Source organism: Chryseobacterium gregarium DSM 19109 (assembly GCF_000430845.1).
In the GTDB taxonomy this organism is placed as follows: domain Bacteria; phylum Bacteroidota; class Bacteroidia; order Flavobacteriales; family Weeksellaceae; genus Chryseobacterium; species Chryseobacterium gregarium.
This window is the reverse complement of sequence record NZ_AUMU01000002.1, coordinates 288,357-346,027: the sequence shown is the minus strand read 5'-3', so window position 1 is coordinate 346,027 and position 57,671 is coordinate 288,357. Positions and strand designations below refer to the sequence as shown.

At 38.9% G+C, this 57,671-nt stretch carries 57 protein-coding genes and 1 riboswitch (2 of these 58 cut by a window edge); of the genes, 31 read left to right on the top strand and 26 right to left on the bottom strand.

Going from position 1 to position 57,671, the window contains the following annotated elements:
* Window positions 1-812, bottom strand: the 5' portion of a protein-coding gene (locus H561_RS0104410; RefSeq protein WP_027385919.1) for a UDP-N-acetylmuramoyl-tripeptide--D-alanyl-D-alanine ligase. The gene continues 460 nt to the left of window position 1, outside the view; 812 of the gene's 1,272 nt are visible here — the first part of the coding sequence; its start codon is at window positions 810-812; the stop codon falls past the left edge of the window.
* A gap of 68 nt (window positions 813-880) precedes the next feature.
* A complete protein-coding gene (gldJ, locus tag H561_RS0104405) occupies window positions 881-2,476 on the bottom strand; it encodes a gliding motility lipoprotein GldJ (protein WP_027385918.1) in 1,596 nt (531 codons plus the stop codon).
* 163 nt (window positions 2,477-2,639) lie between these two features.
* Between gldJ and porU the strand changes: the two genes are divergently transcribed.
* From porU to H561_RS0104390, 3 genes are all read left to right on the top strand, one after another.
* Window positions 2,640-6,542 (top strand): type IX secretion system sortase PorU, encoded by a 3,903-nt coding sequence (gene porU, locus H561_RS0104400; RefSeq protein WP_034761316.1) that lies wholly within the window; start codon window positions 2,640-2,642, stop codon window positions 6,540-6,542.
* Window positions 6,543-6,601: 59 nt separating this feature from the next.
* Window positions 6,602-7,765 (top strand): type IX secretion system outer membrane channel protein PorV, encoded by a 1,164-nt coding sequence (gene porV, locus H561_RS0104395; RefSeq protein ID WP_027385916.1) that lies wholly within the window; start codon window positions 6,602-6,604, stop codon window positions 7,763-7,765.
* A gap of 500 nt (window positions 7,766-8,265) precedes the next feature.
* Window positions 8,266-10,548 (top strand): FUSC family protein, encoded by a 2,283-nt coding sequence (locus H561_RS0104390; RefSeq protein WP_027385915.1) that lies wholly within the window; start codon window positions 8,266-8,268, stop codon window positions 10,546-10,548.
* Here H561_RS0104390 and H561_RS0104385 read toward each other — a convergent pair.
* A complete protein-coding gene (locus H561_RS0104385) occupies window positions 10,529-11,143 on the bottom strand; it encodes a 4'-phosphopantetheinyl transferase family protein (RefSeq protein WP_027385914.1) in 615 nt (204 codons plus the stop codon). The genes H561_RS0104390 and H561_RS0104385 overlap by 20 nt on opposite strands.
* Window positions 11,144-11,353: 210 nt before the next feature.
* Between H561_RS0104385 and ahcY the strand changes: the two genes are divergently transcribed.
* The 3 genes from ahcY to H561_RS23205 all read left to right on the top strand — a co-directional run bounded on the left by ahcY (window position 11,354) and on the right by H561_RS23205 (window position 14,960).
* Window positions 11,354-12,670 (top strand): adenosylhomocysteinase, encoded by a 1,317-nt coding sequence (gene ahcY, locus H561_RS0104380; protein WP_027385913.1) that lies wholly within the window; start codon window positions 11,354-11,356, stop codon window positions 12,668-12,670.
* A gap of 381 nt (window positions 12,671-13,051) precedes the next feature.
* The gene (gene yiaA, locus H561_RS0104375; protein WP_027385912.1) at window positions 13,052-13,447 is read left to right on the top strand and encodes an inner membrane protein YiaA; all 396 of its coding nucleotides are present in this window, start codon (window positions 13,052-13,054) and stop codon (window positions 13,445-13,447) included.
* Window positions 13,448-13,577: 130 nt separating this feature from the next.
* Complete coding sequence (locus H561_RS23205; protein WP_051349298.1) at window positions 13,578-14,960, top strand: BspA family leucine-rich repeat surface protein; 1,383 nt, start codon at window positions 13,578-13,580, stop codon at window positions 14,958-14,960.
* 90 nt (window positions 14,961-15,050) lie between these two features.
* Here H561_RS23205 and purE read toward each other — a convergent pair whose 3' ends face one another.
* The gene (gene purE / locus H561_RS0104365; RefSeq protein WP_027385911.1) at window positions 15,051-15,554 is read right to left on the bottom strand and encodes a 5-(carboxyamino)imidazole ribonucleotide mutase; all 504 of its coding nucleotides are present in this window, start codon (window positions 15,552-15,554) and stop codon (window positions 15,051-15,053) included.
* A gap of 148 nt (window positions 15,555-15,702) precedes the next feature.
* Between purE and H561_RS0104355 the strand changes: the two genes are divergently transcribed.
* The 4 genes from H561_RS0104355 (at window position 15,703) to H561_RS23200 (ending at window position 20,266) form a co-directional block, all read left to right on the top strand.
* Window positions 15,703-16,608 (top strand): DMT family transporter, encoded by a 906-nt coding sequence (locus tag H561_RS0104355; RefSeq protein ID WP_027385910.1) that lies wholly within the window; start codon window positions 15,703-15,705, stop codon window positions 16,606-16,608.
* A gap of 229 nt (window positions 16,609-16,837) precedes the next feature.
* Entirely contained in the window at window positions 16,838-17,404 is a 567-nt protein-coding gene (locus tag H561_RS0104350) for a hypothetical protein (protein ID WP_027385909.1), read from the top strand.
* Window positions 17,405-17,410: 6 nt separating this feature from the next.
* On the top strand, window positions 17,411-19,534 hold the full coding sequence (locus tag H561_RS0104345; protein ID WP_027385908.1) for a cation:proton antiporter: 2,124 nt from the start codon (window positions 17,411-17,413) through the stop codon (window positions 19,532-19,534).
* A gap of 18 nt (window positions 19,535-19,552) precedes the next feature.
* On the top strand, window positions 19,553-20,266 hold the full coding sequence (locus H561_RS23200) for an SH3 domain-containing protein (protein ID WP_155845731.1): 714 nt from the start codon (window positions 19,553-19,555) through the stop codon (window positions 20,264-20,266).
* Between the two features lie 509 nt (window positions 20,267-20,775).
* Here H561_RS23200 and H561_RS23855 read toward each other — a convergent pair.
* Window positions 20,776-20,970 carry a bacteriocin-like protein gene (locus H561_RS23855; RefSeq protein WP_155845730.1) on the bottom strand — a complete coding sequence of 65 codons (195 nt, stop codon included), beginning with the start codon at window positions 20,968-20,970 and terminating at the stop codon, window positions 20,776-20,778.
* Between the two features lie 465 nt (window positions 20,971-21,435).
* Here H561_RS23855 and H561_RS0104325 point away from each other — a divergent pair, with 465 nt between their 5' ends.
* Together H561_RS0104325 and H561_RS0104320 are read left to right on the top strand one after the other, a co-directional pair.
* Window positions 21,436-21,708, top strand: coding sequence for a hypothetical protein (locus H561_RS0104325; RefSeq protein ID WP_027385907.1), 273 nt, complete (start codon window positions 21,436-21,438; stop codon window positions 21,706-21,708).
* Complete coding sequence (locus H561_RS0104320) at window positions 21,686-23,158, top strand: S41 family peptidase (RefSeq protein ID WP_027385906.1); 1,473 nt, start codon at window positions 21,686-21,688, stop codon at window positions 23,156-23,158. The genes H561_RS0104325 and H561_RS0104320 overlap by 23 nt, the downstream gene beginning before the upstream one ends.
* Window positions 23,159-23,499: 341 nt before the next feature.
* Here the strand turns inward: H561_RS0104320 and H561_RS0104315 are convergent, their stop codons facing one another.
* Together H561_RS0104315 and H561_RS0104310 are read right to left on the bottom strand one after the other, a co-directional pair.
* Window positions 23,500-24,612, bottom strand: coding sequence for a 5-(carboxyamino)imidazole ribonucleotide synthase (locus H561_RS0104315; protein ID WP_027385905.1), 1,113 nt, complete (start codon window positions 24,610-24,612; stop codon window positions 23,500-23,502).
* A gap of 66 nt (window positions 24,613-24,678) precedes the next feature.
* Window positions 24,679-25,227: a DUF1543 domain-containing protein gene (locus H561_RS0104310; RefSeq protein ID WP_027385904.1), complete on the bottom strand. Its 549-nt coding sequence runs from the start codon at window positions 25,225-25,227 to the stop codon at window positions 24,679-24,681.
* Window positions 25,228-25,316: 89 nt separating this feature from the next.
* Here H561_RS0104310 and H561_RS0104305 point away from each other — a divergent pair, with 89 nt between their 5' ends.
* Together H561_RS0104305 and H561_RS0104300 are read left to right on the top strand one after the other, a co-directional pair.
* Window positions 25,317-26,147, top strand: coding sequence for a sulfite exporter TauE/SafE family protein (locus H561_RS0104305; protein WP_027385903.1), 831 nt, complete (start codon window positions 25,317-25,319; stop codon window positions 26,145-26,147).
* Window positions 26,147-26,530 (top strand): DUF1634 domain-containing protein, encoded by a 384-nt coding sequence (locus H561_RS0104300; protein ID WP_027385902.1) that lies wholly within the window; start codon window positions 26,147-26,149, stop codon window positions 26,528-26,530. Before H561_RS0104305 ends, H561_RS0104300 begins: the two co-directional genes overlap by 1 nt.
* 6 nt (window positions 26,531-26,536) lie before the next feature.
* On the opposite strand, the gene gloA2 is transcribed toward H561_RS0104300, so the two are convergent.
* A complete protein-coding gene (gloA2, locus tag H561_RS0104295) occupies window positions 26,537-26,914 on the bottom strand; it encodes an SMU1112c/YaeR family gloxylase I-like metalloprotein (RefSeq protein ID WP_027385901.1) in 378 nt (125 codons plus the stop codon).
* A 163-nt stretch (window positions 26,915-27,077) separates the two neighbouring features.
* Here gloA2 and H561_RS0104290 point away from each other — a divergent pair, with 163 nt between their 5' ends.
* On the top strand, window positions 27,078-28,160 hold the full coding sequence (locus H561_RS0104290) for an endonuclease/exonuclease/phosphatase family protein (protein WP_027385900.1): 1,083 nt from the start codon (window positions 27,078-27,080) through the stop codon (window positions 28,158-28,160).
* Window positions 28,161-28,243: 83 nt separating this feature from the next.
* Here H561_RS0104290 and H561_RS0104285 read toward each other — a convergent pair whose 3' ends face one another.
* The 14 genes from H561_RS0104285 to H561_RS0104220 form a co-directional block, all read right to left on the bottom strand.
* A complete protein-coding gene (locus H561_RS0104285; protein WP_027385899.1) occupies window positions 28,244-29,299 on the bottom strand; it encodes a diphosphomevalonate/mevalonate 3,5-bisphosphate decarboxylase family protein in 1,056 nt (351 codons plus the stop codon).
* A gap of 111 nt (window positions 29,300-29,410) precedes the next feature.
* Complete coding sequence (locus H561_RS0104280) at window positions 29,411-31,180, bottom strand: AMP-dependent synthetase/ligase (RefSeq protein WP_027385898.1); 1,770 nt, start codon at window positions 31,178-31,180, stop codon at window positions 29,411-29,413.
* Window positions 31,177-32,190, bottom strand: a complete 1,014-nt coding sequence (locus H561_RS0104275) for an NAD-dependent epimerase/dehydratase family protein (RefSeq protein WP_027385897.1) — start codon at window positions 32,188-32,190, stop codon at window positions 31,177-31,179. The genes H561_RS0104280 and H561_RS0104275 overlap by 4 nt, the downstream gene beginning before the upstream one ends.
* A gap of 333 nt (window positions 32,191-32,523) precedes the next feature.
* Window positions 32,524-33,546, bottom strand: coding sequence for an MvdC/MvdD family ATP grasp protein (locus H561_RS0104270; protein ID WP_027385896.1), 1,023 nt, complete (start codon window positions 33,544-33,546; stop codon window positions 32,524-32,526).
* Window positions 33,539-34,495: an MvdC/MvdD family ATP grasp protein gene (locus tag H561_RS0104265; protein ID WP_027385895.1), complete on the bottom strand. Its 957-nt coding sequence runs from the start codon at window positions 34,493-34,495 to the stop codon at window positions 33,539-33,541. Before H561_RS0104265 ends, H561_RS0104270 begins: the two co-directional genes overlap by 8 nt.
* Window positions 34,496-34,585: 90 nt before the next feature.
* On the bottom strand, window positions 34,586-34,804 hold the full coding sequence (locus H561_RS0104260) for a microviridin/marinostatin family tricyclic proteinase inhibitor (protein ID WP_027385894.1): 219 nt from the start codon (window positions 34,802-34,804) through the stop codon (window positions 34,586-34,588).
* Between the two features lie 22 nt (window positions 34,805-34,826).
* The gene (locus H561_RS0104255; protein ID WP_027385893.1) at window positions 34,827-35,102 is read right to left on the bottom strand and encodes a microviridin/marinostatin family tricyclic proteinase inhibitor; all 276 of its coding nucleotides are present in this window, start codon (window positions 35,100-35,102) and stop codon (window positions 34,827-34,829) included.
* Between the two features lie 34 nt (window positions 35,103-35,136).
* Window positions 35,137-35,358 (bottom strand): microviridin/marinostatin family tricyclic proteinase inhibitor, encoded by a 222-nt coding sequence (locus H561_RS0104250; protein WP_027385892.1) that lies wholly within the window; start codon window positions 35,356-35,358, stop codon window positions 35,137-35,139.
* A 36-nt stretch (window positions 35,359-35,394) separates the two neighbouring features.
* Window positions 35,395-35,628 (bottom strand): microviridin/marinostatin family tricyclic proteinase inhibitor, encoded by a 234-nt coding sequence (locus tag H561_RS0104245; protein WP_027385891.1) that lies wholly within the window; start codon window positions 35,626-35,628, stop codon window positions 35,395-35,397.
* Between the two features lie 114 nt (window positions 35,629-35,742).
* A complete protein-coding gene (locus H561_RS0104240) occupies window positions 35,743-36,522 on the bottom strand; it encodes an alpha/beta fold hydrolase (RefSeq protein WP_027385890.1) in 780 nt (259 codons plus the stop codon).
* A 64-nt stretch (window positions 36,523-36,586) separates the two neighbouring features.
* Entirely contained in the window at window positions 36,587-37,312 is a 726-nt protein-coding gene (locus tag H561_RS0104235; protein WP_027385889.1) for a pyridoxine 5'-phosphate synthase, read from the bottom strand.
* Between the two features lie 52 nt (window positions 37,313-37,364).
* A complete protein-coding gene (locus H561_RS0104230) occupies window positions 37,365-37,595 on the bottom strand; it encodes a hypothetical protein (RefSeq protein WP_027385888.1) in 231 nt (76 codons plus the stop codon).
* A 10-nt stretch (window positions 37,596-37,605) separates the two neighbouring features.
* Window positions 37,606-37,908, bottom strand: coding sequence for a DUF2085 domain-containing protein (locus tag H561_RS21985; protein ID WP_228372221.1), 303 nt, complete (start codon window positions 37,906-37,908; stop codon window positions 37,606-37,608).
* 118 nt (window positions 37,909-38,026) lie between these two features.
* A complete protein-coding gene (locus tag H561_RS0104220) occupies window positions 38,027-39,286 on the bottom strand; it encodes a mechanosensitive ion channel family protein (RefSeq protein ID WP_027385887.1) in 1,260 nt (419 codons plus the stop codon).
* Window positions 39,287-39,555: 269 nt separating this feature from the next.
* On the opposite strand from H561_RS0104220, the gene H561_RS0104215 reads away from it, so the two are divergent.
* The 3 genes from H561_RS0104215 (at window position 39,556) to H561_RS0104205 (ending at window position 41,831) form a co-directional block, all read left to right on the top strand.
* Window positions 39,556-40,743, top strand: a complete 1,188-nt coding sequence (locus H561_RS0104215; RefSeq protein ID WP_027385886.1) for a carboxypeptidase-like regulatory domain-containing protein — start codon at window positions 39,556-39,558, stop codon at window positions 40,741-40,743.
* A 77-nt stretch (window positions 40,744-40,820) separates the two neighbouring features.
* On the top strand, window positions 40,821-41,312 hold the full coding sequence (locus H561_RS0104210; protein ID WP_027385885.1) for a DUF456 domain-containing protein: 492 nt from the start codon (window positions 40,821-40,823) through the stop codon (window positions 41,310-41,312).
* A 12-nt stretch (window positions 41,313-41,324) separates the two neighbouring features.
* Complete coding sequence (locus tag H561_RS0104205; RefSeq protein WP_027385884.1) at window positions 41,325-41,831, top strand: hypothetical protein; 507 nt, start codon at window positions 41,325-41,327, stop codon at window positions 41,829-41,831.
* Here H561_RS0104205 and H561_RS0104200 read toward each other — a convergent pair.
* Both H561_RS0104200 and H561_RS0104195 read right to left on the bottom strand, forming a co-directional pair.
* A complete protein-coding gene (locus H561_RS0104200; RefSeq protein ID WP_027385883.1) occupies window positions 41,818-42,459 on the bottom strand; it encodes a uracil-DNA glycosylase in 642 nt (213 codons plus the stop codon). The two genes, H561_RS0104205 and H561_RS0104200, sit on opposite strands and share 14 nt — an antisense overlap.
* 40 nt (window positions 42,460-42,499) lie before the next feature.
* Window positions 42,500-43,018, bottom strand: a complete 519-nt coding sequence (locus H561_RS0104195) for a GNAT family N-acetyltransferase (RefSeq protein ID WP_027385882.1) — start codon at window positions 43,016-43,018, stop codon at window positions 42,500-42,502.
* A gap of 97 nt (window positions 43,019-43,115) precedes the next feature.
* Here H561_RS0104195 and H561_RS0104190 point away from each other — a divergent pair, with 97 nt between their 5' ends.
* Window positions 43,116-45,263 carry an endonuclease MutS2 gene (locus H561_RS0104190; protein ID WP_027385881.1) on the top strand — a complete coding sequence of 716 codons (2,148 nt, stop codon included), beginning with the start codon at window positions 43,116-43,118 and terminating at the stop codon, window positions 45,261-45,263.
* A gap of 72 nt (window positions 45,264-45,335) precedes the next feature.
* Here H561_RS0104190 and H561_RS0104185 read toward each other — a convergent pair whose 3' ends face one another.
* Window positions 45,336-46,427: a GEVED domain-containing protein gene (locus H561_RS0104185; RefSeq protein ID WP_027385880.1), complete on the bottom strand. Its 1,092-nt coding sequence runs from the start codon at window positions 46,425-46,427 to the stop codon at window positions 45,336-45,338.
* A 254-nt stretch (window positions 46,428-46,681) separates the two neighbouring features.
* Between H561_RS0104185 and H561_RS0104180 the strand changes: the two genes are divergently transcribed.
* From H561_RS0104180 to H561_RS0104165, 4 genes are all read left to right on the top strand, one after another.
* Window positions 46,682-46,903 carry a hypothetical protein gene (locus H561_RS0104180; RefSeq protein ID WP_155845729.1) on the top strand — a complete coding sequence of 74 codons (222 nt, stop codon included), beginning with the start codon at window positions 46,682-46,684 and terminating at the stop codon, window positions 46,901-46,903.
* Entirely contained in the window at window positions 46,900-47,562 is a 663-nt protein-coding gene (locus H561_RS0104175) for an ATP-binding cassette domain-containing protein (protein WP_027385878.1), read from the top strand. Before H561_RS0104180 ends, H561_RS0104175 begins: the two co-directional genes overlap by 4 nt.
* Window positions 47,563-47,592: 30 nt before the next feature.
* Complete coding sequence (locus tag H561_RS0104170; protein ID WP_027385877.1) at window positions 47,593-48,393, top strand: hypothetical protein; 801 nt, start codon at window positions 47,593-47,595, stop codon at window positions 48,391-48,393.
* Window positions 48,394-48,456: 63 nt separating this feature from the next.
* A riboswitch (cobalamin riboswitch) is annotated at window positions 48,457-48,640 on the top strand.
* A 115-nt stretch (window positions 48,641-48,755) separates the two neighbouring features.
* Entirely contained in the window at window positions 48,756-49,139 is a 384-nt protein-coding gene (locus H561_RS0104165; RefSeq protein ID WP_027385876.1) for an acyl-CoA thioesterase, read from the top strand.
* 127 nt (window positions 49,140-49,266) lie between these two features.
* Here the strand turns inward: H561_RS0104165 and H561_RS0104160 are convergent, their stop codons facing one another.
* Window positions 49,267-49,857 (bottom strand): HD domain-containing protein, encoded by a 591-nt coding sequence (locus tag H561_RS0104160; RefSeq protein WP_027385875.1) that lies wholly within the window; start codon window positions 49,855-49,857, stop codon window positions 49,267-49,269.
* 170 nt (window positions 49,858-50,027) lie between these two features.
* Between H561_RS0104160 and H561_RS21980 the strand changes: the two genes are divergently transcribed.
* The 8 genes from H561_RS21980 to H561_RS0104120 form a co-directional block, all read left to right on the top strand.
* Complete coding sequence (locus tag H561_RS21980; protein WP_051349296.1) at window positions 50,028-51,368, top strand: cytochrome P450; 1,341 nt, start codon at window positions 50,028-50,030, stop codon at window positions 51,366-51,368.
* Window positions 51,369-51,577: 209 nt separating this feature from the next.
* The gene (locus tag H561_RS0104150; protein WP_027385874.1) at window positions 51,578-51,907 is read left to right on the top strand and encodes a PadR family transcriptional regulator; all 330 of its coding nucleotides are present in this window, start codon (window positions 51,578-51,580) and stop codon (window positions 51,905-51,907) included.
* 11 nt (window positions 51,908-51,918) lie between these two features.
* Entirely contained in the window at window positions 51,919-53,643 is a 1,725-nt protein-coding gene (locus H561_RS0104145; protein WP_027385873.1) for a PspC domain-containing protein, read from the top strand.
* 311 nt (window positions 53,644-53,954) lie between these two features.
* A complete protein-coding gene (locus tag H561_RS0104140) occupies window positions 53,955-54,551 on the top strand; it encodes a 1-acyl-sn-glycerol-3-phosphate acyltransferase (RefSeq protein WP_027385872.1) in 597 nt (198 codons plus the stop codon).
* Between the two features lie 58 nt (window positions 54,552-54,609).
* Window positions 54,610-55,035: a PaaI family thioesterase gene (locus H561_RS0104135; protein ID WP_027385871.1), complete on the top strand. Its 426-nt coding sequence runs from the start codon at window positions 54,610-54,612 to the stop codon at window positions 55,033-55,035.
* Window positions 55,036-55,174: 139 nt separating this feature from the next.
* Window positions 55,175-56,101, top strand: a complete 927-nt coding sequence (locus H561_RS0104130) for a hypothetical protein (RefSeq protein WP_034761307.1) — start codon at window positions 55,175-55,177, stop codon at window positions 56,099-56,101.
* A gap of 2 nt (window positions 56,102-56,103) precedes the next feature.
* Window positions 56,104-57,216, top strand: a complete 1,113-nt coding sequence (locus H561_RS0104125; protein ID WP_081411625.1) for an RNA polymerase sigma factor — start codon at window positions 56,104-56,106, stop codon at window positions 57,214-57,216.
* Window positions 57,217-57,671, top strand: partial view of a hypothetical protein gene (locus H561_RS0104120; RefSeq protein WP_027385868.1) — the 5' portion only. Its footprint extends 448 nt past the window's final position; only the first 455 of its 903 coding nucleotides appear in the window; the start codon lies at window positions 57,217-57,219; its stop codon lies beyond the right edge, outside the window. It abuts the gene before it with no gap.

Sequence of the window (57,671 nt, the reverse complement as noted above, 5' to 3'; positions counted from 1 at the left end):
GCGCAAAGATTGGTAAAATTGTATTCCCCGGTAAGTTTGGAAACGGCTTTTGTACCCTGATATGCCAACCCTACAAAATGATCTTCTGAAATTAATTCAAACTGGTAATCGGAAGTATCTTTCCCGAAGGTTACGGTTGGGGAATAGCCTTCTGTTTTTTCCGCCTGAACCGGGTCGTTTTCATTAACAATGATAGTCCGCTGGTGACTGATGAGGTAATCATACAACTCAGATTTCCCTTTGATAACGCCTTCAAATCCGCCAAAACCTTCTAAATGCGCTTTTCCGAAATTGGTAATGTACCCGAAATCCGGCTGTGAAATAGAACACAGAAGCTCTATTTCCTTCTGATGATTGGCTCCCATTTCAATAACTGCCATTTCATGTCCGGACCTGATGGAAAGGATAGTCAATGGAACCCCGATATGGTTATTAAGATTGCCTGAAGTATACTGAACATTGAACTTCTCAGAAAGAACAGCGTGGATCAATTCCTTTGTTGTTGTTTTTCCGTTGCTTCCTGTCAGCCCGACAACAGGAATCTGAAGCTGCTTTCTGTGATAAACGGCAAGTTCCTGCAGAAACTCCAGTGTAGAACGGACATAGAAAATATTTTTGGCCCTATTTTCAAAATCCTGATGTTCTACGATCACTGCCAAAGCTCCGTCGGCTACAGCCTGATCAGCTAATGTAGCAGCGTCGAAATTATCCCCCGAAAATGCAAAAAAGATGTCATTCTTTTTAATTTTCCGGCTGTCAATCGTTACTGTTCCAGATTGTAAAAACAAAGGGTAAAACTGTTCTGTATTCATGGTTCAAAAATAAAAAAACCTTCCAGAATTCCGGAAGGTTTTTTTGAAAATTATTTTGACAATATTATTTATCTTCTTGTTCTATTTTTATCGTTTGCTCTTGCATCCTGAGCTACACGGAATCCGATCCAGGCATACGCTTTGTTCTGACCCTTATATCTTCTTTGTCCCGGATCCAGCCAATAAGCGGTATCCTGCCAAGAACCTCCTTTTACCACTCTGATATCGTTAGAAACATCAGAGGTTCTTTCTTTTCTGTCTTTTTGTAAGATTACTTTTCCGCCTGCATCTACAATAAATCTTGATTTAGGAGCATTGTACATGTCGTATGAAGCAGCGGAATCAGATGCACTTCTGTAATCCAGAGAAGACATTCTGTCACCGTCTCTGTAATTTCTGTAATCCGCAATTGTTTCTCTTTCAAACTGACCCGGCAGGTTTTTATAAACCAGTCTTCCGTCTGCTAAAGTATCGTATTTGATATTGCTTTCGTCAACCATTTTGTAAGTTCCGTCTCCGTTTCTTACAACAGCCTGAGGCATGTTTCCTCTGTAATAATTAAAGTCACTGAAATCTTCATCGATGATAGGTCTGTAAACATCAGCCGTCCATTCTGAAACGTTTCCGTACATTCCGTAGATTCCTAAATCATTGGAAGGGAACTGTCTTACGTCTGAAGTCTGTGCAGCTCCGTCATTTTTCCATCCTGCGATTCCTGAATAATCACCCGCTCCCATTTTGAAGTTTTCAAGGAACATTCCTCTGCTTTTTCCTTTAGACCCTCTTAATTTCTCAATCTGAGGTTCTTTACCTAAATATCTGTTATATTCTCTGTTTTTAGCAAGGCCTAAAGCTGCATATTCCCATTCCACTTCGGTAGGAAGTCTGAATTTCTGAACCATTGCCGCATTAGGAGCTCTGTTGGCAGACAATAATCTCTGGTTGGTTGTTTTCATACCAGATTTCTGTTGCATTCTTTTCTCATTGATATATCCCTGCATTTCAGGATCATTCGACTTGAATTTATCCATGTTGAATGCCGTTCCGCCCTGGTTATTGGACTCGTTGATATATAAATCCTTGGCAATGATACCGGCCTGCATTAAAGCTTTCTCATTTGCTCTGTCTGACAACCATTCGCAGTATCTGTTAGCCTGTGTCCACGATACCCCTACTACAGGATAGTAATCAAACTCAGGAGAACGGAAATACGTCTCGTTATAATCATTTCTAGATAGTTTGTTGTCCCACAATAAGGTATCCGGCAGTGCACCGTTGTAGATTTCCTTAAAGCTCGGATCGCTTGGAGGGAATACATACTTCAACCATGTCAGGTATTCGCGGTATTCGTAGTTAGTAATTTCAGTTTCCCCGATAAAGAAAGAACTTACCTGCATCCTGCGGGGTGAGTTATTCCAATCGTGCATAACATCATCTTTCACTAATCCCATTGTAAAAGTTCCACCTTCTACATATACCATTCCCGGCCACCCTTTCTGCTTTTGTTGCTTTCCTGCAAAAAACCAACCTTGTTTTTCGTTTGGTTTCCAACCTGTTTTGCTGACAAACTTTTTAGTTCCGCCACCATTGTTAGAGCCTCCGCAACTGGTTAATGCAAGTGTAGAACTTAATGCTATTAATGAAAACAACTTTAGTTTTTTCATAGTCGATATAAATATTTTCAAAGTACAAAGAAAAAATAAATTATTCAATAAATCAAGTAAACATTTGATTTTTTTGAAAAACGTTAACAAATTAATTTTATTGTATCACTATTTAATTATAAATTTTCATTTATTTTGTAATTCAGAAATTTCAATCATCAGTATGAAACAAAAAATCTCGCTTTTATTCCTAATAAGCTTTGTATCAACACTCTGGGCTCAAAGAATCACCATTGACTGGGATGGCTCCAAAATCCGAGACTACGGCGACACAAAATTGAACCTTCCGAATTTCAAAAATGAAGGATTTTCGTTCAGCCAAAATAACATATTTATAACAACCAAACAACAGATCGGGGAAAAGCAGGTGAAAGTTTCTAATCCTGTTTGGGAAAATGTTTCGGCAAGAGATTTATTCGAAATGAGCAAAGACCTTCTTCCGGAGCGTGAGATTAAAGATGCAGTATATTATTATCTTGAAGGGCAAAAATATGCAAGCATCAATGTATCCTTGTTCAAAAAAGTCAAGGGGCAGGTTCAGAGATTGTCTTCATTTGAAATTGTGGAGACCAATCTGTCTAATGATACCGGCAGCACTTTAAAGGTCGGAACAGTTAATAATCCGCTTTCAACCGGAAATTTCTATAAAATAAGAGTGGATAAATCCGGGATCTTTAAGATTACCCGACAGTTTCTGCAGGATAACGGCATTAACCCATCTTCTGTGAATCCCAAAAATTTCAGAATTTATGGAAACGGAGGCATAATGCTTCCGGAACACAACCAGGATACTAAATACAGTGCCCTTCAGGAAAACGCCATTCAGGTGGTGGGAGAAGATGACGGCGTATGGAATGATAATGACTATGCCCTGTTCTATGCGCAGGGTCCGAATGGTTATAACCTTTATAACACTTCTAACGGAAACGGTTTTAAAAGAACTGAAACAAGAAATGAAGATAGCGAAAACGTAAAAAACATCTATGAAGACTATTCTTATTATTATATTAATTTTGACAAAGGCCCAGGAAAAAGAGTTCAGGCTGCCGATGTAAATCTGCCCTCTACTCCGCTGATCACAAGGTATGATAATTATCAGGTGATTAACAATGACCAGAAAAACCTGATGAAATTGGGCCGGACATGGGTTGAAGATACTCCTTTCATTACCGATAAAGCAGTTACTTTTACTACGGCAACACCCATACAGAGCGGCGACGTGATCCGGTACAGAGGACAGGTGGTAGCCTATAAATCCCAGAAAAATACCATTACTTTTAACATCAATAACCAGAATCCTTATCCACAGCTTATTCCCCAGCCTGATCAGGGTTCGTCCTATGAGTTTGTCCCAGTAAACTATTACGGTACCGTTACGGGAATAAGCGGAAACCAGCTTACCTTTAATCTAAAGCCTGATATTACCGTAAATCCTAACGGCACTTTCTATCCGGATTATTTTGAAGTACAGTACAAAGACAACCTGTCTTTCAACGGAACACAGATGAGCTTCAGGGATTTTTCATTGGCAAGCGGAAGCAATACCACTTACGGTTTCAGCGTATCCAATGCGTCTTCTGCAGAGCAGGTATGGGATGTTACAGACATCACCAATGCCAACAGACGGGTAAATAAAGCAGCAGGCAATACCACGTTTAACTTTGCCTATACAGCTTCCAATCCAAGCTTCAATAATGAATTTGTAGCTTTCAGAGCCGATGCAGCTTTTAGCCCTCAATTTTTAGGAAGGATTAATAACCAGAATCTTTCAGCATTGCAGAATGTAGATTACCTGATTATTACAACTCCTGAAATGATGGGACAGGCACAAAGGCTAGCTAGTTATCACCAGACGAAAAACAATTATAATGTACAGATTGTAGATACTGATAAGATCTATAATGAATTCGGAAGCGGAAGTAAGGATCTTACGGCCATAAGAGATTTTATCACAAAACTGAACACGCCACTCGGAACTTTAAAATATGTATTTATTTTAGGAGATACTTCTTATGATTTTAAAAACAGAGTAGCTAACAATTCAAATATAGTGACAAGCTACCAGAGTGAAAACTCCATGGATGTCGTGAGGTCTTTTGTTACGGATGACTACATTGTGATGACAAAACCGCAGACCAATCAGTATATAGAATTTAATTTGCCCGATGTTCCTGTAGGAAGACTTCCCGCGGCCAATGTAACGGAAGCCACCAATATGATTGATAAAACGCTGGCTTATTACAACAGCCTTTCCGGTCAGTCGACACCGTTTGGAGAATGGAAGATGAAGCTGGATTTTGTAGTAGACGATGATAATGACGGTCCGGGCGATGTGCCTTTCCACACCGTAATGAACAATTCTTTGATAAGTGTTTTTGAACAGAATAATCAGAATCTTAAAGAATATAATGTAAGGAAACTGTATCTGGATGCTTTTCCGGCACAAAGCACTGCAGGTGGACAGAGATATCCGCAGGTCAATCAGGCTATCTCCAATGATATCGGGAACAGCTTGTATTTATTCTATTTCGGACATGGAGGCATCAACGGATGGGCACAGGAAAGGGTTTTAACACTATCTGAAGTTCAGAATGCCAATAATTTCTCCAATGTATACAGCAGATTTCCGTTTGTTTCAACCATTACCTGTGAATTTACCCTTTGGGACGAGCCTGATACTTCTTCCGCAGGTGAGCAGTTTATCAAGCTGAAACAGGGAGGTCCTTCAACAATGATTACTTCCAGCCGTGCTATCGATGTAGGTTACGGAGTAGATTTTACAAATACGTATACCCGGAATATTTTTAAGTTGACCAGTGATGATTTTGAAAGTCTTGGATATGCACATTTAAATGCTAAAAAAGAGAAAGGGGCTTCATCTGAACATTTAAAAGTAAATTTTCTGGGAGATCCTGCGATGAAACTGAGCAGGCCTAAAAGATTACTGGTAATCGATAACATTGAGACTCCGGTTCCGGGACTGATCAGAGGACTGGATTTCGTGAAGGTTAAAGGCCATATCAATAATCCGAACGGTACAATTAATACTACTTTTAACGGAAGGGTTGTTATCAACATCTTTGATAAAAGATTAAACAAGCAAACTTTAAATAATGATGGAGACCTTACACCGGTTCTTCAGTATACCGAAGAAGGGAGTGCAATTGTAAAGGCATCGGGAACCGCCGTAAACGGGGTTTTCACTGTAGAATTCTATGTTCCTAAAGACATCAATTATGCTATCGGAGAAGGAAGAATTTTAGGGTATGCAGATAATAAAGCCACTGATGTTTTCAATAACCAGCCGGTACAGGTAGGCGATATCAATCCGAACGGCATCAATGACAACGAGCCGCCAAAAGTAAAGTTATATATGAACAACACCAACTTTGCAGAAGGAGGGATTACAGACCAGAATCCGATGCTGCTGGCATGCGTTACCGATGATACGGGAATTAATTCCACCGGGTCTGGTATCGGTCATGATATTACAGTATATTTGGACGGGCAAATTATCAATACCGTTGTACTGAATGATTTTTATGCTTCAGGCGAAGGAAACGGATGCCTGAGCCCAAGCCTGGCAGACTACCAAAAGGGGAATGTTACCTACCCTTTCAGGAACCTGGCAGTGGGCCAGCACCAGTTAACATTTAAAGTTTGGGATATAAACAATAATTCTACAACTGCAACGTTAAACTTTGAAGTTAAGAACGAAGCTGATCAGCACCTGGTTATTAACAGACCGCTGAACTGGCCGAATCCTTTTACCAACAAAACGTATATTCATTTTGAACATAACTGTGATGATATTCTTGATGTGAACGTTCAGATATATACAATAACAGGAAAACTGGTAAGAACTTTATCGCAGCCTGTAGTTGCAGAACCGTTCCTGCAGGGCTTCAGAACGCCGCGCCAGGCAATAGAATGGGACGGAAGAGACGATTTTGGGTCTACTGTTGCAAAAGGTACGTATATTTTTAAGATATTTGCAAAAAGTCAGAATCAAGAAAAATGCAAAGGAAGTGCTACAGCTGTAGAAAAAATGGTACTTTTGAAATAATTTAAGACGATAACAATAATAATATTAACAAAAAACTGATAATATATAAAAGACAACATATGAATTTAACTACTAAACTGCTTTTAGGGATTGGGTTAAGTGCTGGTTTTTTAGGCTATTCACAAGATTTAAGCCTTGTAAGACCGGTATTAACCGGAGCTCCTTTCTTAAGAATCGCACCGGATGCCAGAGCCGGAGGTATGGGAGACCAGGGTGTCGTTACCTCTCCTGATGCTTTTTCACAATTCTGGAATGCTGCGAAATATCCTTTCAGCAGAACAAGTTCTTCCGTAGGGCTAAACTACACGCCGTACATGGGGAAACTTACCAATGATGTGTTTTTATTATACGGAGCATTCCATAAATTCCTAGGGCAGGAAGAAAGATCTACTATCTCTGCAAGTATTTATTACTTTAACATGGGTGAAGTGGACCTTACTTCTTTAGTTGGTAATGAAGTTGTTTCAAACGGTACTTCCAAACCAAACGAATTTTCCATTGACGTTGCGTATGGACTTAAGCTTTCAGATTCTTACTCCATGGCTGTTACCGGTAGATTTATCCGTTCAGATTTAGCCGGAGGATTCAACACGGATACGACACTGAAGCCTGCAAACTCCTTTGCGGTAGACGTTTCCGGGTATTATACTTCTCCTAAATTTTCCGGTTTCGGAAATATGGACGGTAAGCTGAATGCCGGTTTCGCTGTCCAGAACCTGGGTCCTAAGCTGGATTATACAGGAAATGAAGAATCGAGATCTTATCTTCCAACTATGGCAAGATTAGGGGTAGGTTATGATATGTATCTTGATGATATGAACAAAGTAGGTTTAAGCGTTGAAGGTTCTAAAATTCTGGTTCCGGGATCAGAATTTATAGGAAATGACCCAAATACAAGACAGCCGATCTATGCAATCCCAAATGTTGGCCCTATCAGCGGGATCGGAAAATCATTCAAAAATCCGAACTCCATTATGTACAGTGGGGCACTGGAATATTCTTATGACAATGCATTTGCCGTAAGAGGAGGTTATTTCCATGAAAGTGAAGAACAGGGAGCAAGACAGTTTGCGACGGCCGGTATCGGATTAAAATACCGTTCATTCGGACTTGATATTTCCTATCTGATCAACATGTCTAAAATCAATACGGCTTTGGACAACACGCTTCGTTTCGGTCTTACCTGGAATATCGGTGATGAAACTTCCAACGTGGATTATTAAACAGTTTTTAGCCGTGAGCATTCAGCGACCGGCTTTAATTAAATTATAAGGTAACGTTTTTGTTACTATAAAAAGTCCCATTTTATGGGGCTTTTTGTTTTCATTCACTGACAGTCTTTCATTATTACGTGCTGCCGACTGTTTGAAATATTATGCATTTCTAATAAGCTTGACAAAGTGAATTCAACATTGTTGATTTTATTGGATGAACAGAATGCCGTATAATTACCTGCCGTTGAATCACCGCCATCATCCTAGCCACGATAGTAATGAAAATCCTTTTGTCTGCAGGACAAAAGATTGTAATGGATAGCGGGAAACAGCTTCAAAAAATAAAATGATAAAACATCTATTCAATCTGTATACTCACTTCTATTATCATGCTTTAAAAAACTTCAACCGTAGTATTTCGGGATACGATTCACCTTTCTTATAATATATTCATAAATTATTTAAAAATAGATACGGTAATTTCATTTTTCAATAATTATTTTTGTACAATGAACTATTCCGCAGAACTTAAAAAATTCGTGACCAGCCAGTATGTCTATTCTGCCATCAGGATTACACTGGCCACCGTTCTGCCGTGTCTGGTTCTTGCCCACTTCGGGATCCTGAAAGAGTATTTTCTTTTCCCGCTCGGAACCAGCTTTGTGGCACTGACCGATCAGCCGGGCCCTTTTATCCGGAGAAGAAATGCCCTGGCTTTCGCGATTATCTGTTTTGTGTTTGTTGCGATGGTTGCCAGCCTGGTGATGCATGTTAAAATTCTTGTCTTTGCGGAGATTATTATTTTCGGAATGTTTTTTTCGCTGATCGGGGTATACGGACAAAGACTGGCGGCAGTAGGATCACTGTCCCTGGTCGTTCTGGCAATTTTTATTGACGGGCATCTAACCGGAGCCAATATTTTCAAAAGCCTCCTGATCTTTGCTTCCGGCTGTATCTGGTTTTTACTCATATTCCTAATTGTTACCACCATCCAGCCCTATAAACTGGCCAGCCAGATGATCGGGGAAAATTACCTCCAGCTGGCGGAATTTTTAAAGATAAAAGCCAATTATTACCAGAAAAATCCTGATTTTAATAAGCTGACTACCCAGGTGATTGCCAAACAGATCGAAATAAAAAACCTTCAGGAAGAAACCCGCGAGACCGTTTTTAAAACCAGGACGATTGTTAACGAATCGACAACCACCAGCCGCCTGCTGATGCTGATGTTTCTGAATTCAATGGATCTTCATGAAAAACTGATGACCTCGGAAAGTGATTATCAGAAATTACAGCAGAGTTTCGGAGATACCATGATCCTGGTGACGGTCCATGATTATCTGAACCTTCTCGCCGAAGAAATTACCAACATCGGTATTTCGCTTCAGATCGGGACAAGAGCCAAGCCTTTATTTGATCTTGAAACTGAATTGGGAGGCCTCAACCGCCATTATTTTGACCTCAGAAACAAACGTATTTCTCCTGATAATTTTGAGAACTTTATGGTCCTGCGCCAGATTTTGATGCGCATCAATGAAATCACAAAAGAGATCAATGAAATCTACAAAGTCTTTTCACAAAACGTAAAACTGGCCAAGAGCCTTTCTACAGGGCTGGACCTTAAAAAGTTTATGCCGAATGAAGAAAAGCTGAACTTCAGGGTATTAAAAAATAACATTTCGTTTGCCTCATCCCATTTCCGCCATGCCCTGAGGATTACTATCGCCCTGTTGATAGGGTATTTATTTTCCTTATTCCAGTTTCTGGGAATCGGACATACGTACTGGATTTTAATTACCATTGTCGCGATTTTAAAGCCCGCCTACTCTATTACCAAAAAAAGGAATCTCCTGAGGCTGTACGGAACCATTGCGGGTGCAGTTATTGCCTACGGGATTCTTTATTTCATTCAGGTGAATGAGGCACTGTTTACCATTCTTCTGCTGAGCATGATCATGTGTTTCAGCTTTCTGAAGGGAAAATATTTCTGGGCGGTTTTATTTATGACCATCTATGTATTCCTGAGCTTTAATTTTTTAAGCCCGGGAAAAATAAATATCATTTTCAGGGACCGGATCGTTGATACGGTTATAGCAGCGGCAATCACTTCACTGGTGGCCTATATCGTGCTGCCGGTCTGGGAACACACCCAGAATCTGGATCTGATGAAAAAATCGGCAGAATCAAACTTAATCTATTTTCAAAGTGTCATTTCCAAATTCCTGGAAGAAAACTTTGATCTGGAAGACTATAAGGTCAAGCGTAAAAATGCCATTATTTCCCTGGCCAATCTTTCCGACAATTTTCAGAGAATGATTTCCGAACCTAAAAACCAGCAGAAAAAACTGGAGGTGGTGCATCAGTTCGTGGCCACTTCGCATCTTATAACGGCCTATACCGCCTCTTTGTCCCAATATGTGAAAGATGAAGAAAAATACCCTGAAATCGATGCTGAGGGCTGGAGCCGGAAAATCGAGGCGGAAATGCAGAAGGTCGTCAACCTGTTGAACGGTGATAAAATTACGGAAGTACTGAATATGGAAAGCCGCATCGAGCCGGAAGATTCTTCGCTTGACAACCTGATCCTGAAAAGAAAAACAGAACTGATAGAAAATGAAAGCTATGACCTCCGGGATCCGGAAAAAATCTCACACGTTACTGAACTCAAAAACATCCATGACGTCCTGGAGCTCATTTATGATGTTGCCAAAGAACAGAGAAAAGTAATCGAAAAATACAGAAACGAAGCGCAGTTGAAAGAAAACTTGGAACCTACTCCTCAACAATCGTAAAACAGAAATCATCAAAGAATTCCACCCTCGCTTTAAATTCGTCGGAGATCCGGTCATCATACACCCGGCATCTGATATGATGGAGATATTTAAGTTCAAAGGGTTTTACTTCATAATGCTTTTTCAGAGACCAGTGCTTGGAATGGTGGATTTTATACATACTTTCTTTTACGCTCCAGATAATAGTATAAAAAGTCACTTCGTTATCAAAAGGAATGAAACCTCTTTCATCTTCATAGGTGAATTTGTCAATCACCCTTAAGATCTTGGGATTGAATTTTTCAATATCGATCCCGATTTTGTTCCTGGAGACAGCAATGGCTGCGAACGGAAAAGAATGGGTAATGGAAATTTCCGCATCCTTTGGGGAAAGAAAGGGTTCCCGTTCTTTGTATAAAATTTTTGAATTGGGTTTTAATCCCTTCAGCAGTTTGCGCACCATCAACACTTCAAGAAGCTTTTTAGGATGATAGTCTTTTACTTTTTCAGCATTTTCAGGCTCTAAAAGCTGATCGGCATCCAGACCGTCCGCCTCATCATATTTCCATATGAGGATGGTGGCATTGTTATCAGAAAAATCGCGGTAAAGAGGCATGGAATCTTTTAAGGGATAAAATTAGTAAAAAGAAACGTAATATAATGCTGAATTAAAATATGAAATCCCGGATAGAATCATTATAAAAATATCTGGTCATTCCTTTTATCTATCAGCCAGATATATCGTAACTGGGTCTGATGTTTTTATATATAAATTATTAGTTGTAATTTTGCACTTCATAAACAGAAACAAAATTATTCATTGCATATGAGTACTACTACACAATATATTCCTTATAAAGTTAAGGACATTTCCCTGGCAGAATGGGGAAGAAAAGAAATTACCCTTGCAGAAGCAGAAATGCCGGGCTTAATGTCGATCCGTGAAGAATTCGGGCCCTCCCAGCCGCTGAAAGGAGCAAGAATTGCCGGATGTCTTCACATGACCATCCAGACTGCAGTTTTAATCGAAACTTTGGTTGCTCTTGGTGCTGAAGTTACCTGGTCTTCTTGTAATATTTTCTCTACGCAGGACCACGCCGCTGCGGCCATCGCTGCTGCAGGAATCCCTGTTTATGCATGGAAAGGTCTTAACGAAGAGGAATTCGACTGGTGTATTGAGCAGACCCTTTTCTTCGGGGAAGACAGAAAACCATTGAACATGATTCTTGATGACGGAGGAGATTTAACCAATATGGTTTTTGATAAATATCCTGAATTCACAAAAGATATAAAAGGGCTTTCTGAAGAAACAACAACAGGAGTTCACAGATTATACGAAAGAATGAAAAACGGAACTTTGGTAATGCCTGCAATCAACGTAAATGATTCGGTTACCAAATCTAAGTTTGACAACAAATACGGATGTAAAGAATCTGCAGTAGATGCGGTAAGAAGAGCTACAGACATTATGCTGGCCGGTAAAAGAGTGGTAGTTTGCGGATACGGAGACGTTGGTAAGGGTACTGCTGCTTCATTCAGAGGAGCGGGTTCTATCGTTACCGTAACTGAAATCGATCCGATCTGTGCTTTACAGGCTGCAATGGACGGCTTTGAAGTAAAAAGATTAGATACGGTGGTGGATAACGCAGATATCGTCATCACCACAACCGGTAACTTCAACATTGTAAGAAAAGAACATTTCTTAAAACTAAAAGACAAAGCCATCGTTTGTAACATCGGTCACTTCGATAACGAAATCGATATGGCTTGGTTAAACAAAAACTACGGCCACACCAAATCTGAGGTTAAGCCGCAGGTTGACATCTATACTTTGGAAGAAGGTAAAGAAGTAATTATCCTTGCAGAAGGCAGACTGGTAAACCTTGGCTGTGCAACCGGCCACCCGAGTTTCGTAATGTCGAACTCTTTTTCTAACCAGACTTTGGCTCAGATTGAACTCTGGACAAACTCTGAAGCGTACGGGAACGAAGTTTATATGCTTCCTAAGCACCTGGATGAAAAAGTAGCAGCTTTACACCTTAAGAAATTAAGCGTTGAGCTGGAAACTCTTTCTCCTGAACAGGCTGAATACATCGGTGTAGATGTGAAAGGTCCGTTCAAACCTGAATATTACAGATACTAACAGCAGTTAGCAGTTGGTAAAAATATAAACTCTCCGTTTTTCGGGGAGTTTTTTCTTTTTCAGGAGCTGGTCCGGCTATCCGCTCATACTCCTCATGCCATGCCGTTTCCTTTCCATTGCGGGGTAACCGCTGCTATCCGGGCTAGGAAACTCTCCGTATTTTTCATCAACTGAAGGGTATCGTTTCATTAAACTCTTCTGAAAATCACCTCAACAGATCCAGCAGGATTTTGATCTCTGTCAGGAAAGAAAGAATATATCACCCATTTAAATTTCGGATCTTCACCAGTCACCCTGCACAATAAAATATCGGCATTTCAGTTGTGACAGGCAATCAAATAAAAAATGATATATTTGACCTTTAACAAAAACATTTAATCAATGAAAAAACAAAATGTATCAAACGCATTTGTCGCGGCATCCTGGGTGGCATTAGCGGCAGGAATGATCGGTTTTATCGTAGGCCTTGCCAGAGCAGAAATGCAGCTTAATGAGAAAGGGTATTATTTTACCATTCTTTTGTACGGATTGTTTGCCGTGGTTTCTCTGCAGAAAGCGGTTCGTGACCGGCTGGAAAATATTAAGGTAACCGATATCTACTATGGGATCTGCTGGTTTGCCACCCTTTCATCCATTGTTTTACTGGCTATCGGATTATGGAATGCCACAATTCTTCCAAGTGAAAAAGGCTTTTACGGATTTGCTTTTTTACTGGCACTTTTCGGGGCCATTGCTGTCCAGAAAAATACCCGGGACAATATGATGAACCAGGAATAAAATAAAAACTCTCCGATCCGGAGAGTTTTTTCGTTTAAATAATTTTATGTATTGATGTTAATTTATAGGAATTTATCACCTTTTTGATTATTTTTATCTTTTTATTGTATCAATTCACTAAATATTTAACATGTATAAAAAACTACTAACCGCTTTCCTGTTTCTTTTTATCATTCAGATTACCTATGCGCAGAATGAGTTTATTACCACCTGGAAACCTGCGAATCCAAGTACAAATGTAGAAGCAGGAACATTATCCACAGCCAATCAGATCTGGTTTCCCGGAACAGGTACAGATTTTAATGTGTCTTGGAATGAAATTGGTTATCCTGCCCATAATGGCAGCTTTACCGTAACCTCTTCAGATCACTTTCTTATAGATTTCGGCATTTCTCAAAACCCAAATCCGAATGATGCAACTTATGAAGTGAAAATAAGTAATGGCAACGGTAATTTCAATGCTGTGAAATTTCCGGGATTTACTTTTATTTCCCCGAGCCTGCGTATCCCTACAATCACAAGTTATAACGGGGATATAAAAAAAATTCTCAGTATTTCACAATGGGGAAACATACATTGGACGACGATGGAATGGGCTTTCTCTCAATGTTCAAATCTCGATGTAACTGCTACTGACATTCCTGATCTTTCAGGTGTTACCTCTACAGTTGCTATGTTTTACAATTGTATATCACTGATAGGAAATGCAGATTTCGGAGCGTGGGATACATCAGCCGTTACCAACATGAGCCATATGTTTGCCAGTGCAGGAGACTTTAATCAGCCGATCGCAGGTTGGAATACTTCCCAAGTAACCAATATGGACTGGATGTTCCACTATCTTCCCAAATTTAATCAGCCCATAGGAAACTGGGATACATCGGAAGTAACAAGCATGATGCATATGCTGCACATCTGCAAAAAATTCAATCAGGATTTAAGCAATTGGGACACTTCAAAAGTTACCGACATGAGATCTTTACTTGATGAAGCATATGATTTTAACCACAGTCTGGCAAATTGGAACCTGGGTTCTCTCTCTCAGGCAAATGCCATGATTGCAGATTCCGGAATAGACTGTGCTCATTATAACGAAACGTTGATCGGATGGGCAAATAATCCTTTTACTCCGTCAGGGATTAACATAGGAATTGCATCTCCCCTTACCTATTCCCATCCTGCGGCAGTAACCGCAAGGAATTATCTGGTTTCTGTAAAAAACTGGACCATTTCCGGAGATACTTATAATGCTGAATGCCGGTCCTCTTTGGGAACTTCTGAAATCAATTCTGAAAATGTATCCGGAATTTATCCGAACCCTGCAACGGATTTTATTTACGTAAAAAATCTGGAAGTGAAGAGCTATATGATTATTGATCAGAGCGGAAGAATTGCGGTAAAAAATAATTCACAAAATAACCAGATTAATATTCAGAGTTTGGTTCCGGGGAATTATATCCTGCAGATTAATACCGATGCTGGAGTACATCATTTTAAATTTATTAAAAAGTAACATAAAAATTGAGGCTAACGATTTAAGCCTCAAATAATCTGCGGCTCACGAAATTCGTGAGCCGCAGATTATTTATTCTTGATTTCAAATTTACTGATCAAAATGATTCGGATGCAGAGCTTTGATATCATCCACCGTTCCTAATACTTTATCTTTCAGGGAATCCTGATACTTCTGAAGGTTCTCAGCGACAGATTCGTCTGAAGAACCTATGATTTTTGCGGCTAAAATGCCTGCATTCAAAGCACCGTTCAAGGCCACCGTGGCTACCGGAATTCCGCCCGGCATTTGGAGAATCGAAAGGACGGAATCCCACCCGTCTATAGAATTGCTCGATAAAATCGGAACTCCGATTACCGGTAACGTTGTGCAGCTCGCTACCATGCCCGGAAGGTGCGCTGCGCCTCCCGCTCCAGCAACAATCACTTTCAATCCTCTTTCTTTCGAGGTTTTTGCATAGTCAAACATTCTTTCGGGGGTTCTGTGTGCTGAAACTACAGTCAGCTCGTAAGGGATGTCCAGCGATTTCAGAAAATTCGCAGCCTGTTCCATAATCGGCAAGTCACTCTGACTTCCCATAATAATTCCTACCATTCTTCCAATATATTAGATGGTCAAAGATAAAAAATTAATAAGCGTAATGCAAAAAGGCGCAAAACTTGTTCTGCTGCTGTCAAAATTCAGAAAAGGGATTTTTTGGTTGATCTCAAAGTGATTACCTTTGCCCATTACCTATAATATTTTGAAAGATTATAAACTTACTTTAGCAGTCCTTACCGTTGCCATTGTCTGGGGAACTACGTTTTTATCCATAAGAATTGCCGTAGAAACAATTCCCGCCTGGTTTGTGGCTGGAATCCGCCAGTTTCTTGCCGCTGTTATCATGCTTTGTATCCTTCTCTACCGCGGACAGTTTCAGTGGATCGGCTGGAAAAATTTAGGATATCAGATTATTTTTTCCTCCCTGATGCTGATTGTCGCCAACGGGATGACTACGTTAGCAGAAGAATCTGTCACCAGCAGCCTGACCTCACTTATCAGTGCCTGCTCTCCTATTGTTGTTTTTCTAGGAAGTGTGGCACTCGGATTACAGAAGTTCAGTTTCAAGACTCTGACCGGTGTTTTATTATGCTTCAGCGGCATCCTTTTCATCTTCTGGGACGGGATTGATGATCTTGAAAATCCGGAATATGCCATGGGAATTTTTATGCTGTTTATTGCTATTGCAGGCTGGGCATCGGGAACTATTTTCACAAAGAAAATGAATATCCGGAGTAAAAATATTTCTTTAAATCTTTTTTATCAGTTTGCTTTTGCCGGACTTATACAGCTGATGTTCGCCTTCTTGTTCTCAGACCATTATAATTTTGAAAACTGGACCTTACAAAGTGTTTCTGCGATGATTTATTTATCCGTTTTCGGTTCTGTAGCCGCTTTTTTTGCCTATCACTATGCTCTGACAAAAGTTTCTCCGGTCCAGGTTTCCATTCTGGCGTATGTGAATACCATAATTTCTATTTTCCTGAGCTGGCTGATCCTAAACGAACAAATTACTGCTAAATTCATTCTGGCTGCAGTGCTGATTATTCTTGGAGTCTTTGTGATCAACTATAACCGTGATATGTTCAGAAGAAAAAGCATTCAATAAATTTTAAAGCAGTCTTGCCGGCAGACCGGTCCCAATTCTTTTCTTAAAAAATTGCAACAAAAATATGGATTTGAAAGGCTGTTTTAAAATACACTTAATATAACAGCCTGAATTGATGTGTAATAAAGAGTGAGATAGTATATTTCAGATAGGTGAAAAACAACAGATCCGGTATTATGTTTTTATATTTCTTCGTTTTTTCTTATCTTGTTTGTACCAAAATTACAATATGTTAAAAAACACAGTGTTTATCATTCTTACCATTTCATTTTTTTTAATCAGCTGTGATGATAAGAAAAGGGAAAATGATCTTGTAGTCAGGGAAAAACAGTTATTGGAGAAAGAAAAATTATTCGCCCAGAAAGAATCCGAGTATCAGACGCTGTTAAAAATGAGGGACAGTATTTTCACCAAGAAAGATTCTGTAAAAGTAGTCCTGTGGCCGGCAGCCATTGCAGGATCGTGGACAGGGAAAGTCATCTGTACGGAATCCAACTGCAGCGATTATGTGGTGGGTGACCAGCGTACTGATACCTGGGAGTTCGACAGCGACTCTACCCAGCTCATGACCAAGATCATTAACAACAATAACTTGGTGCGGGTTTATTCCGGAAAGTTTGAGAACAATGAAGCAAAACTGAATTTTAAGACAGATTCTGTTTCAAAAAAGCAGGTGGAAATGAATATTCTGCTGAATGATATTACGCCAAATAAAATCAGAGGCACCAGAACCATTGCTGTTGACAATAGCTGTACGGCAAAGTTCTCTGTAGAACTGGTACGCACCACAAAATAAACACATATGATTTTACTGAGCATCCATAACCTGAGTCTTCCCATCGAAGACCCGGTCCTGAAGTTTCTTGTAGTTTTAATTATTATTCTTGCCGCTCCCCTCCTCTTAAATAAAATAAAGGTACCGCATCTTTTGGGGCTTATCATTGCGGGAGCCATCATCGGCCCGAACGGTTTTAATGTCCTCTCCAGAGACAGCAGCATTGTCGTAACGGGAACCACCGGGCTTCTGTATATTATGTTTCTTGCCGGGCTGGAAATTGATATGGGAGATTTTAAGAAAAACAAATGGAAAAGTCTTACGTTCGGCATTTATACCTTTATGGTACCTTTTGTTTTAGGCTATCTCGGAGCCTCCTATATTCTCGGATTTTCCACCCTTACTTCCGTGTTGTTTGCCAGCCTTTTTTCTTCGCATACCCTTATCGCCTACCCTTTGGTAAGCAAATTGGGAATTGCAAAAAATTCTGCCGTGAATATTACAGTTGGAGGTACGATGATCACGGATATTCTTGCCCTTTTGGTTCTTGCCGTTATTGTCGGGATGTCTCAAGGAGAGGTAGGCACGGAATTCTGGATAAAACTTTCGGTTTCCTTTATTGTTTTCGGCCTTATTGTTTTATTGCTGTTCCCGATAATCGGTCGCTGGTTTTTTAAGAAGGTTGATGATAAGATTTCCCAGTATATTTTTGTACTGGTCATGATTTATCTTGCCGCGTTATTGGCAGAATTAGCCGGAGTGGAGGCCATCATCGGGGCATTCTTTGCCGGACTGGCCCTGAACAGGCTTATTCCACACACCTCATCCCTGATGAACCGTGTGGAATTTGTCGGGAATGCGATTTTCATCCCTTTTTTCCTGATCAGTGTGGGGATGCTGATTGATTTTAAAGCATTTTTTAAAAGCTGGGAAACGCTGGAAGTTGCCGGAATCATGCTGGTGGCTTCCATCGGAGGAAAATACCTTTCCGCCGTTGTGACGCAAAAAACATTCAGGCTTTCCAAAGAAGAAGGGAAACTGATCTTTGGGCTAAGTTCCGCATCTGCCGCAGCCACGCTGGCTTCAGTAATGGTTGGATATAATATCATCCTTTCCGAAACCGAAACCGGAGAACCTATCAGGCTGCTGAACGAACATGTGCTTAACGGAAGTATCTTACTGATCCTGATTTCCTGTACGATTTCATCTTTTGTTTCTATGGCAAGTGCCCAGAAAATTGCCGAACACGATAATGAAGATACCGTTTCCGGAAACAGCCATGAGGAAGAAAACATTCTTCTTGCCATCAATTATGAAGCTACGGTTGAACGGATGGTTAATTTGGGAATTTTAATTAAAGCCCACGCCAATACAGAAAATGTGTTTGCTTTAAACATCATCAATGAAGATAAAAATGAATCCTCCGTAAAAAACGCCGAAAAAATCCTGCACCATGCCACTGTTACAGCCGCTGCCGCAGACGTCACTATGCAGCCACTGAAAAGATACGACAATGATGTCATCAACGGTGTAAATAATGTTATCAAGGAGCAGAAAATTACAGACCTTATTATCGGCCTGGAAGATGAAAAAGGCTTCTCGCCTTCTTTTGTGTATAACCTGTATAACGGATATCTTCAGAACAATGATGTGAATGTGCTGGTTTATCATGCTGCTCAGCCTTTATCAACCGTTAAAAGATATGCGGTAATGATCTCGGAACAGGCACACACAGAAGCAGGTTTTTTTCACGCACTTTTAAGAGTCTGGAATATAGCAAGAAATTCCGGCGCAACACTGGTTTTCTACGCTTCGGAAAATATTCTTGACATCCTTCAGAGAATTATTAAAAAGGCCAATATCGAAGCTGAATTTATCATTATGAATTCCTGGAAAGATGGTGAAAATACAGCCTCCCAGCTTAAAGAAGATGAAGGTCTTGTCCTTTTCATGGCAAAAAGAGGGATGAAGTCTTACATTCCGAGGATGAGACTGATTCCTGAACTGCTGAACAAAAACCTGAATGATAACAATTATCTTTTAATTTTCCCCTTTTCAGAGCTTAGTAAAGACGATCCGGAAAGGCGCTCAGTAGGCAATCATGGTGATTTCATAGAAATCGGGAATATAATCAAGAAGATTTTTAAATAAAAAACATTAAAATTATCATTGAAAACAAATAAAATAGTTTTGCTGGCTGCCGCCTTAAGCTTTCATTGGTCTTTCTCACAATTTGCAAAAATCATTGATCGGGACGGTTATGTGAATATGAGGAAAAATGCAGATGCGAAGAGCAGCATTGTCGGAAAGATCAATTCAGAGGAAATTATTTATGTTTTTGATTCTGATGAGAATAATAAAGACTGGGTACATGCTGACTATACGGACAGAAAAGGAAAAACAATATCCGGGTATATCCATAACTCACGCATCAGGTATATCGAATCTTATGAATCTATCCCACTGGCTTCGGGAAATGAAAACAAGTCTGTTTTTAATTCGAAAAACATACAAGTGGAAATTAAATCCGGACCATTTGATTACAAGGAAAATAAGAAATATTTCTCTGTCACCGATTACAAAGGTCAAAAAATGGAAGATCAGTTTAAAGGACAGCAGATCTGGGGTACGGACGGAACCACTCCCCGGACCCATTATAAATATATTTCAGTCAAGACCGGTAAAAAGATACTTCAGATCCCTACCAAAGAAATTGAAAACCTGTTCAATGTTAATCATGAATCTGCCAAATGCTATTGGGATCAGGACTATCAAACATTATATATAAATATGGTCAATTCCGACGGAGCTGGCGGGTATGCCGTTATTTTTAAAATTGAAAAAGGCAAATACAAAGGGCGGACACTCATCATGCCTTTTTGAAAAAACAAAAAATAAGAATTAAAACATTATCAATTTCCCTGATAACATCTGCGCTATTTTTCATTCAAAAGAATGCAAAGACAAAATAAAATTCCACAGCTTACTCCGGACAATACCCTTGTAACAGAATCTTTCGTAGAAATAAAAACCCGATGCTGCCATCGTACAAGAAACAGAAGTATAAAGTCCGGAACTCGGGAGCTGTTACTGCCTATTATGATCTTGCTTCAATAAGTTTCCGTCAGCCAATGTTGGATTAGAATCAGAAAAGCACATGCAAAAAAACTTCTGATTTTGAAGACTATGATCACAGTTATTTTGAATGTAGCCTAATAGATAGCAAGATGTTATTGCCGATATTTATAAAGAGTCTCTTTGAAAAAATATCTATCACCATGCTTTGTAAGGAATCAGAAGGAGAAGATTTTAAAAAGATGGAGGAGAAACTAGCAGATAAAAATATAGTCGGAAGGTTTTTCTTCCGACTATAGCTAACTAATGACGTGTTTTTATTGTATGTACCAACGTCCACAAGCATTATGACAACCTAAATTAACTTCAGGATCATAATTTGGAGATTGAAGACATGATGCCTGATTGGAATAATACGGCTGTCCTGAGTTCCACCACTGTGCACATTCCGGAGTAATTCCTCCCTTTACAGATTTCAAAGATTCTCTTGAGATTTTTTTTAAATTTTTCATGATAAATAAATATTTGATGTTTTCCTACTTTTTATACTTTAGGATTTTAGACTATTAAATTACATACTTTATTTTAATTTCAATACATTTTTCTCATTAAATTATGAAAAAAGTTATTAACTTATAAAAGCCACTGACTATCTAATTTAGTGTTCCAATAATATTGCGTGGATTAGTCGCTTATATCGGAATATCATTTTCTAATCACCGCCTCTTAATGATGTTGCAGATCTTCCTTCTGTATCCCAGATCAATCAAGTTTTATTTATTTTTAAATATAACTTCGGCAGTTTTTCTATATTCCGGTTTTTCTTCATTTCCGATCATACTTGAAAACCGTTTTATAATATAAGCTTTCTTAAAAATAATGATTACTGCAATTCGTAAATAAATAAACTTAATCATTCAGGTTTTAAATTATATCTTGAATTATTTTAGATTTGTACCTTAAATATAAAATATAGCATGAAATACATTGTCTTTTTTTCAATCTTTTTGGCATCAACCCTTTCAGCGCAACTCAGCAGATTTTCTGACCGCGATTTATATGAACTGGGGAAAGTCTGGGGCCTGACGAAATATTATCATCCTGCTGTATCCCAAGGGAAACTTGATTGGGATGCTGTTTTGCTGCAGTCGCTGAAAGATAAAGCAAAGTCCGATGCAGACGAAATGATGAATCAATGGCTGATTACGGCAGATCAAAGTAAATTTGATGAAATTGAAAAAAAAAGATAATGAATGTGACAGCATTACCCTTCGCAATTTTGATACTTCGTGGATCAAAAAGCTACGGAAGATAAGTCCTGAGAGCAAAACATATTTGTTAAATATAACCGCTCAACCGAAAAATGTCGGCTCATTTTATTCCAATCCGGTTGAAAACAGCATTCGTTTCAGCAGCAGCAATGAAAAAGTGTACGACAAATTTTCAGTGGAAATTAAAATGCTGGAGCTTTTCAGGATCTGGAATGCTATTGAGTATTTTTACCCGTATAAATATCTTCTGGACCATCAGTGGGATGATGTTTTAAAAAAATACATCCCGATATTCAAAAGCATCAAAAATGAACACGATTACCAGTCTGCAATAATGAGGCTTGTTGCCGAACTGCAGGATACACATGTCGGGATAGAAAAGACATTACAGTATAATGTAGTAGGTAAACTGTCATCACCCTTTATTTTTCAGATCGTAGATGGTCAAGTTGTGATTACCGGGATTAAAGATGAAGCTAAAATGAAAAAAGCCGATCTTGAAGTCGGAGATCTTATTACCAAAATTAACGGCAAGAGCATTCTCAAAAGTATAGATGACAAGTCCGGGTATTTTGCTTATTCCAATGAATCGGTTAAACTGCGTGAAGCATACAGCTATCTTTTCAGCAGCGATGAGCCGACTATGCTATTGGAAGGCATAAAAAAGAACGGAAAGGTCTTTAAAACGACCGTCGAAAGGAAAGAGCGCATCTTTAACAATGAGTGGGACAGAGACGGGCTTCCCAGTTATCATCTGGTTTACAATGGAAAAACGTATACCTATTTAACGTATAATGAAAAAGAGAGCCGCCTCAATCCGAGTTTTCAGGTTGATGATAAAGTGTACTTTGAATTTTCTTCATTAAGGGCATCGGAGATTCCTGCGCTGATGGAAACCTATAAAAATACAAAAGGATTGGTATTCGATCTTCGCGGTTATAACAATGACGGTTCATTAATAAAGATTTTTGACTATCTGTTGAGTAAACCGGAGCATTTCGGAATTATGACGCACGCTGATTTCAATCAGCCTGGTAAGTTCTGCTTTGTAGACAATATTATTGACAAAGCTTATAAATTTGCCGGTAAGAGTAATCCCAATTCTTACAAAGGACAGGTGGTGGTTCTGATCAATGAACACACACAGAGTGCATCAGAATTATGGGCAATGATTTTTAAGAAAGTCCCGGGTGTCATCTTTATCGGAAGCCAGACCGCAGGTGCCAACGGGAATAAAACTTTCATTAAACTGACTGATGGAAACGAAATTATTTTTTCAGGATTGGGAATTTATTATCCGGACGGCGGAGAAACGCAACGAATCGGTATTAAACCTGATATTATGGTACGCCCTACTCTTGAGAGTATCAGGAATAAAGAAAATCTTCTTCTTCTGGAAGCTTTTAAAGTGATCGATCAGAAGAAATAAAGCTCAAAAATATGATAAAAGAAATTCGATATAAAAAAACTGTTTGTCGAAAATATTGATTTTAAAAAATTATTTTGGCTTCCCCGAACAGTTTCTTACGTAACTAAAGACATTGTTTTAAAATCAAATCCGGCAGCTATTATATCTTCCGGATTTAATAATCTATTTACAGTACCAGTTCACCAACCACTCCGCCCACTCCGTATGAAACCAGTGAAATAAGTGAATAAGTGGCTATGAATATAATGAAAATGGCTATCCCCGGTTTGCAGAATATAAATGTAACTAAGAAACAGAAAAGACTGCCCTCAAGCAGTCTTTCCAATAATATAATATTTAGGTTATTCGGCAATCACCTTCACCATCCCTTTCACCATTATCAGCTTTTCCATGAGCTCTTCCTTAGAATCTGCCAGCACATTGATATGCCCCATTTTCCTTCCTGGTTTGGTTTCCTTTTTTCCGTAAAGATGAATATACGTTTCCGGTAATTTTAAAATATCTTCCATCCCTTCATAGATTACTTTTCCGGAATACCCTTCTGCACCTACCAGGTTCAGCATTCCGCTGTAAATAATCGCATCCGTATCTGCCAGAGGTAAATTTTTGACCACCCTGTACATCTGCTCAAACTGTGAATTGGCATTTCCTTCCTGACTTTGGTGACCGGAATTGTGCAGTCTAGGTGCAGTTTCATTGACCCAGATTTTTCCTTCTTTGTCCAAGAATAATTCAATCGCAAACAGCCCTGGAGAATTCACCGCATTGAGGAATTTTTCTGTGATTGAATTAATCTGTTCTTCAATTTCTTCGCTCAGGAAAACCGGGCATATATTAAAATCCAGCAAATTTAATTTCGGGTCTGCCACCATTTCCGTAACAGGAAAAGTTTTCGTTTCACCATTTTCATTTCTGGCAACGATCACGGAAAGTTCTTTTTCGATATCCACCAGCTTTTCAATAACTGAATCTTCAAGCCAGAGATTTTTCATATCTTCAGCAGTGCGGATCACCTGAACGCCTTTTCCATCGTATCCGCCTGTATTCATTTTCTGCACGAAAGGCAGCGGCATTTTGATTTCGTCGGAACTTCCGTCCATTACTTCGAATTCCGGGCTTGGAATATCATGCGCTTTATAAAACGCTTTCTGTAGAATTTTCTGCTGAATGGTTTTGATAATTTTAGAATTCGGAACCACTTTTATGCCTTGATTTTCGAGTTCGGCCAAAGCCTCTGCATTCACATGTTCGATCTCAATAGTCACCACATCTTTATCTTTACCGAAATTTAAAACCGTTTCATAATCGTTGAAACTGCCTTGCGTAAAGTAAGAAATGGTATGGCAGGGTGCATCAGGAGCGGGGTCCAGGGTATAAAATTCGTCATCGTATTTCAATGCTTCCTGAATCAGCATCCTTCCCAGCTGGCCTCCTCCTAAAATTCCTATTTTCATTTTCTTTTATTTTATATTATATTAAATCTGAAATTAATTTTTAATGTAACATGTATTAAGGATTTACTAAACTTTATCAATCTTAAGATACCCCAGGCTGACAAAATTTTCCTGATGCTCAGCATCCGATTTTACCAGTGAAATGGAATACTTCTGCTTTATTGTTACCGGCAGAATTTCTTTTACCGGAAAGATATCGTCAATATCAACCCCCAGTTTTTCATCAATATGGCTGGTTGCCCCTTTGAATCCCATGGTTTTATAAAATTCCGTGCTTTTTGCCTTTTTTACGGCATCTGCCATAGAATTTCCCACCGCGAGATGCTGTTCATGAAATTCTTCAAAAAACCCTCGCTTATATCCTCCGAGATTAATGAAATACAGCTGCTCTTCGGAGGTCGGCTCCCCTTTCTCAACAATTTTCACTTCATACCCGTCCACAAATTTTACCTCCTGATAACAGTCGATATGGATTTTCCCCTTTGCTTCTTTCCAGAAGTCCTTCATCTCCTCAACAAGATCTTTCAGGCTTTCCGCAATTCCGAAAAATACATCGTGCTGCTCAATATTTCTTCCCGGCGGTGTAGCTCCCAGGATGACATAAAATAGTTTCATATTAATTAAGTTCCGTTTATGCAAAAATACGTCAAATTTATCTTTTTTAAACGTTTGGCAGACTGTTACAATAGTTTTATATTTGTAGCATGTCAGAAATCATTATTCTCTTCCTTGGAGCAATTTCGGCAGGACTTTTGGGTTCACTGACCGGTTTAGGAGGCGGGGTTATCATCATCCCTTTATTAACGCTGGGTTTTGGCGTTCCAATGCATTATGCCATCGGCGCTTCTCTTATTTCCGTGATCGGGACTTCTTCCGGTGCAGCGGTTGCTTTCGTAAAAGAAGGCTTTACCAATATGAGGATCGGGATGTTTCTGGAGATTGCTACCACAGCCGGAGCTATCGCCGGGGCACTGGTTTCGGGGATGCTTAATCCGAATACCATCGGGATTATTTTTGCAAGCATTCTTCTTCTGACCGTTATTTTAAATTTAAAAGGGAAACCTGATCATCAGGAACCTGTAATAAAAGGAAGCCTGGAGGAAAAATTAAAACTGTTCGGGACGTTTCCTGATAAAGGGATCATGAAGGGCTATTCTGCCAGAAATACCGTTCCGGGATTTTTTATGATGATGTTTGCCGGTGCGATGTCCGGTCTTTTGGGAATCGGTTCAGGTGCCCTGAAGGTTTTGGCTATGGATAATATGATGAAACTGCCTTTTAAGGTTTCGACAACAACCAGCAACTTTATGATCGGGGTAACGGCAGTGGCCAGTGCGCTGATCTATTTTCAGAGAGGGGAAATCATTCCTGTGATTGTAGCACCGGTTCTAATCGGTGTTGTAGTGGGAAGCTTCATCGGGTCAAAAACACTGATGGTTTCCAAAACTAAAAAATTAAAGGTATTTTTTGCCATTGTGATCACCATTCTGTCGGTATATATGATGTACAACGGAATCAATAAAAGTTTCAGATAATGAAGAAGAATTTCACAGATGTAGATCTGAACCGTTCGGTAGGAAATTTATTGCGACTGGGCGTTATTCTTTCTGTTATTACCTCACTGGTGGGTTTTATCAAACTTTTTACAGAAGGCTTTAAAATGCCTAAAGCCTACAACAGCCTGAATATGGGGACCTCCTCTGAGAAGGTGTGGAGCCAATTCTGGAACTCGCTTTGCAAAGGAGAAGGAATGGCAATTATCCAGATGGGGATTTTACTGCTTATTTTCACGCCCCTGGTCAGAATTATTTTCGCCTTAATCGGGTATTTAAAAGAAAAAGATTATGTTTATGTAGTTATTTCTTCAATCGTGCTGGCTATTATGGCAGTCAGTTTCTTTACGGGTTACGCCCATTAATTCTTTTTACATTTCATAAAATTCCAGCGGCAGCTGATCCGGATCCTGGGTAAAGAAAAACGCTTTTCCCGTGAATTCATCTATCCTTACCTCTTCACAAAATAAGCCTTTAAGCATCAATTCCTGGCGTTTTTCATGAACACTTTCAACTGAAAAAGCCAGATGTCTCAAACCGCAGGCTTCTGGACGTGAAGGTCTCTCCGATGGGTTGGGAAATGAAAACAATTCAATGACATAATGATCCCCGATGGCAAGATCCAGTTTATAAGACTGCCTTTCTTCACGGTATACTTCCCGGATAATCTGTAATCCTAAAACTTCCGTATAAAACGTTTTGGACACTTCGTAATCTGAACAGATAATAGCAATATGATGAATTTTCATGTGGATATTTATTTCTAATTTTTACAGTTCCCTTTTTTCCGATTGCTCGAATAACTAAAAATAAGGATTTTAACCTGACTATTTTATACAAATCATCAACATTATAAAATTTCATTTTAGCAGTAATAAAAAATGATTTAAATTTATAAAATTATTTATAAATATGTGGACAGCTTACCTGATTCTGACTGTATTGTTGCTGATTTTAACCATACTTCCAAAAATTCAAAATTCTCACTGGATATTCCGTACGCCTGAGTTTGGTAAGATACAGATTACCTTTTTTATTCTTCTGACTTTCGTACTGGGTTTTACTGCGGATTATCCGGCAGGCTTCTGGTATTATCAGGGGTTTCTGCTGCTTATGTTCGTATATCACAGCATTACGCTTATTAAGTATACCCCAGTTTATCCTATAAAAAAACATTTTTGGCGCCGGCAGTCTTCCCAAAGACTGAAATTTATTTCTGCCAATGTATACCAGTTCAATAAGGAATATGAAAGGTTTATAGAATTGATCAAAGAACATAAGCCGGATTTCTTCCTGACCATGGAAAGCAATAAGTATTGGGAAAAGGCCCTGCAACCTTTGGAAAAAGAATATATCTATCAGCATAAAGTAACGTTGGAGAATACCTACGGGATGCATTTTTATTCCAAAATCAAAATTGAAGAGGCGCAGACGCACTATTTCGTTGCGGATGACATTCCTTCGATTGAAGCCCATATGGAAACTGAGGACGGTTTTAAGTTTGTGTTTTTCGGGGTCCACCCGCCTCCGCCAAGCCCGACAGAAGAGGAAACCTCTAAAGAAAGGGATGGTGATCTTTTAAGTGCTGCCAAACGGGTAACAAAAATTGATGATCCTGTTATTGTCGTGGGAGACTTTAACAATGTGGCATGGTCTAAATCATCAATCCTCTTCAGAAAAACAAGCCATCTGATAGACCCGAGAATCGGACGGTCTTTTGTTTCAACATTCCACGCCAGATACTGGTTTCTAAGGTTTCCCATTGACCTGATGTTCCACAGTGAAAATATTTTTATTGAAGACCTGAAAACCCTTGAAAATTTCGGTTCCGACCATCTTCCCGTATATTGCGAGTTTTATATTGACCACCATAATCCCGAACAGGAAAAACGGATCGACACAGCGACCCATGAAGAAAAAGCAGAAGCGGAAGAGATGATTCAGGAGGGGAAAAAAGAAGACGGTGAACGTGATCAGGTGGTAACGGAAGGATGATAAATCCTACAGTTGATTGATTGATTATAGAGATAATAAACAGAAACGCGGACTTTGTCCGCGTTTCTGTTTATTTCAAATGTTTAAAAAGTCATCACATCCTTTACCACGCCATGGTTCTGGGTATGCTGCAATAATTCCGATTCAATAAAGACTTTAACCTGCTCTTCCGAACCGTCATTTGGAAACAAAAGGTGAACGTTTGCGCCGGCATCCAGCGTGAAGAATAAAGGTAATCCTGTCTCTTTTCTGAATTTCCAGATCTTATTAATAACTTCCAGGGTTCCCGTCTGCATTAAAATAAAAGCAGGATCGCTCATCATCATCATGGCATGAAGTGTTAAGGCTTCATGCTCCACCAGCTTGATAAAACTTGCCATATCGCCATTGGCCAAGATTTCTTTCATCGGACCAAAATTTTCCCGGGCTTCCTGAAATCTTCTTTCCGCATAAGGATTGGTATTCATCAGTCCGTGTCCTACAGTTGAAGAAACCGATTTCTGGCCTTCATGGATCAGTAAAACCCAGTCATTGAAATTTTTGAAAACCTCATGAATTTCATCGTTAGGGTATGGCACGGCAAAGAAGTCAGAACTTCCTTTGATCTGGGATTCACCCCAAACGACCAATCCGCTGTATAAGCTCCTGCAGGCACTTCCGCTGCCCAGTCTTGCCAAAAACGAGGCTTTTCTCAATGATTCTTCTTCAGTTGTTTGTCCTGAAAAATATTCATCCAGTTTCATCAGGCATTTGGCGATGGCCCCGAAGCCGGAAGCCGAACTTGCAATTCCTGAACTGTGGGGAAATGTATTTTCCGTTCTGATGATGTGTCTGCCCTGCAAAATCCAAGGAAGGTACTGGTCAATATTCCTGAAATATTTTTCAATCTTTTCAGCGAATTTCACTTCTTCACTTCCTGACAGAAAAGTCTGTACGGAAAAAGGTTCATCAGCAAAAAATTCCATTGTGGTATTGGTTTTACAATGGCTTAAAGTATAGCTGATGCTTGGATTCGCAGGAATCTGGTTATCGTATTTCCCCCAGTATTTAATTAAAGCAATATTGGACGGGCAACTTTCCGAAACCGTTTGATCAAATATTGTGTTTTCTTTTTTTCCTAAAAATTCCTGTATTGTCATAGCTTGGTTTAAAATGATAAACTTTATGAATCAACCGCAAAAATCAAAGCTTTAAGCCAGCCTAAAAACAAAGATCTGAATGTTTATATTCTAAATTTTATCGTTAATATTTTAATACATTTCTTCAATAACGTCCGAGTATTTCTTGAGGACTACATTTCGCTTAACCTTCAATGTCGGTGTAATTTCCCCGCTGCTGATGTCAAATTCTGAAGGCATCAGAGTAAATTTCTTCACCTTTTCAAAATCTGACAAATGGCTCTGAAGCTCTTTAATTTTTTCTTTATAAAAATCATTTACTTTTTCATTTTTAACAATTTCTTTCCAATCGGTAAACTGAATATTATTTTCCTTAACGAAATTATGTAAAAATTCAAAATTCGGAACAATCAATGCTGATACGAACTGCCTGCCTTCTGCAATCAGAACAATCTGCTGTATAAAACTGTTATTGGTAAGCAGGTTTTCAATCTGTTGCGGAGCAATATACTTGCCGTTTGATGTTTTCATCAGGTCTTTCAGCCGGTCTGTTATGGTAAGGTTTCCCTGATCATCGACATGACCTGCATCACCGGTCTTAAACCAGCCGTCTGCCGTGAAAACCTTCAGTGTATCTTCAGGTTTATTATAATACCCTTTCATAATTCCTTTTCCCTTTACCTGGACTTCATCCCCTTCACCAATTCGGATGTCTACTCCGGGAAGCGGCTTTCCGCTGGTTCCGTGCTCGAAACGGGTTAAAGGAAAAAGAGTCAGGGTTGCCGTAGTTTCCGTCAGACCGTATCCTACCGTTACATGGATCCCCACAGATTCAAAGAACCGGGTAACTTCCGGAGACAATGATGCCCCGCCGCATGGCAGGAACCACAGCCTTCCTCCGATCCTTTCTTTTATCTTGCTAAAAACCAGTGCATCTGCAACAGATTCTTTTATCTTTAATCCTAAAGGAACAGGCTCTTCATTTCTTCTCAGTTCGGCAGTCTGCCATCCTGTTTCCAGTGCCCAGTTGAAGATTTTTTTCTTTAAAGATGAGCCTTCTTCTGCTTTTTCCAATACGCCGGCATAAATTTTCTGAAAGAATCTCGGAACGGCACACATCATCGTCGGCTTTACTTCCTCCAGTGCTTTGGCTATGTTTTTCGGGTCTTCTAAAAAATACACCCTTGCTCCGCCATACAGGCACAACAGGCTCCAGCTTCGTTCGAAAACATGGCTTAAAGGTAAGAACGCCAGCGAAAGCTCTTCTTCAAAATTTTTAAATTTAAAAAACTCGAAGTGGGCATCAAAGGCATTAATAAAATTTCCGTGTGTCAGCATCACACCTTTTGGCGTTCCCGTTGTTCCTGAAGTGTAGATCAAAGTGGCGACATCATCAGTTTCTTTTTTACAAAACTCCATTTCCGGAGGGGATTTGGCAATAAAATCCTCCAGGTAAAAACTGCTGAATTCTTTCTTGATCCAGACTGCTTTTTTAGAGATGATAATGGTTTCAAGGCCCGTTTTTCCGACTTTTAGAATTTCCAGGCAGGCATCATACTGGGCCTGGTCTCCGGCGAGTATAATCCTAGCTCCCGAATCACTGATAATATATTCCGTCTGCTCCGCATTATTGGTGGAATAAACGGGCACCGTCACTGCTCCGACCGCCATAGCTGCCAGGTCAAAAATTATCCACTCAGAAGAATTATCAGCATAGATGGCTACCTTATCATTCTCGCGGATCCCTGCATTTTTCAGGGCATTGGCCGTTTTAAAGATAATTTCACTGAATTTCTGCCAGCTCAGTTCTTTCCATCCCGCCTCTTTCTTTTTAAAGCCAATAGCAGATTTTACTGCATGCTTTTCTATATTTTTTTGAATAATTGCCTCTGCAAGATTCATTTTTTCAACTTTTTATCGTTCATATAATTTCTAAGATGGAAATCCACCGTTTCCTCCAGCGAAATAAACTGGTATTGTAACCTATCTCTGATTTTCCGGTTGGAGATACTGTTCATTGCGGAAACCGCTTCAACATTTGCCTTTGTTGCCATTCTCAATGCCGGAATCAGCCATCCGAAAAGCATATTGGCCACAATCCCGAGGTTAAGCTTGGACTTGGAAAGGATTTTTGCATCCCGCAGGCCCAGTGATTTTCTGATCTGTTTTCCTATTTCGGCGTATTTTTTACTTTCGGAGACAATAACAAAACGTTCTCCAAATATATTTTTTTCCATCAATTCTATAGAAATTGCGGCAACGTCCCTTACATCGGCATAGCTTGTACCACCGGAAAAAGTAAAGCTGTTCTTTTCAAAAGTAGGAAATATATCCCCGCTGCTGTTTCCCCAATTTCCGCTTCCGACAATCATTCCGGGATTGACAATTACTGTATTTAAACCTTCTGCAGAAGCCCTCCAGACTTCCATTTCAGCAAGATGTTTGGAAATGGCATAGGCAGAGTGCTCTTCTTTAGGATTAAAATCAGAAGTTTCATCCAGCTCACCGTTTTCATTGGCAAGATCCAGTACGGCAATAGAACTTACGTAAAGAAATTTTTTCACGGATGACCTGTCACAGGCATATAAAAGGTTTTCAGTGCCTTTTACATTCATCCGGTAGATCTCCTTATCATCTTTAGGATGAAAGCCTACTTTTGCTGCGCAGTGGTATACCTCATCAATTCCTTGTACAGCTTCCTGGAGCGACTGAATATTATCAAAATCAACATCCATCCATTCAATTTTATTAAAAAAATCTTCCGAATTTTCCGTATAAAATGCAAAGGAATATTTTACTTCGTTTAAATTGCTCGACGGCCTTTTGGATGCGCGTACTTTTTTCCCTTTTTTCAAAAGTTCCAAAACAATGACCCTGCCCAAAATTCCGGTAGCTCCCGTTACAAAAACCATCAGTTATTTTTAATAAGTTGACTAAATTACATTGATATCCTACGTCATGCAAATTTGCGATTTTTAAAGGAGATTTCAATTTTTAATTGATGAGAAATCATAATAAATTTACCCTAGACCAAATCTGATTTGCAAGAAAAACACGATACATTTACTGCGAATATATACCAGATCCTACCGGCGCCTATTTCTCAGACCGCGAACCTGATTTATTCCAGATTATTTTTACAATTCATCAACTCTAATTATGCCTATCATTTATTTACAATTTGATTTACTTTCAAAAAAAGAACGGGCTGAAGCCCGTTCCTGATAATTTAAATATTTATTTTATTACTTTTCGATTGGTTGTTCTACCAAAACCCTGTTGTCTCTTCTGGGAGCTTTATCGCATAAAAGATCTGCAATACTTTTTGAGATCCGGTTTTCTTCCGTAAGATTATCAAGCCAGAAAAACTCTCCTGCTGCATTGATCTCGATAAAATAATATTCATCTTCCGGAGACACAATCATATCAATGGCTCCGTAATCTACATGGTAGACATCCAGAAGTTCCAATATCATGAATTCGATATCCTGCGGAAGTTCTGTAGGGATCCATTTATCAATAAGGTTAATGCCGTCTTTCCGCCAGTCAGTTTTTGCGGCTTCGGACTGTTGGGAATCGATTTCAAAAGCGTAAACATCACGTCCTACTACTGTAATACGGAGTTCTTTTTTCTTTTCGATTTTTTTCTGGAATTGCATCGGGCAGTATAAAAGCGTATCCAGCTCTTCCAGCTTGTCTTCATTCACCACATTGGTGAACACCACATTTTCCACCCCGTCTTCATAAATGGCGAAGCCGGTCTGCATTTTGGCGACCACATCCCGGTGTTTTACAATAAACCTTTTTGCCTCTTCAGGATTATTGGTTACACAGGTTGCCGGAATTTTAAATCCGATTTTATCTGCAATCTTCAGCTGCTCTTCCTTGCTGTCCAGTCTCCTGTAAACGCTTGGTTTTCCCAGAGAATAAGCATCTATTGATTCTAAAAACCCAAAAAGCGTATTGCGGATTTCCCCCATCGCAGCCCCGTAAAATTTGGCATCCAGCTCTTCTTTTATTCCATGGCCGATATTGTACGCTCTTCGGTACCAAACCGTCGAAATATCCTCAAGAGAATTTTTTTTTTCAGGAGTTTCAAGTGTTGTAGTCCATTTTCCATCCTGAAAAGTGGTCGATAATTTATTTTTAAGCGGATACTCGTCTACATTGAAGCGGATAACTTCACAGCCGTTTTTGTCGATATATTCCGTTACTTTATCAATTGAAAAATTATCTGCTGTATGGGTAATTATTAAAATTTTATTCATTGGTTTTTATTCTTTTCATAAGGTTATCGGCAATTCTTTCTGCAATTGGGAAATTTAATTCTTTCTGAAGCATTCCCCATTCTCCCTGCGGATTCACTTCCAGGAAATAATAGTTCCCATCTTTTCCTTTAATCATATCAATGGCTCCGATATAAAGTCCCATTTCTTTCATCATCGAGGTAAGATTGTGTTTTATGTTTTCAGGCAGGTCATAGGCTGACCAGAAATAATTTCCCTGCGCAGCCCGCCAGTCTACATTTTCACTGTTATTGATTTTTCCGGTAAAAAATTCACCATCCAGATAGACGATTCTCAATTCATATTCCTTCTCGATATAAGGCTGGAAAATCATCGGACAGTACGCAATATCAGAAATATCTTCCAAAGAATCTTCATTAATGATATTGGTGGACAGAAAGTTTTCTCCGTTCATCGATTTTGAAATAACGCCGTGCAGCTTTGCCACCATTTTCCCATTACAGTTTTCCTGAAAAAATGCTTTAATTCTCTCCGGATCATTGGAAAAAATAGTTTTAGGAATAATTAAATTATTATTTTGGGCAACTTTCAGCTGAAACATCTTATTTCCGTCGATTTTATTTTCGTTTTCGAAAGGATTAATCCACGGTACATTTTCTAAAATGGTAAAGAGATTGTATCTGAGACTCATATATTCTTTAAGAAAAACAGATCGATAACTTTGATCCAATTCTTCCGGAACGGTGATGCCCCAAGCTTTCCTGTGCCAGACTGCCTGTATTTCTTTTGAAGTGACTGTATTTCCGAATTCATCCGTTAATTCAAAAGAATCCTCACTCATCATGATTTTCTGAAGATGATTCAAGCGATCAGAGTTTAACCTGAAATATGGAATTTTTTTCGTTTCTAAATAGTAAAAAAAGATATCGATGTTGTAAAAATCTCCGGAATGCGTGATACAAAGAATCATTTGCCGTTTTTGTTTTATTAAAAAAGGAAACTTAGAGTGTAAGTTTCCTTTATATGATTTTGTTAAAATTCTATTTGTAACAATTCATGCTTATACTACAGGAGCATCATCATCACCATCAGAAGGATACTTCATGGTCTGCATCATATCCAATGTTGGTTTTGTTACAGTATCATAAAGTGGCTTTGTGATATTATCCTGTGTTGAAAGAGTAACTTCCGTACCTCCTTTTACTTTTTCAGGATCCTGGATTTGTTTTTCTAAAAATGATGCGAAAAATGGCTTCTTTTTTGAATCTTTGCTTTTCATAAGTATAAAATTTAGTTTGTAATTAAGGATGGATTTCAGGATCCAGTCCTGGAGGAAATCCGGGATCGAATCCTCCTTCATCACTGTCTGATGGATATTTCAGCGTCACCGGAGTATCTGCAGCAGGAGTTGTTCCATTGTCCAGAGTTTTTAGGGTGAGTGTATCCCCAAGCGGCGATGTCACAACATCTTTAAGAGAAGTAGAAACACCGCCCCCTTGAATTTTTTCAGGATCCTGAAGCTGTTTTTCTAAAAATGCTGCGAAAAATGGCTCTTTTTTTGAATTTTTGTTTTTCATAGTATTTGTAATTTGAGTTATAGAATATTAGTTTTTATACGGGATCCCCGTCTTCGTCACTGTCTGAAGGATACTTCATCGATACTACATCCTGTCCGGGCTTAGTTATATTATCCACAAGCGCAGATGTCACACTGTCTTTCAATACTCCTGTGGTAATGTCTCCGGAACCTCCTTTTATCTTTTCAGGATCCTGAATCTGTTTTTCCAGAAATGAAGCAAAAAACGGTTTCTTTTTTGAATCTTTATTTTTCATAGTAGTATAATTGAAGTTATAAGGTAGTTATTTTTTCTACACTGCGTTTCCGTCTTCATCTCCGTCTGACGGATATTTCATGGTCACATTATCACCTCCCGGCTTTGTAACATGGTCCAAAAGTGACGAAGTAACATTATCTTTATTTACTGAAGTTACATTGTCAACTAACGCTGAGGTAACAGCACCTCCTTTAATTTTCTCAGGATCTTCAATCTGCTTTTCAAGAAACGAAGCAAAGAACGGTTTTTTTGATTTTCTGTTTTCCATATTTCTAATATTATGATTTAGAGAACTCTAAAGTATCAAAAAAAAATCACACCATGAAGAATAAAATCGATTTTAAGAAAACTTTAACAAATCCGAACAAATAATACCATAATCTTAATTAATGTTCAAAAATTCCTTGACAACGTTAGCAAAATCAACAGGATTCTCCGCCTGCACCCAGTGCCCTGCATTTTTTATTGTTTCAAACTCCGCTTTCGGAAACTGCTGCTTGATTGCAAACTGATCCTGCGGAAGAATGTAATTTGACCTATCCCCGGCAATAAACAAGGTCTCCCCATTAAAAACTCCAAATCTAATGGCATTTGAAACAAAATCATTATATTTTTCCGACAAAGTCTTAAGATTAAATCTCCATTTGAGGTGTTTATCCTCATCCCAATAGAGGTTTTTTGCTAAAAACTGAATGGTGGATTTTTCAGGGATATACTGACTGAGAACCGCTTCCACCTCATGTCTGGAATGTGCTGTATTGAAATCCACCGTTTCCAGTGCCTTGATAATCCCCTGATGGTGCGGAGGATATGCTTTCGGGGAAATATCCACAACAATCAACTTTTCCATTTTCTCCGGATATTTTATCGCAAACTGCATTACGGCCTTTCCGCCTAACGAATGCCCTAAAATATGAGCTTTTTCAATCCCAAAGTGATCCATATAATGAAGAATATCATCAGCAAGGTCATCGTGGGACATATTTTCAGAATGAAAACTTCTTCCGTGATTTCTGAGGTCAATCAGATGAACCGGTAAAAATTCTCCGAGATCTTTCCCGAAGCTTCCCCAGTTATCCAGCATTCCGAACAAGCCATGGAATACCAGCAGCGGGGTCGACGAAAAGTTTTCGCCAAATATTTTCGAATTTAAAATTTCCATAATTTTTATAAGATGTTAGAAGTTAGAAACTAAATATTAGTAAAATGTACTATAATACTAATTTCTAGTTATTCCATTTTACCAGTCTCTTCAAATAGGACTGAACCGTATTTTCCAATCCCATATACAATGCTTCGGAAATCAAAGCATGCCCGATGGAAACTTCAAGCAGGTTGGGAATATGGTCTGCGAAATATTTTAAGTTTTCTAAGCTTAAATCGTGCCCGGCATTTATTCCCAATCCAAAATCAGCAGCCCGTAATGCTGTTTCATAATAAGGTTTTATCGCTGCTTCTTTATTTGAGCCATAATTTTTCGCATACGCTTCAGTATACAATTCTATTCTGTCTGCACCCGTTTTGGCAGCATATTCCACCAATTCCGGATTCGGGTCAAGGAAAATGGAAGTGCGAATTCCTGCATTTTTGAATTCTGCAATGATTTCTATAAGAAAATCCAGATGTTTCTTTGTATCCCAGCCGGCATTTGAAGTAATGGCATCGTCAGCATCAGGAACCAGAGTCACCTGTTCAGGTTTTACATCCAGCACCATGTCAATGAACGGCCTGTGCGGATTTCCTTCGATATTGAACTCCGTTGTAACCAGCGGCTTCAGGTCATAAACATCTTTTCTGGTAATATGCCTTTCATCGGGTCTCGGATGAATGGTAATCCCCTGTCCTCCGAATTCCTGAATTTTAACAGCAGCTTCCGCTACGCTTGGGGTCTCCCCTCCTCTTGCATTTCTAAGGGTAGCGATTTTATTTATATTTACGCTTAATTTTGTCATAGTACAAAAATAAAAAAACCCAACTTAAAGTGGGCTTTTTAATTCGGTATTTTTAACTTCCTTGTGTAACCAGTCGGACGATGGTAAGGGCAACATTTACCCCCAATCCGATAAGAGCCAGATTACAGGCAGATTTTGCAGCTACCGGTTCCTTGTCTTTTTTAACGAAGTAAATAATAGCTCCTGCCAAAGGAATACAAAATGATAAAATTTTCAATCCAATGTGAAGGTCTTCATTTGATTGATTAGGTTCATTCTTGAAATTTTGATTAAAATCGCTCATCGTTTATTTTTTATGATATTAATGTTTCAATAAATTTATAGCTGTGATACGTTATCCGTTCACTGAATCCGCTTATGCCGATCCCGGCCAAAAACCCCGTAATGCAACGGATAACATTTGTACTCTCTCTGTTAAGATAGGCCTGGGTAAGACCATCAATAAGCGTGGGAAGGATAAGCAGAACGCTTAAAAACATCCCTATCTGGTAAAACCACAGCATGGGAATCATAAGAAAATATCCAAGGTAAATACCTGTGCATCTGGCGCACACAGGAAACTGTTTCTTTTTATAAAAGAAAGATCTGGACGGCATTCTGTGACAATCTACCCATTGAATCTTAGTCATACGGCTAAAATATAAAAAATATTCATTTTTGACAATTTAATCAGGATGATTTCAAGATTAAATTATCTAAACATCATATTCTAAGTTATACTTTCACCTGCATTACTTCGAGGTCAAATTCTTTGGAAGCGACCAGCAGATGGTCAAAAATATCCGCCTGAATCTGTTCAAACCGGACCCATTCGGTATCGTTTGTAAAAGAGTATATTTCCAGGGGGAGGCCCTGAGGGGTAATATTTAACTGGCGCACAATAAGCGGCCCGTCTTTATCAAGCTGTGGAATTTTTTCAATGTATTTTTGGGCATAATACCTGAATACCCCGATATTGGTAAGCTGCCTTCCGTTGATAATCTCCTCTTTATGCGCCATGTTTTCTTTTTCTTTTCTCAGTTCAACAGATTTCTGACTGAGATATTCTGAAATCAGATTGATATTTTTCAGGCGTTCAATATCTTCATCAGTAAGAAATTTAAATGAATTGATATTGAAATAAATTGACTTTTTGATCCTTCTGGCATTGGTTTCGGAGATCACCTGAAGGTTTTTAATCTCGGTGGTCATTAAATCATAGGTAGGAATGGTAGAAAAGGTTTTGTCAAAATTATTGATTCTTGTTGTCAGAAGATTGATATCAGCAATATTTCCTTCTAAATTATATTTTGGAATGCTTACCCAGTCACCGACTTTCAGGTTTTTTGAAGTGGCTACGTGAATCCCGGTAACGAATCCTAAAATAGTATCCCTGAATACCAGAACCAGCACTGCTGTGATCGCTCCCAAGCTTCCGACGATCGTCGTTCCTTTGATGCCGAAAATAACGCAAATTCCGACTACGGAAAAGATAAAGATCCCTAATATCTTCATCGTCTCAGAGACTGCATTCAGTGCCATGATCTTATAAAAATCCTGTTTGATCACAAAGTAATTCCTGAAAGCCGTCAGCCCGCGGTAGAGCATCCCGGCAAAGATCATTACCATTCCTAAATTTACGGACCTGATGAGAAACTGGGTTGTTTTTATCAATGCTCCTGAAAATATCGATTCGTGGATACTGCCGACGATTAATAATGCAAAAAGATGGGCCAGGGAATTGGTCACTCTCGATTCGTAAACCGAGTTGACTACCGGATATTTTTCCTTGTTATGAAAAATACGGAATACACTGTTGATGATAATCTTAAGAATAAAATCGATAACTAGAAAAATAACACACAATAAGATTATTTTTACAATGATGTGGAATACCCAATCAAGACCTGTCGGAGAAATCCGGGTGATGTATCGGTAGAGCGGATCGCTCAATTCCTGCAAAAAATCTTTTGTTTCTTCTAGTTGGTCATTCATTACAGCAAATTTAGGAAATTTAAGCTTGTCCTTAAGTACAGTTCCTGCATCAATTATCATCCCAAAGTTCGTGATGTTACACTTTACGGAAAAACTTCCTGAATAAAAATAAAATAATAATGACCGACAACACCTCACTAATAATACAAAATCAACTTCAAAAAGGGATAATTGATATATTAAATTTAAAAAAATTAGCATTCTATTTAATTTAATACAAAAAAATTATTAAATTTGGTGTAAACTAAATAAATCAAAATCAATAAATTATGAGAAAACACTACTTTTTTATTTTATTGTGTGTATTTACCCTTTTAGCCAGCTGTTCAGGAGGAGACGATTCCCCGATACTATCTGAAACCACCAATACCACCGTTGTAAAAACCGGCAAAATTACCGGCAAAGTAATGTCACAAAACGGAACAAAAACTATTGGAGGCGCTTCGGTTTTCACTTTTGATGATAAATATAAAATTTATTATACAACTTCGGATGCAGAAGGTAATTTCGCACTGGACGCTCCAGCCGGAAACCATACCATTTATATCCAGACCGGAAACGGCAGCAACTTCCGGACAGAAATTTCCGCAACGGTAAAAGATAAGGAAACTTTAAACCTCGATGCCAGCCAGACCAAGCTCAATCAGGTTGCAAAAATCGCTTATGTAAAAGGAACGTATGATAAAATAGAAGACATTATCCAGACTTTAGGCTATACGGCTACTGAAATCAGTAATAATGACCTTGCCAACCTGACAACTGTTGCGCAATATGATATTATATTTCTTAATTGCGGTTCCAGAAACAATTACGCTTCAAATCCGACACTTTACTCTGTAATTGATACCAATTTAGCCATCTTTGTTGCCAATGGAGGAAGTATTTATGCCTCAGACTGGGATGTTGCCTATTTAGTGGGCGGAACAACCAATACCAATAACTGCTCGTTGGCAGGAGGGTTTGTTCCCGATTCAAAATTATGTTCTAAAAACATCGGAAACTCAGGCATGGTAGGCGCTACGGTAAACAATTCGGGTCTTACAACAGCCTTGGGATTCAATACCCTTAATATTGATTATGATTTAGCATCATGGCAAAAAATAACGAATTACGACCCAACGTATTGGGAAGTGTTAGTTAAAGAAACTTCATCAAATGATGCCCTGATGATCAGAACCAATCACTTTACGGCGACAGGTCTCCCAACGACTCCTATAGGAAACGCGCCCAATACAACGTTCGCAACCGTCTGTATTACTCTTCCCGGAAACATCCAGATCAGCCTTTCAGTTCCGCAGGCACTCGTTCCTTACCTGGTTGCATTAGGCGCCACCGTAGGGCCTTGTTCAGGATCTTCAAACAGCGGCTATATTTATTATACCACTTTCCATAATCATGCTTCAGGAAATATTGGAAATGCCGGTGTAATTCTGCAATATGTAATCTTAAACCTGTAATGAAAACTTTAATTTAAACCTGAAGGCGGCTTTTATGAAGCCGCCTTTTTTTATATCTTGCATGTAAATAAAAAACAATGGATACAGCATTAATTGATATTCTCTGTCTCATCCTCTTATTTCTCGGAATGTTGGGAACGTTCCTGCCTGTGCTTCCAGGCTTATTACTGAGTATCTGTGGCCTGTTGATTTACAAATTCGGCACTGATGCGGATTTGCCGATGATTTATGTATGGGCATTCGGAATCCTGACATTGCTTTCGGTTATTTTGAATTATGTGATTCCTGCAAAAACCAATCAGAAATACGGAGGAACGCGCTGGGGAAGCATCGGCTCCGTTATCGGGACCATTGTCGGCCTTTTTCTGCCTATTCCCCTGGGCTTTTTAGTAGGAATGTTTGCCGGTGTATTTATTGGTGAACTTCTTCATGACAGCAAGGACATGAAAAAAGCATTAAATTCCACCAAAGGTGCTTTTATCGGATTTATTTACGGAACCGGATTCAGCCTTGTGGTAGGTTTGGCTATGTTTTTGGTAGTTATACTGGATATGCTTGCCATTATTTAAAAGAAGAAAATTATGTTTCATAAAATAATTATATACAGCTTAGGAGTGGTATCTCTCATGAACTGTAACGCACAGAACCAATCTGCAACGGCAGAAAAAACAACTGCGACAACCGGAACAGGAACCGCAAAATCAAATCCTATGAAAGATGAAAAAGTCATTTATTTCAAGGAAGGGGAAAACAGATTTCTGAAGGAATATCAGATGAATGTAACCTTCAAAGGTATTTCGGAAGACAGCCGATGTCCGGAAGGAGTGAGCTGTATCTGGGCAGGCACTGCCGTTGCACAGGTAGAAGTCATGGGAACGGCTACGCGGCCGATGACCCTGAGCATTGCAACCACAGACAACACAGGAAGAAACTACAGTAAATCCGCAGAATTCAATGGATATACAGTTTCTTTAGTTGAAGTAAACCCTTATCCCAAATCAGCAGAAGGAACACAGGCTTTGAAAGGCACCTACCAGATCGGAATTACGATTACAAAATCAACAGGAGAAAATTCTACCACGAAATAGGTTTCTTCCCTTTTGAAATAAGATATTCATTAATCTTTGAAAATGGTTTGCTCCCGAAAAATCCTTTGTGAACAGAAAACGGGGACGGATGCGCAGACTTTAAAATAAAATGTTTGGCCGGATTGATCAGTTCGGCTTTTTTCTGTGCAAAGGCGCCCCACAAAACAAAAACTACGTTTTCTTTTTTATCTGAAATTTCTTTGATGATAAAATCGGTAAATTTTTCCCACCCTAAATCTTTATGGGAATTTGGTGAATGCGCACGGACAGTCAGTGTTGCATTTAATAATAAAACACCCTGTTTTCCCCAGTCATCCAGTTCCTTTGAAGCTCTCACCACACCGACATCATCTTTTAATTCAATAAAAATATTTTTAAGGGAAGGCGGTGCTGCTACCTGTTCAGAAACAGAAAAGCACAATCCGTTAGCCTGATAATCATTATGATAAGGATCCTGTCCAAGGATAACTACCTTAACCTCATCAAAAGGCGTCAATTCCAGAGCCCGGAAAATCTGGCTTTTCGGCGGGAACACTTTTGTTGTGGTGTATTCCTGTTTTACTTTTTCCCAAAGACTGGTAAAGTAAGGCGTATTTTTTATCGGGGCTAATATTTCGGTCCAGGTCATGCTGTAAATTTAAAAATAAGTTAATTTTAGTAATTAAGAATTACAATTTAGATACCATTATATGTTTGCTGAAAACCAGATTTCCCGGAAAATCTTCATCTTTCCTGTCCTCTTCCAATATGAAATGATGTTTTAAGAGAAGCCCTTTCGAGCTTTCGTTGAACTGATCGGTCATTGCCAGAATTTCCTGCAAATGTAAATGATTAAAACCAAAATTTAAAACGGCAGTCAATGCTTCAGACATGATACCCTGCCGGTGATAATCCGGCAACAGTTCATAACCGACTTCCTCTGTTTTCCGGTCTTCAGAAAAATTCCAGAGGCAGATGGTCCCGATAAGATTTGGTTCACCTTTTCGAGAAATTCCCCAGTAAAAAGTCTGATTATTCCGGGTTTTTTCCTTGATGGTTAAAATAAACTGAAGCGCATCATAATTGTTTTTAGGCGAGTTTCTCTGTACAAATCGATTGATCATTTCATTGCTCCGGATCTTCAGAATATCTTCAACGTGGCTTTCGTTGATTTCTTTTAATTGCAGTCTTTGGGTTTCCAGTTTCATATTTCAAATGTAATAAAAACCTGATCATCCAGCATTTTCAAATTCTCAAATTATCTCATTTTCAAATTAACATTCATATTTTCACTAAATTTGTACTGTGTATATAAATAAAGAAGATTTAAACGAATTAGAGTTTCCGCAATTGCTCGCGGAGATCTCCCCTTTTGCTTATTCTCCGAAAACGCGGGAAAAGATTCTTGAGCTTCGCCCGATGGGCATTGATGAAGCCGATATTTCTTTAAAAAAAACGTCCGAATACCTGTCGAGTTTTGAAAGCTCCAATGCGATTCCGTTTGATGAATATGAAGATATCGAAAACGAACTTAAACTGATGCTGATTGAGAATTACCGTCTTGAAAACAGCGCTTTCATCAAAATAAAAACCCTCACGGAACAGATCGGGAAACTGCAGAAGTTTTTCCCTACCATGCCGGACACCTTCCCTACTTTAATAAATGATGTATCCGTTCTGGAATTCAGAAAAGAAATTATTGATAAGGTAGATAAGGTTTTCAACCGTTTCGGTGAAGTGAAAAGCGAAGCTTCGCCGATCTTAAAGACATTAAGAGCTGAAATCCAGGTGGCGAAAAAGGCAATCCAGGAAAATTTTAACCGGGTTTTGTTCAATTACGGACAAAGTGATTTCCTGGATGATATCCGTGAAAGTAATATTGAAGACATCAGGGTTTTAGCGGTAAAATCCGCGTATAAAAAAAGAGTTCCTGGGCGGGTTTTAGGACTTTCAAAAACCGGTTCGATAACGTATATCCAGCCGGACAGTGTGGTGAAACATTACTTTAAGCTGAAGGAAAATGAAGAGGAAGAAAAAAAAGAAATTGATAAAGTCCTGAGGAAACTGACGGCAGAATTAGCCGAGTTCCAGCCCCAGCTCTGGAGGTACCAGATGTATATTTTTGACCTCGACCTTACCCGGGCGAAAGCCAAATTCGGAGAATTGGTCAACGGGATCTTACCGAAAATCAACCGCCACAAAACCCTGAGGCTGAGAGAGGCTTTTCATCCTCTGCTGTTTTTAAGAAATAAAGCGGAAAATAAAACCATTTTCCCGCAAACCCTGACGTTAACGGACCAGAACAGGATTATCTGTATTTCAGGGCCGAATGCAGGAGGAAAATCCATCACCCTGAAAACAGTCGGGCTACTTCAGCTGATGATCCAAAGCGGGATCCTGGTTCCTGCACATCCGAAATCCGAAATGTTTTTCTTTGATAAGGTGATGACGGATATCGGAGACAACCAGTCTATTGAAAACCACCTTTCCACCTATTCGTCAAGGTTAAAGAAAATGGGCGGCATCATCCGTGAGGCAGATGCCAATACCCTTTTGCTGATTGACGAATTCGGGACAGGTTCCGATCCTGAACTAGGCGGCGCCCTGGCCGAAAGTTTCCTTGAGTTCTTTTATGATAAGAAAAGCTTTGCCATCATTACCACGCACTATACCAATATCAAACTCGTGGTTGAAGAGCTTCCCAATGCTCAGAATGCAGCGATGCTTTTTAATGAAGAAACCCTGGAACCTCTTTATAAACTTGAAATCGGACAGGCGGGAAGTTCCTTTACTTTTGAAGTGGCGGAAAAAAATAAAATCCCGAGGTTTATCATCCATTCCGCAAAGAAAAAAGTGGAACATGACATTGTGAACTTAGATAAAACCATTGTCAAGCTCCAGCAGGAAAAATATGAGGTGGAAAAGCTGAAATCTGATTTAGCCGAACGGAAAGAATCGGTTGAAGACAAACGTGATAATTTACAGAAACTGAATGACCAGCTTCAGCAGAAACTGTTTAATTTCCAGAAGTTGTATGAAGATGAGCACCGTAAACTGCAGTTTGGGACCAAGATTGAAGGCTTTATCGACAGTTACATCAAAGGAAAATCCAGGAAAGATGTGGTGAAAGATTTTGTGAAGATTCTGGAACAGGAAAAATTCAGGAAAGTAGGAGCTGATAAAGATGAAAGCAAACGGCTGCAGGTGGTAAAGAGAAAAATCACGCAGCAGCTGAAAAAGGAAGATGTCATCGAAAAGATTTCCGAAACCAATGAAAAGCTGGAAGAAAAACGTAAAACCGACCGTGCATTATGGCTGAAAGAAGGACAACGCGTCCGCATTACCGGAAGCACCAGTGTGGGAACGATTGAAAAGATTTCCAAAAATAAAGTGGTGGTGAATTACGGGATGTTCAAAACAACTATTGATGCGGATGAACTGGAAAGGATTTAAATAATTTTCACTTAGTGATTAATTCAAAATAAAAAAATCCGTTTCACAAGCATTTGTGAGACGGGTTTTTTATTATTTTCTGATAAACTTCAATCGTGTGACATTTTCTTTGTCCTTAATCTGGATAAAATAGACTCCTTTTGTAAGATCATAAACATCTACTTTCTGATCTGAAATTTTTCCTGAACGTACTTTTTGCCCGGCAGCATTGTAAATTTCAAATTCATTTCCTGAAATCCCTGAAATGTTCAATAGTTCAGAAGCCGGATTTGGATATATATTCCCTCCTGTATTTTTATTAATTTCATTGATTGAAAGATTTGCACCCGCCAATATGTATACTCCATAATCTTCCACTTCTCCATAGGTGAAAGTGCCGCAGACCGGACTTGTATACATTTCACTGGCAATAACCCTCATAGCTACCCCGCAATTTGTCCCGGACTGAAAAGCAAGTACGGGCACCGTAAAAACAGATGTTGCTACCGGTGATACAGATGAACTGGAATTAAGCAACATTTCTGATGCCTGAAAGATCCCGTCGGCATTGAAATCAATCCAGACCCGCACGGCTACAGCATTTGGCGTTCCGGCCCATGTCTTGGAAACCGTAATTGTATTGTTTGTGCTCCCTGTCATTAACTGAACTTTACGGGTTGGATCAGGACGGTAATCGGTATAGAATGATGACCCTGAATTGCTTACCATCGGGACAAGACCTCCTGATGGTGTTACCGTCACATTCGAAATATGAACTACACCGGCATCTGTTGATGCCGCCGCACAATAATTGAGATAGGTGGTAAATGATATTGGATTTGACCAGGTTCCGCCTGTACCACTGCATATTTTGGCAACCTGCACTTCATAGGCCATACAGGAAATAAGACCTGTAAGAATAAATGAATTTTGTCCTGAAATCGGTGTAACTGTTGTCCATACAGCAGAACCTACCGGCCGGAATCTTATAATATAATCCTGAGTATTGGGATCCAAAGTCCAGCTTACCGCTGCAGAAGTCATGGTAATATTGCTCACCTGGACATTAGTCGGTGCCAATGTATCACAGAAAAAGTCAGATGCCGCTTTTTCAGCAGTTGCAGTTTTACTTTGAATCGAGATTCCTATTAATAAAAGAAAGGCATAAAGTAGTTTTTTTGTCATATTTAAGTTAATTAAAGTTACACGGTTATTATTTATTTAAATATAGGAATAAATCTGAATTAATGTATTATTGAGCCACCTCAACTAGAACAGAAATCCATAATAATACAATATAAAGCAGACCATAAATATTTCATGGGCTAATCTGTTTAAAATAGCAGCAATTATACATTTGCCATAATTGATTAAATTTGGGCATGATCAAAAATCTTAAGATTCTCCGGATTTTCTATATAAAACTGTTGATTCCTTGTATGATATCATCTATTCTGATGTGCTTTTCACTGGGTTTCAGTGCAAATAATTTCGGACTGTGTTTCCTGTTGTTTTTACCCTGCCTGCATTTCCTGATCTATGAATTGCGGTTCAGAAATGAATATTATTTCTATGCGAACTTCGGGTTTTCAAGATTGTTCCTGTGGGTTTTTACTTTTTCATTAAGTATCCTTATTAATATGATTACTAAATTTTTATGAGCAGACTTCATGTAGACAGCGTTATAAAATCTTTCGGCGGAAAGCAGATCCTGAAAGATATTTATATAGCATGTGAAACCGGAAAAATTACCGGTTTACTGGGCAGAAACGGTACAGGAAAATCTACCTTGCTGAAGATTATTTCCGGTACGGTAAAAGGCGATTCGCAATACATCAGGAGTGATCATAAAGTTCTTATCAACCAGATGGACAGAAAGAGAAGAATTGCTTATCTGCCGCAACATTTTTTCCTTCCAAAAGGGGTTAAAATCAAAAATTTAATTCCGCTTTTCTGTAATCAGGAAAATGCTGAAAAGCTTTTTGAACTGGAATTAATGAAACCTCTTCTGAATGAAGCCTGCAGAAACCTTTCCGGCGGTGAAAAGAAGATTGCTGAAGCCTTACTGATCCTCTATTCAGATTCAGAATTCATTTTGCTCGACGAACCGTTTAACGGTTTTTCCCCGAAAACGACAGCTGAAATGCAGAGAATTATTAAAGAACAGTCGAAACATAAGGGCATTATTATTTCAGATCACCGTTATCACGAAGTACTGGATATTTCGGACGAAGTATATCTTCTATCCGACACCCATTTAAAACGAATTAAAGATTTTAAGGAATTACAGCAGCATAATTATCTCCCGAAAAGTATTTAATTTATATATTTGAACGGTTAAAAAAATTTCATGATGGTTTCCGTACATAAAGCGTTGTATTTATCTGTTTTCAGCCTTTTTTCCGTGGCCCTAGCAAAAGGACAGGACAAAGTTCCTTTTGGTGTTGTAAAAGCTGAGGAAGGATATGCGATGGTTCGGGTTCATAAAGACGATTACCGTAAAATCATTGACAAGATCCGCATGAAAACGGGTGATGTCTTTATTTATGAAAAACCGGCTCCCGGCGAAACGGAATGGATCTGGATTAAATATCCTGAAAGGGATGATACAGATAAACCTTTCGTAAGGTATGACAGCATTACCAAAGAAGGCATGGTAAATAAAAACCGTGTGGTCTTTGTGGATAAGCTCCCGCAGTTCACGCCTTCAAAATCCAAGAACGGAAAATCACTGATTTTCACAGATGACTCCAATCCTAAAATTCCGGGGAACCAGAGAACTAAAGTCATCATTGATGTTTATCCTTCATATGCACACATCAAAAAACAGACAAAAGATGCCGATGGAAATATTACGACCATTGATAAGGTAAAACCCTGGGGTGTCGGAAAACAAATTCCGGAAGGCATGACGGAAATTAAATCCGTTAGGGTACAGCAGCCGGGACGCGGCTCTGTTTTTGTAAGGGATGCGATTAAAAACATGTTTCAGCCCACGATGGACTTTAATAACGTCGGCGTAACAGCCATTGACAATGATCATATCTTCCTTTACATGATCAACGGTTCCGGTGAAAACCGGTATACTACGATCTGGACCATCAAACAGGGAAAAGCGGAAAGCCAGATCATCTATAAAAACCCGGAATAATTCATTCATATTCATTATTTTTGCAACCGAAAATCTAAAGCTTCAGGTTTACAGCCTCCTGCCTGTGATTTTTCAGAAACCGGTTCTGCTTAACCGCAGATTAAAAGGGAATCGTGTGAGAATCACGAACTGTCGCGCAACTGTAAGTAACTGAAGTTTTTATTAAGAACCACTGTCTCAGTCAAAGAGATGGGAAGGAAATAAAGATGTTACCAGTCAGGAGACCTGCCTTTTTCTTGTATACAAAAACTTTCGCGATCTGAAGTTTATTGATCTTATGGTGTGTTCAGGAATCCCGTATTCCCGGAATGTTCTTATTCTGTTTCAATATGATTTCATTTCGCTTTAATTAATAATGACATATGACTACAGAAGAAAGAATTGAAGCATCGGAAACCAGGATCTTTAAAGCCGTTTTCCCCAATACGACCAACCATTATGATACGCTTTTCGGAGGTACTGCGATGCAGCTGATGGATGAAGTGGCCTTTATCACGGCTACCCGGTTTGCCAGAAAAAGAGTGGTCACGGTAAGCAGCGATAAAATCGATTTTAAAAAGCCTATTCCCGCAGGAACCATTGTTGAACTGATCGGCAAGGTTTCCCATGTAGGGAAAACCAGTATGAAGGTGAACGTGGAAATTTATACGGAACAGATGTATTCTTATGAACGGGAAAAAGCTATAGTGGGTGATTTTACTTTTGTAGCGATTGATGAGTTTAAAAAGCCTATTCAGATTTTATAATGAGTTTTGGGGCGGCCTGCGGCCGCCCCAAAACTATATTGTGCAAAAAAGGGTTTCGGCGGGCTTCGCCCGCCGAAACCCTTTTTTGCTAAACCGCAGGACTATGCAAAGTTTGACCGCTTATACATTATTTTAAAACCTTTTCCGTTTCCAGATTTTTAACCAGCAGCAGCTGAAAAGCTTCCCCCAGTTCATCGGAAGCCCTGCTGATCGCTTGTTCCAACATGGTACGGATCTGTTTTTCCGTAACGCCGGCTTCCGTCCAGCTTTTTCCTGAGGTATGGGAATTCAGGATAAACGGCATAATACGGTCGATGGCACACGCAAAAACAGCATCGGGAGTCTGCTCTTCTTCGAATTCCAGCCAGAGGTTAAAGAATTCCGAGCGCAGGGGCTCATCCAGAATGCCGAAGATTTGCCGGGCGGCTATTTTTTCTCTTTCAAATTTCCCGGTCATCGCAGCTTCATCGAATAAAAAAGTGTCCCCGGCCTCTATTTCCACCAGGTCATGAATAGAAAGCATCCTGATCACCCTCAACAGGTCAATATCAGCCCTGTTTTTTGCATATGGAAAAAGAATCTGGGCCAGAATAATAATCTGCCAGGAATGTTCTGCCGTATTTTCTCTTCTACTGTCATCGGCGTTATAGTTTCTCCGCTGTACGTTTTTCAGGGCATCCACGGCCAGGATAAAATCAATTTCTTTCTGTATTTTCATTGTTCTGTATAGGCTTTTCTTACTCGATCAGTTTAACACTTGGTGTTAATCTATGATTTATTTTAAATCCGTCTTAAGTAAGTTAATTCATACAAAAATAACGGTTTTAATGTAAATGTGCTTTTACCGCTATATAAGAGATTAGTTGTAATTTTAATGAAAATATATCTATGGACCCAAAGTTCAATTATCCTGCAGAAATTAAAGGAAAAAGAAAGCTGTATTCTTTACTAAACGGCGTGAGTAACCCGTTGGAGACGATCAGCGGAAACCACCGTATGGCAGGCGACAGTTACCGTATCAGAGCTAATTTCACAGACAAAAACTTTATCTTTTCTCAGGATAAGGAATTCGTAGAATATATTTTAAAGCAGAATCATAAGAATTACTATAAATCCGAGATACAGTCTGTTACACTCGGTAAATATCTCGGGAATGGGCTATTGACCAATAACGGAAAAGACTGGCTTAAACAGAGAAGGCTGATCCAACCAGGCTTCAGCAAAGCAAAAATTGCAAACCTGATTTCCATTATGGACGATGAGATTGACACAGCCTTTCAGCCATTCGGGACCGGACAGGAGACTGATCTGTATGAGTTTTTTCATTCGCTGGCCTTCAGCATTGTGGCCAAAACCCTTTTTAGTTCGGATATTGACAAAAATACAGTGAAAGAACTGGGGGAAATCGTTACGGAAATCCAGGAAGTCTTTGCCAAGGAAGTCCGCCTACCTTTTTACACCCAGGTCTTAAAGTTTTTAGGAGTGATAGACCGCAATATTGAGAAAAGCAAAAGAGCAAAAGCAATCCTTCAGAATATTTTAGATAAACGGAGGAATTCCGGGATAGAAAAAAAAGACCTGCTGGACATGCTGATTCATGCACGGTATGAAGACACGCAGCTCCCCATGTCTGATGAGCAGCTGGTGGATGAAATGCTGATTCTTTTTATTGCCGGCCATGAAACAACGGCCAATGCATTAAGCTTTATCTTTTTTGAGATCAGCCAAAGTCCGGAAACTGAAATAAAATTAAAAAAAGAAATTACAGAAGAAGGCGAAATGGTTTTTACACCGGAAAGCCTTATGAAAAAATCATATACCTCCAATATCATTAAAGAATCCATGCGGCTTAATTCTCCGGCCTGGGCGATTGACCGGCAGGCACTGGAAGATGACCGATTTAAAGAATATTCCTGGCCGAAAGGCACTTTTATTATCCTGTACATCAGTGGGCTTCACAGAAACCCAAAATACTGGGAACAGCCGGATTCATTTATTCCTGAACGCTTTGACAGTGAAAATGCTAAAATTTTTCCATACTACCCTTTTGGGGCCGGACCAAGGTTGTGTATCGGCGAGCATTTTGCCGTAATGGAAATGGCGCTCATCGTCCGCAAATTCTATCAGCAGTTCAGTTTTATTTCTTCCCATCATACGATAGAAAAAAAAGCACTGGTTACCCTAAGACCTGTCCGTGTGAAAGGCAAAATTATTAAAAATCCCGTCTGACTTCCTGTACTCTCATTTTTTAAATTTTCAAAATTAAAATAATTTAACTGATTTTCAATTGGTTAAATATAAATATTAAATAATTTCACTACTTTGTATTGCATATTACCATTTTAATTACATATCTTTGTAATGTAAAATCGGAATAGGTTCAACTAGCTAGGAACTGAAGTCTGAAATAAATAACTAATTGACAAAAATTATTAAAGATGAATACTGAAAATACCAAAGCGCAAATGCGGAAAGGGATTCTGGAATTCTGTATTTTAAGTCTCATCAATCATCGCGAAATGTATGTTTCCGACCTGATTGATGCACTGAAAAAGGGAAAACTGGATGTCGTTGAAGGAACTCTTTACCCTCTTTTAACAAGATTAAAAAACGGTGAATTCCTTTCTTACCGATGGGAAGAATCTACCGGAGGGCCACCCAGAAAATACTATCAGATCACAGAAAAAGGAAAATTATTTCTGAATGAACTGCAGAATACCTGGAATGAACTCACTACTTCAGTCAACCAAATCACTCAAAAAAATTAAAAAACAAAGCTATGAACAAGACACTCTCAATAGGACTCGCAGGTTTTTCTTTTACCATAGAAGAACATGCCTATATAAAACTCAGCGATTACCTGAATGCTCTGAGAAGCTCACTGGATGCTTCGGAAGCCGAGGAAGTAATGCATGATATAGAAATCAGAATGGTTGAAATCTTCAGGGATACCATGTCAAAACGTGAGGTGATCAATGATGCCGATGTAGAAAGAGTAATCACACAGATCGGAAGCCCTGAAAAAATCGAAGAACAGGAAGAAGCTTACTATTCTGAAAAGAACACCAGAAAAACTTTTGCCTCAGGTACTGAATCTACTGATAGAAAACAACTGTTCCGTGATCCTGAAAGACAAAAAATTGCAGGGGTTTGTGCAGGTTTAGCAGCCTATTTCGGGATGGATGTTACGGGCATGAGACTCATTTGGGTAGGTGCATTTTTATTTCTTTGGGTAGCACCCGGATCTTCATTTTTAGTGGTAATACTCTATTTTATCCTATGGGCAGTATTGCCAAAAGCTGAAACGGCATCAGATTTCCTGAAGATGAAAGGCAAGCCACTGAATTTTGATAACCTGAAAGAAGAATCAAGCAAGATTGTACAGTTTGCCAACGAAACGACAACAAGAGCAGGGGAAATTTATATTGAAAACAAACCGTATATCAACAATGCCAGCAGCGGGATCTGGAATGTCCTGAAATATATCATAGGTGCATTCTTCGCCATCATGGCAGTCAGTAGTATTATCGGTGTATTTGTGGTATTCGGGCTTTTCGGAATCGATTCTAATTTTCCGGGAGCGAATGAAATGAAGTTTTATTTTGACGACGACGGATTGTATAATGTTTTAGCGGCCATTATTATCATCGGATCTTTAATTCCCGCTTTGATTTTCAGCGTACTGAGTATTAAAATTTTTTCACCCAAAACCAGACTGAGAAATATAGGATGGGTTTTAGGAGCACTTTTCCTTACGATAATCGGCCTGGGTACTTACTTCGGATTAAGCATGGCAAAAAGAGAAATGATCTTTAAGGGACACAAGGAAGATACGGAAGAGGTTTCAATCAATACCGATTCAGACACCTTATATGTTGACTCGAAGCAGATTGCCATTCCGCAGAACTTTACAGGTTATGATGACAATCTTTATTCTGACAAATCATCGGTTTACAAAAAAGACTGGATCCATGTAGATGTTACAAGAAAGTCGAACATCAAGACCCCTTATCTGATCATTAAAAAAGAAGCCAAAGGATACAATCTTCCACTGAACGTAAGTGTTCCGGTAGAAATTGTCAACAACAGAATCATGCTTCCTAATTTCATCAAATATCCCTATGAACACAGATTCAGAGATTACAGCATCGATTATGAACTGGTTGTTCCGCAAAATACAATTGTACTTCCGGTAAAAGATGATGTGATCAGTTTTGACGGAGATTTAAATGCAGACGGCATCAATGACAATGACCAGGAAAAAGATGAAGACGGAAACATTAAAATTGGAAAAAACAAGATTACAGTGAACGGTTCTACCATTGAATACAATTCAAACGATGATAATAACGACAGTATCATTATCAACGGCAAAAAAGTTCCGAGCCATAAGGCTGACAAAGTAATTGATTCGATGAAAAACAGCATCAAAAAGATGAAAGGTGCCAATATAGACTTCAACGTAGACGAAGACAAAAACGAAATTACCATTAAGACTAAATAACTCACTGGAGAGAGTGGCAGAAGGTGTGAACGGATAACCCAACCGTTTGAAATTCACACCCTTCTTCTCTAAAAATAAATCAAAAAAAATTTATATTTAGTTCGTTATGTAAATAAAAAGCTTTACATTTGTTTAGAAAAAATAACCTAAGACACTCAAAAAAAATTAAATTATCATGGTACAGTTAGCATTAGAAATTGTAATGAAAATCGCAGATTTAATAAGCGGTTTATTTTAAGAGCAATAATATTTCAATATATTTGTAAAGTATAACCGCTTTGGTTATACTTTTCTGTTTTAATTCAAACGATATGAAAAAGCTGCTCGGCAAGCTGATGCTAAAATTAATGGGATGGAAAGTAGTCTTACAGGGTGATGTAAACAGCCTGAACAGATGCATTCTGGTCGTTGCACCCCATACCCACAATATGGAATACATCCTGGGCAATCTTGCCTACTGGTCTTTAAATAAACCCCTTAAAATCATTATTAAAGATGCCCATACCAAAGCATGGTACGGAAGTGCCGTCAAAGGGCTTGGCGGAATCGGTATTGACAGAAGCCAGAAAAATGACCTGGTGAATTTTGTAGCCCGACAATTTGCTAAAGATGATTTCAGTCTGGTCATCACTCCCGAAGGAACACGCAGCTGGGTCCCGAAATGGAGAAAAGGCTTTTACCACATGGCGCTGGCTGCAAAAGTCCCGATTGTCCTGGCCGCAGGAGATTTCAAACGGAAAACAGTCTATCTTGGATATACCATTCCTTATGAAAGAATTGCTTCAGTGCCTTTCACTGAAATCATGCAGGAAATTCAGGAATATTATATCAAGAATGATATTGTCCCGAAAATACCGGAAAACTGGAACCCGAATATTATGGGAAGTGAGGCGGATGCCCGGAACTAGAATTTTTTAAATTACTTATTGTCTATTACTTATCAACTCCCATTTATACCTTATAAAAATGACAGGTACCAAAGAGCAAATACTGGATTTCATCAACCGCTGGGGTGAAGAGACCTTTGCGAAAACACTGGATATCCACTTTACCGATATTGATCTTGAAAATGAAACGTTAACGGCTACGATGCCTGTTTTGCCGAGAATTCATCAGCCTTTCGGAATTATGCACGGCGGCGCGAGCTGTGTCCTTGCAGAAACCATGGGCTCCAGCCTGTCCAATATCTTTATTGACGGTGAAAAGTATTATGGTGTCGGGACCAACATCAATACCAATCATCTCAGAAGCAAAAAAGACGGAACGGTGACTGCCATTGCGAGATTCATCAGAAAAGGGAGAAGCATGCACGTCTCTGAAATAGAAATCCGCGATGAAAAAGACCAGCTGATCAGTCATACAACGATGACCAACACAATTATTCATAAATAATAACTCATTCAATAAAATATCAGGCTCAAAAAATTTTTGAGCTTTTTTTATACCGCAGCTGCAACCTTTTTATTTTCCTGCATCCTATAAGAAAATAGCAACCATGAAAGCTCTTATTCTATCCTTTTCATTTTTACTGATGTTCATATTTTCCTGTAAAACAGATGATTCCGAAATTTTAGAGAAAACCGCTTCTTATGATGTATATGTTTCAGGTAAACAGAACGGACTATTCTGCTATTGGAAAAATGGAATAAAATATAACATAGCCAATAATTCTTCAGAATCCGGTCCCTCTAAAATATTTATTTCCGGAGCTGATGTTTATATTAAAGGAAGGTATGGATATTGGAAAAACGGAAATTATACAACTTACGCACAGGCAGCAGGGATAAATGGTTTGGATGCAATTGATATTTTTGATTTTTATGAAAAAGACGGGAATATTTATTTTGTAGGATATACCTGGCAAAGCAGCAATCCTTCACCTGACAAATATGAATTTTGTTACTGGAAAAACGGAGTTAAAACACTTTTATTCAAAGACACTCTCACTTATAATGATGGCTGTACGATTACAGAATTTAATAATGATGTCTACGTTGGAGCACGTAAAAGTAATACCAGTGGAGGTTTTGACAAAGGATATTTTAAGAATTCAACTTTTAATTCAATCTCCACAAGTTCTTACGGACAAGATTTTACTTATGTAATATCGAATGAAGCCCGTGTATATTTCACTTCGATAAATTATTATAAAGATTTAATATCCGGATTACAGACAAGTTTCATACCTACCCCAACAACCGGAAGTTATCAGCCTGCTCTTGATTATAATGATGTTTATATTAACGGAAGGCTTGGTGTTTATTATAAAAATTCAAATTTAATCAATTCTGCAAATCCATATTTAATAATCGAAGATTTAAAAGTAGTGGATGGAAATATCTATATGGTCAGATCAGATATTACAGGTTATAAAGTGCTTATTAATGATGTTGAATCTCAATATATCTCAAATTCTAATGCTTCAAGCTTTAATAACATTACAGTGATAAAAAATTAAATATGTCAAAACACAACTGGCAAAATCTATATAGCAATTATTCCCCGAAACTTCTGGGAATTTGCCGTCGATACATACAGGATATTTATACCGCAGAAGATATTGTACAGGACAGTTTTATAACTGCAATGCAAAAAGACCATCAATTGAATGATGAAAAAGCACTCTTTGCATGGCTTAAAAAGATTGTTGTTAATAATGCTTTGCAGCATATCCGCAAGCAGAGTAAAGATACCTTTGTGACTACCGAGCCATCAGAAATTCCAGATACCTATTCAGAAATGGACCATCTTTTTTTAGAAGAAAAAAACATCTTCATTTACGATTTCACAAGTGAAGAACTGCTGTCTTCCATTGACAGCCTTCCGCCTCACCACAAATCAGTCTTTAATTTATATTTTATTGAAAATTTTTCACATGCAGAAATTGCCGGTTCGCTGGGGATCACTGTAAATACTTCAAAATCTCATCTTCTGAGGGCAAAAAAATCAATCCAGAATTATTTACTGAATCATATTGTCAGTACCAGTACTCCGAAAAAGAAAATGGCGCAGCTGCTGGTGATTTTCGGGCTTGGAGGCTTACTTTGGGCCCAGGCTTTCCGGAGCAGGTTTTCAGATTTCAGTGTTTCACCGTCCAGAGCCCTGCAGATTCCGTCTGATATTAGAATATACCATCTATCATTTTCTTCATCCTATCCGGCATGGAAAAACAAAACCATTATAGCAAGTACTGTCTTAGTGATTATCATCATTTCAATATTTTTATCAAATCGGGAGAACTCTTTCTTCACAAAAAATAATTCAGCTGATTCCTTAAGTCTGTCTCAGAATAAACAGGATGAAAGAACCATTTATCAATCTGAAAAAAAAGAAGCAAATCCGAACCTTACCCTAAAGGAAAACATAAAAAATGAAAGTCTAAATGAGAAGAATTTCAAAGATGAAACTCCAAAAAACATCTTAAAAGAAAAAGGTAAAGCAGAAGAAAAAGATATTGAATCCGGAAAAAATTTCGGTAAAGCAATCAGGAAAGACTCCTTAACGGAAACGCCTGAAAAAGTAATCATAGTGAAAAAGATTATTAAAAGGGACACTGTATTTATAGATCGATAAATGAACATATTTTTAAGAAAAATAACATTCTTTTTACCTTTCGTGATCATAAGTCTATCCCATGCCCAGAAAAGGAAAAAGACAGATACCGTATATGTTTATGAAAATGTTATCATTCATGACACGGTGTATCTGATGAAACCTGTACCATTAAAACAGAATGACCTTATTTTTCCAGATCTGACTATACGGGAAAAGTTTTTTGTGCGCGATATTTATAAAGAAGGAATTGATAAAGAGCGGGCTAAAAAGAGAATCAGAATACAAAAACCACCGCTTTTCTTCTACGGTATCGAAGGCGGAACCGGGCTTAAAAACAGCGTTTGGGCACAGGAGCTTTCAGAAACCCGTCAGCAGTTCGGTGAACATTTCGGGCTCTGGATTTCAAAAACTGTCTTTAAACCTCAATTGTCAGTAATGCTTTCCGCTCATATGTATCACTGGAATTCTACTTT

What these genes read in the sequence shown, in the direction of transcription:
- H561_RS0104175 (WP_027385878.1), top strand. Translation starts at nt 46,900, where the DNA reads ATGAGCAGACTTCATGTAGACAGCGTTATAAAATCTTTCGGCGGAAAG.
- H561_RS0104390 (WP_027385915.1), top strand. Translation starts at nt 8,266, where the DNA reads ATGAACTATTCCGCAGAACTTAAAAAATTCGTGACCAGCCAGTATGTC.
- H561_RS0104245 (WP_027385891.1), bottom strand. Translation starts at nt 35,628, where the DNA reads ATGGAAAACAGAAAATCAAAAAAACCGTTCTTTGCTTCGTTTCTTGAA.
- H561_RS0104140 (WP_027385872.1), top strand. Translation starts at nt 53,955, where the DNA reads ATGAAAAAGCTGCTCGGCAAGCTGATGCTAAAATTAATGGGATGGAAA.
- H561_RS23855 (WP_155845730.1), bottom strand. Translation starts at nt 20,970, where the DNA reads ATGAAAAATTTAAAAAAAATCTCAAGAGAATCTTTGAAATCTGTAAAG.
- H561_RS0104230 (WP_027385888.1), bottom strand. Translation starts at nt 37,595, where the DNA reads ATGAGCGATTTTAATCAAAATTTCAAGAATGAACCTAATCAATCAAAT.
- H561_RS0104305 (WP_027385903.1), top strand. Translation starts at nt 25,317, where the DNA reads ATGTCAGAAATCATTATTCTCTTCCTTGGAGCAATTTCGGCAGGACTT.
- H561_RS0104220 (WP_027385887.1), bottom strand. Translation starts at nt 39,286, where the DNA reads ATGAATGACCAACTAGAAGAAACAAAAGATTTTTTGCAGGAATTGAGC.
- H561_RS0104130 (WP_034761307.1), top strand. Translation starts at nt 55,175, where the DNA reads ATGTTCATATTTTCCTGTAAAACAGATGATTCCGAAATTTTAGAGAAA.
- H561_RS0104285 (WP_027385899.1), bottom strand. Translation starts at nt 29,299, where the DNA reads ATGACAATACAGGAATTTTTAGGAAAAAAAGAAAACACAATATTTGAT.
- H561_RS0104125 (WP_081411625.1), top strand. Translation starts at nt 56,104, where the DNA reads ATGTCAAAACACAACTGGCAAAATCTATATAGCAATTATTCCCCGAAA.
- H561_RS0104180 (WP_155845729.1), top strand. Translation starts at nt 46,682, where the DNA reads ATGATATCATCTATTCTGATGTGCTTTTCACTGGGTTTCAGTGCAAAT.
- H561_RS23205 (WP_051349298.1), top strand. Translation starts at nt 13,578, where the DNA reads ATGTATAAAAAACTACTAACCGCTTTCCTGTTTCTTTTTATCATTCAG.
- yiaA (WP_027385912.1), top strand. Translation starts at nt 13,052, where the DNA reads ATGAAAAAACAAAATGTATCAAACGCATTTGTCGCGGCATCCTGGGTG.
- H561_RS0104310 (WP_027385904.1), bottom strand. Translation starts at nt 25,227, where the DNA reads ATGAAACTATTTTATGTCATCCTGGGAGCTACACCGCCGGGAAGAAAT.
- H561_RS0104320 (WP_027385906.1), top strand. Translation starts at nt 21,686, where the DNA reads ATGAAATTGAAAAAAAAAGATAATGAATGTGACAGCATTACCCTTCGC.
- porU (WP_034761316.1), top strand. Translation starts at nt 2,640, where the DNA reads ATGAAACAAAAAATCTCGCTTTTATTCCTAATAAGCTTTGTATCAACA.
- H561_RS0104195 (WP_027385882.1), bottom strand. Translation starts at nt 43,018, where the DNA reads ATGAAACTGGAAACCCAAAGACTGCAATTAAAAGAAATCAACGAAAGC.
- H561_RS0104315 (WP_027385905.1), bottom strand. Translation starts at nt 24,612, where the DNA reads ATGAAAATAGGAATTTTAGGAGGAGGCCAGCTGGGAAGGATGCTGATT.
- H561_RS0104260 (WP_027385894.1), bottom strand. Translation starts at nt 34,804, where the DNA reads ATGAAAAGCAAAGATTCAAAAAAGAAGCCATTTTTCGCATCATTTTTA.
- H561_RS0104185 (WP_027385880.1), bottom strand. Translation starts at nt 46,427, where the DNA reads ATGACAAAAAAACTACTTTATGCCTTTCTTTTATTAATAGGAATCTCG.
- H561_RS0104145 (WP_027385873.1), top strand. Translation starts at nt 51,919, where the DNA reads ATGAACAAGACACTCTCAATAGGACTCGCAGGTTTTTCTTTTACCATA.
- H561_RS0104205 (WP_027385884.1), top strand. Translation starts at nt 41,325, where the DNA reads ATGTTTCATAAAATAATTATATACAGCTTAGGAGTGGTATCTCTCATG.
- H561_RS0104240 (WP_027385890.1), bottom strand. Translation starts at nt 36,522, where the DNA reads ATGGAAATTTTAAATTCGAAAATATTTGGCGAAAACTTTTCGTCGACC.
- H561_RS21985 (WP_228372221.1), bottom strand. Translation starts at nt 37,908, where the DNA reads ATGCCGTCCAGATCTTTCTTTTATAAAAAGAAACAGTTTCCTGTGTGC.
- gldJ (WP_027385918.1), bottom strand. Translation starts at nt 2,476, where the DNA reads ATGAAAAAACTAAAGTTGTTTTCATTAATAGCATTAAGTTCTACACTT.
- H561_RS0104150 (WP_027385874.1), top strand. Translation starts at nt 51,578, where the DNA reads ATGAATACTGAAAATACCAAAGCGCAAATGCGGAAAGGGATTCTGGAA.
- porV (WP_027385916.1), top strand. Translation starts at nt 6,602, where the DNA reads ATGAATTTAACTACTAAACTGCTTTTAGGGATTGGGTTAAGTGCTGGT.
- H561_RS0104135 (WP_027385871.1), top strand. Translation starts at nt 54,610, where the DNA reads ATGACAGGTACCAAAGAGCAAATACTGGATTTCATCAACCGCTGGGGT.
- H561_RS0104270 (WP_027385896.1), bottom strand. Translation starts at nt 33,546, where the DNA reads ATGAATAAAATTTTAATAATTACCCATACAGCAGATAATTTTTCAATT.
- H561_RS0104170 (WP_027385877.1), top strand. Translation starts at nt 47,593, where the DNA reads ATGATGGTTTCCGTACATAAAGCGTTGTATTTATCTGTTTTCAGCCTT.
- H561_RS0104165 (WP_027385876.1), top strand. Translation starts at nt 48,756, where the DNA reads ATGACTACAGAAGAAAGAATTGAAGCATCGGAAACCAGGATCTTTAAA.
- H561_RS0104325 (WP_027385907.1), top strand. Translation starts at nt 21,436, where the DNA reads ATGAAATACATTGTCTTTTTTTCAATCTTTTTGGCATCAACCCTTTCA.
- H561_RS0104300 (WP_027385902.1), top strand. Translation starts at nt 26,147, where the DNA reads ATGAAGAAGAATTTCACAGATGTAGATCTGAACCGTTCGGTAGGAAAT.
- H561_RS0104235 (WP_027385889.1), bottom strand. Translation starts at nt 37,312, where the DNA reads ATGACAAAATTAAGCGTAAATATAAATAAAATCGCTACCCTTAGAAAT.
- H561_RS0104385 (WP_027385914.1), bottom strand. Translation starts at nt 11,143, where the DNA reads ATGCCTCTTTACCGCGATTTTTCTGATAACAATGCCACCATCCTCATA.
- H561_RS21980 (WP_051349296.1), top strand. Translation starts at nt 50,028, where the DNA reads ATGGACCCAAAGTTCAATTATCCTGCAGAAATTAAAGGAAAAAGAAAG.
- H561_RS0104290 (WP_027385900.1), top strand. Translation starts at nt 27,078, where the DNA reads ATGTGGACAGCTTACCTGATTCTGACTGTATTGTTGCTGATTTTAACC.
- H561_RS0104250 (WP_027385892.1), bottom strand. Translation starts at nt 35,358, where the DNA reads ATGAAAAATAAAGATTCAAAAAAGAAACCGTTTTTTGCTTCATTTCTG.
- purE (WP_027385911.1), bottom strand. Translation starts at nt 15,554, where the DNA reads ATGGTAGGAATTATTATGGGAAGTCAGAGTGACTTGCCGATTATGGAA.
- H561_RS0104280 (WP_027385898.1), bottom strand. Translation starts at nt 31,180, where the DNA reads ATGAATCTTGCAGAGGCAATTATTCAAAAAAATATAGAAAAGCATGCA.
- H561_RS0104160 (WP_027385875.1), bottom strand. Translation starts at nt 49,857, where the DNA reads ATGAAAATACAGAAAGAAATTGATTTTATCCTGGCCGTGGATGCCCTG.
- H561_RS0104215 (WP_027385886.1), top strand. Translation starts at nt 39,556, where the DNA reads ATGAGAAAACACTACTTTTTTATTTTATTGTGTGTATTTACCCTTTTA.
- H561_RS0104275 (WP_027385897.1), bottom strand. Translation starts at nt 32,190, where the DNA reads ATGGTTTTTGTAACGGGAGCTACCGGAATTTTGGGCAGGGTCATTGTT.
- H561_RS0104350 (WP_027385909.1), top strand. Translation starts at nt 16,838, where the DNA reads ATGTTAAAAAACACAGTGTTTATCATTCTTACCATTTCATTTTTTTTA.
- ahcY (WP_027385913.1), top strand. Translation starts at nt 11,354, where the DNA reads ATGAGTACTACTACACAATATATTCCTTATAAAGTTAAGGACATTTCC.
- H561_RS0104345 (WP_027385908.1), top strand. Translation starts at nt 17,411, where the DNA reads ATGATTTTACTGAGCATCCATAACCTGAGTCTTCCCATCGAAGACCCG.
- gloA2 (WP_027385901.1), bottom strand. Translation starts at nt 26,914, where the DNA reads ATGAAAATTCATCATATTGCTATTATCTGTTCAGATTACGAAGTGTCC.
- H561_RS0104210 (WP_027385885.1), top strand. Translation starts at nt 40,821, where the DNA reads ATGGATACAGCATTAATTGATATTCTCTGTCTCATCCTCTTATTTCTC.
- H561_RS0104265 (WP_027385895.1), bottom strand. Translation starts at nt 34,495, where the DNA reads ATGATTCTTTGTATCACGCATTCCGGAGATTTTTACAACATCGATATC.
- H561_RS0104200 (WP_027385883.1), bottom strand. Translation starts at nt 42,459, where the DNA reads ATGACCTGGACCGAAATATTAGCCCCGATAAAAAATACGCCTTACTTT.
- H561_RS0104255 (WP_027385893.1), bottom strand. Translation starts at nt 35,102, where the DNA reads ATGAAAAACAAAAATTCAAAAAAAGAGCCATTTTTCGCAGCATTTTTA.